This window comes from Pseudomonas sp. DE0157, from assembly GCF_007678615.1.
GTDB lineage: Bacteria > Pseudomonadota > Gammaproteobacteria > Pseudomonadales > Pseudomonadaceae > Aquipseudomonas > Aquipseudomonas parafulva_B.
The window spans coordinates 285,559-343,229 of record NZ_VEJN01000001.1 but is presented as its reverse complement, the minus strand read 5'-3'; the positions used below and the strand labels follow the sequence as shown (position 1 = coordinate 343,229).

At 63.3% G+C, this 57,671-nt stretch carries 45 protein-coding genes and 1 riboswitch (1 of these 46 running past the window's edge); of the genes, 28 read left to right on the top strand and 17 right to left on the bottom strand.

All coding sequences use genetic code 11. The features are described 5' to 3' along the window. The 6 genes from FS777_RS01525 to FS777_RS01500 form a co-directional block, all read right to left on the bottom strand. Positions 1-497 carry the beginning of an NAD(P)/FAD-dependent oxidoreductase gene (locus FS777_RS01525; protein WP_078477885.1) on the bottom strand. 685 nt of this gene lie to the left of the window's left edge, so the window shows 497 of its 1,182 coding nt (coding positions 1-497); its start codon is at positions 495-497; its stop codon lies beyond the left edge, outside the window. A gap of 147 nt (positions 498-644) precedes the next feature. Next, the gene (gene dbpA, locus FS777_RS01520; RefSeq protein WP_230375157.1) at positions 645-1,982 is read right to left on the bottom strand and encodes an ATP-dependent RNA helicase DbpA; all 1,338 of its coding nucleotides are present in this window, start codon (positions 1,980-1,982) and stop codon (positions 645-647) included. Positions 1,983-2,094: 112 nt separating this feature from the next. Further along, positions 2,095-3,522: a multidrug transporter subunit MdtD gene (mdtD, locus tag FS777_RS01515; protein ID WP_058638894.1), complete on the bottom strand. Its 1,428-nt coding sequence runs from the start codon at positions 3,520-3,522 to the stop codon at positions 2,095-2,097. A 100-nt stretch (positions 3,523-3,622) separates the two neighbouring features. Further along, positions 3,623-4,942 (bottom strand): TldD/PmbA family protein, encoded by a 1,320-nt coding sequence (locus FS777_RS01510; protein ID WP_145253702.1) that lies wholly within the window; start codon positions 4,940-4,942, stop codon positions 3,623-3,625. Beyond that, positions 4,942-6,384 carry a TldD/PmbA family protein gene (locus FS777_RS01505; protein WP_058638896.1) on the bottom strand — a complete coding sequence of 481 codons (1,443 nt, stop codon included), beginning with the start codon at positions 6,382-6,384 and terminating at the stop codon, positions 4,942-4,944. The genes FS777_RS01510 and FS777_RS01505 overlap by 1 nt, the downstream gene beginning before the upstream one ends. A gap of 118 nt (positions 6,385-6,502) precedes the next feature. Beyond that, complete coding sequence (locus tag FS777_RS01500; RefSeq protein ID WP_145253700.1) at positions 6,503-7,393, bottom strand: LysR family transcriptional regulator; 891 nt, start codon at positions 7,391-7,393, stop codon at positions 6,503-6,505. Positions 7,394-7,652: 259 nt separating this feature from the next. On the opposite strand from FS777_RS01500, the gene FS777_RS01495 reads away from it, so the two are divergent. After that, positions 7,653-8,576, top strand: coding sequence for a DMT family transporter (locus FS777_RS01495; protein ID WP_058638898.1), 924 nt, complete (start codon positions 7,653-7,655; stop codon positions 8,574-8,576). An 18-nt stretch (positions 8,577-8,594) separates the two neighbouring features. Here FS777_RS01495 and FS777_RS01490 read toward each other — a convergent pair whose 3' ends face one another. Further along, complete coding sequence (locus tag FS777_RS01490) at positions 8,595-10,397, bottom strand: acyl-CoA dehydrogenase (protein ID WP_145253696.1); 1,803 nt, start codon at positions 10,395-10,397, stop codon at positions 8,595-8,597. Positions 10,398-10,747: 350 nt separating this feature from the next. Between FS777_RS01490 and FS777_RS01485 the strand changes: the two genes are divergently transcribed. Together FS777_RS01485 and FS777_RS01480 are read left to right on the top strand one after the other, a co-directional pair. Beyond that, a complete protein-coding gene (locus FS777_RS01485; RefSeq protein WP_145253693.1) occupies positions 10,748-11,479 on the top strand; it encodes a hypothetical protein in 732 nt (243 codons plus the stop codon). A gap of 11 nt (positions 11,480-11,490) precedes the next feature. Next, positions 11,491-11,928: a hypothetical protein gene (locus FS777_RS01480; RefSeq protein ID WP_230375151.1), complete on the top strand. Its 438-nt coding sequence runs from the start codon at positions 11,491-11,493 to the stop codon at positions 11,926-11,928. Between the two features lie 140 nt (positions 11,929-12,068). On the opposite strand, the gene putA is transcribed toward FS777_RS01480, so the two are convergent. Next, positions 12,069-16,022, bottom strand: a complete 3,954-nt coding sequence (putA, locus tag FS777_RS01475; protein ID WP_058638902.1) for a trifunctional transcriptional regulator/proline dehydrogenase/L-glutamate gamma-semialdehyde dehydrogenase — start codon at positions 16,020-16,022, stop codon at positions 12,069-12,071. 359 nt (positions 16,023-16,381) lie between these two features. On the opposite strand from putA, the gene putP reads away from it, so the two are divergent. From putP to FS777_RS01430, 9 genes are all read left to right on the top strand, one after another. Then, on the top strand, positions 16,382-17,860 hold the full coding sequence (putP, locus tag FS777_RS01470; RefSeq protein ID WP_058638903.1) for a sodium/proline symporter PutP: 1,479 nt from the start codon (positions 16,382-16,384) through the stop codon (positions 17,858-17,860). A 171-nt stretch (positions 17,861-18,031) separates the two neighbouring features. Beyond that, positions 18,032-18,868 carry a 23S rRNA (adenine(2030)-N(6))-methyltransferase RlmJ gene (locus FS777_RS01465; protein ID WP_078477889.1) on the top strand — a complete coding sequence of 279 codons (837 nt, stop codon included), beginning with the start codon at positions 18,032-18,034 and terminating at the stop codon, positions 18,866-18,868. A 232-nt stretch (positions 18,869-19,100) separates the two neighbouring features. Continuing rightward, positions 19,101-20,858 (top strand): carbamoyltransferase, encoded by a 1,758-nt coding sequence (locus FS777_RS01460; protein ID WP_058604017.1) that lies wholly within the window; start codon positions 19,101-19,103, stop codon positions 20,856-20,858. Further along, entirely contained in the window at positions 20,842-21,969 is a 1,128-nt protein-coding gene (locus FS777_RS01455; protein ID WP_078477890.1) for a glycosyltransferase, read from the top strand. The genes FS777_RS01460 and FS777_RS01455 overlap by 17 nt, the downstream gene beginning before the upstream one ends. Next, positions 21,969-22,865: an antimicrobial resistance protein Mig-14 gene (locus tag FS777_RS01450; RefSeq protein WP_058638906.1), complete on the top strand. Its 897-nt coding sequence runs from the start codon at positions 21,969-21,971 to the stop codon at positions 22,863-22,865. Before FS777_RS01455 ends, FS777_RS01450 begins: the two co-directional genes overlap by 1 nt. Continuing rightward, on the top strand, positions 22,862-24,292 hold the full coding sequence (locus FS777_RS01445) for a PIG-L deacetylase family protein (RefSeq protein WP_078477891.1): 1,431 nt from the start codon (positions 22,862-22,864) through the stop codon (positions 24,290-24,292). Before FS777_RS01450 ends, FS777_RS01445 begins: the two co-directional genes overlap by 4 nt. Continuing rightward, positions 24,289-25,434, top strand: a complete 1,146-nt coding sequence (locus tag FS777_RS01440; RefSeq protein ID WP_058638907.1) for a glycosyltransferase — start codon at positions 24,289-24,291, stop codon at positions 25,432-25,434. The genes FS777_RS01445 and FS777_RS01440 overlap by 4 nt, the downstream gene beginning before the upstream one ends. After that, on the top strand, positions 25,431-26,315 hold the full coding sequence (locus FS777_RS01435) for a glycosyltransferase (RefSeq protein WP_058604013.1): 885 nt from the start codon (positions 25,431-25,433) through the stop codon (positions 26,313-26,315). The genes FS777_RS01440 and FS777_RS01435 overlap by 4 nt, the downstream gene beginning before the upstream one ends. Positions 26,316-26,320: 5 nt before the next feature. Beyond that, positions 26,321-26,959: a CatB-related O-acetyltransferase gene (locus FS777_RS01430; RefSeq protein ID WP_058638908.1), complete on the top strand. Its 639-nt coding sequence runs from the start codon at positions 26,321-26,323 to the stop codon at positions 26,957-26,959. Here FS777_RS01430 and FS777_RS01425 read toward each other — a convergent pair. Both FS777_RS01425 and FS777_RS01420 read right to left on the bottom strand, forming a co-directional pair. Continuing rightward, complete coding sequence (locus FS777_RS01425; RefSeq protein WP_078477892.1) at positions 26,936-28,144, bottom strand: acyltransferase; 1,209 nt, start codon at positions 28,142-28,144, stop codon at positions 26,936-26,938. The genes FS777_RS01430 and FS777_RS01425 overlap by 24 nt on opposite strands. 1 nt (position 28,145) lies before the next feature. Beyond that, a complete protein-coding gene (locus tag FS777_RS01420; protein ID WP_058604010.1) occupies positions 28,146-30,002 on the bottom strand; it encodes a bifunctional O-antigen ligase/aminoglycoside phosphotransferase family protein in 1,857 nt (618 codons plus the stop codon). 146 nt (positions 30,003-30,148) lie between these two features. Here FS777_RS01420 and msbA point away from each other — a divergent pair, with 146 nt between their 5' ends. Continuing rightward, positions 30,149-31,954, top strand: coding sequence for a lipid A export permease/ATP-binding protein MsbA (gene msbA, locus FS777_RS01415; RefSeq protein WP_058604009.1), 1,806 nt, complete (start codon positions 30,149-30,151; stop codon positions 31,952-31,954). 129 nt (positions 31,955-32,083) lie between these two features. Next, positions 32,084-33,505: a bifunctional D-glycero-beta-D-manno-heptose-7-phosphate kinase/D-glycero-beta-D-manno-heptose 1-phosphate adenylyltransferase HldE gene (gene hldE, locus FS777_RS01410; RefSeq protein WP_023532960.1), complete on the top strand. Its 1,422-nt coding sequence runs from the start codon at positions 32,084-32,086 to the stop codon at positions 33,503-33,505. Between the two features lie 138 nt (positions 33,506-33,643). On the opposite strand, the gene FS777_RS01405 is transcribed toward hldE, so the two are convergent. From FS777_RS01405 to FS777_RS01390, 4 genes are all read right to left on the bottom strand, one after another. After that, positions 33,644-34,615, bottom strand: coding sequence for a hypothetical protein (locus FS777_RS01405; RefSeq protein WP_058604008.1), 972 nt, complete (start codon positions 34,613-34,615; stop codon positions 33,644-33,646). A gap of 46 nt (positions 34,616-34,661) precedes the next feature. Then, positions 34,662-35,474: an aldo/keto reductase gene (locus tag FS777_RS01400; RefSeq protein ID WP_100850678.1), complete on the bottom strand. Its 813-nt coding sequence runs from the start codon at positions 35,472-35,474 to the stop codon at positions 34,662-34,664. Continuing rightward, complete coding sequence (locus FS777_RS01395) at positions 35,471-36,646, bottom strand: FAD-binding oxidoreductase (protein ID WP_145253690.1); 1,176 nt, start codon at positions 36,644-36,646, stop codon at positions 35,471-35,473. Before FS777_RS01395 ends, FS777_RS01400 begins: the two co-directional genes overlap by 4 nt. A gap of 104 nt (positions 36,647-36,750) precedes the next feature. After that, complete coding sequence (locus tag FS777_RS01390; protein ID WP_145253687.1) at positions 36,751-37,083, bottom strand: multidrug efflux SMR transporter; 333 nt, start codon at positions 37,081-37,083, stop codon at positions 36,751-36,753. Between the two features lie 83 nt (positions 37,084-37,166). Between FS777_RS01390 and FS777_RS01385 the strand changes: the two genes are divergently transcribed. Next, a complete protein-coding gene (locus FS777_RS01385) occupies positions 37,167-38,057 on the top strand; it encodes a LysR family transcriptional regulator (protein ID WP_058604004.1) in 891 nt (296 codons plus the stop codon). An 11-nt stretch (positions 38,058-38,068) separates the two neighbouring features. Further along, on the top strand, positions 38,069-39,340 hold the full coding sequence (waaA, locus tag FS777_RS01380) for a lipid IV(A) 3-deoxy-D-manno-octulosonic acid transferase (protein WP_058638915.1): 1,272 nt from the start codon (positions 38,069-38,071) through the stop codon (positions 39,338-39,340). Between the two features lie 84 nt (positions 39,341-39,424). Here the strand turns inward: waaA and FS777_RS01375 are convergent, their stop codons facing one another. Further along, on the bottom strand, positions 39,425-40,858 hold the full coding sequence (locus FS777_RS01375) for a TolC family outer membrane protein (protein ID WP_058638916.1): 1,434 nt from the start codon (positions 40,856-40,858) through the stop codon (positions 39,425-39,427). Between the two features lie 160 nt (positions 40,859-41,018). Further along, positions 41,019-41,125, top strand: a riboswitch (TPP riboswitch). Between the two features lie 154 nt (positions 41,126-41,279). Here FS777_RS01375 and thiC point away from each other — a divergent pair. Beyond that, positions 41,280-43,160, top strand: a complete 1,881-nt coding sequence (gene thiC / locus FS777_RS01370; RefSeq protein WP_058638917.1) for a phosphomethylpyrimidine synthase ThiC — start codon at positions 41,280-41,282, stop codon at positions 43,158-43,160. 109 nt (positions 43,161-43,269) lie between these two features. After that, positions 43,270-44,553 carry a putative hydroxymethylpyrimidine transporter CytX gene (gene cytX, locus FS777_RS01365; RefSeq protein WP_058638918.1) on the top strand — a complete coding sequence of 428 codons (1,284 nt, stop codon included), beginning with the start codon at positions 43,270-43,272 and terminating at the stop codon, positions 44,551-44,553. Here cytX and FS777_RS01360 read toward each other — a convergent pair. Next, complete coding sequence (locus FS777_RS01360; protein ID WP_145253684.1) at positions 44,522-45,268, bottom strand: RsiV family protein; 747 nt, start codon at positions 45,266-45,268, stop codon at positions 44,522-44,524. The two genes, cytX and FS777_RS01360, sit on opposite strands and share 32 nt — an antisense overlap. Before the next feature lie 185 nt (positions 45,269-45,453). On the opposite strand from FS777_RS01360, the gene FS777_RS01355 reads away from it, so the two are divergent. From FS777_RS01355 to FS777_RS01315, 9 genes are all read left to right on the top strand, one after another. After that, complete coding sequence (locus tag FS777_RS01355) at positions 45,454-46,071, top strand: NUDIX domain-containing protein (RefSeq protein ID WP_023532940.1); 618 nt, start codon at positions 45,454-45,456, stop codon at positions 46,069-46,071. Next, complete coding sequence (locus FS777_RS01350) at positions 46,062-46,514, top strand: DUF1249 domain-containing protein (protein ID WP_027913973.1); 453 nt, start codon at positions 46,062-46,064, stop codon at positions 46,512-46,514. The genes FS777_RS01355 and FS777_RS01350 overlap by 10 nt, the downstream gene beginning before the upstream one ends. A gap of 12 nt (positions 46,515-46,526) precedes the next feature. Continuing rightward, the gene (gene cpdA / locus FS777_RS01345) at positions 46,527-47,327 is read left to right on the top strand and encodes a 3',5'-cyclic-AMP phosphodiesterase (RefSeq protein WP_145253681.1); all 801 of its coding nucleotides are present in this window, start codon (positions 46,527-46,529) and stop codon (positions 47,325-47,327) included. 254 nt (positions 47,328-47,581) lie between these two features. Further along, positions 47,582-48,190: a YqiA/YcfP family alpha/beta fold hydrolase gene (locus FS777_RS01340; RefSeq protein WP_145253678.1), complete on the top strand. Its 609-nt coding sequence runs from the start codon at positions 47,582-47,584 to the stop codon at positions 48,188-48,190. A gap of 35 nt (positions 48,191-48,225) precedes the next feature. Next, complete coding sequence (gene parE, locus FS777_RS01335; protein ID WP_058603996.1) at positions 48,226-50,130, top strand: DNA topoisomerase IV subunit B; 1,905 nt, start codon at positions 48,226-48,228, stop codon at positions 50,128-50,130. Further along, positions 50,127-51,113, top strand: coding sequence for an esterase-like activity of phytase family protein (locus tag FS777_RS01330; RefSeq protein WP_058638922.1), 987 nt, complete (start codon positions 50,127-50,129; stop codon positions 51,111-51,113). The genes parE and FS777_RS01330 overlap by 4 nt, the downstream gene beginning before the upstream one ends. Next, positions 51,110-51,628 (top strand): TIGR02281 family clan AA aspartic protease, encoded by a 519-nt coding sequence (locus tag FS777_RS01325; RefSeq protein WP_058638923.1) that lies wholly within the window; start codon positions 51,110-51,112, stop codon positions 51,626-51,628. Before FS777_RS01330 ends, FS777_RS01325 begins: the two co-directional genes overlap by 4 nt. Before the next feature lie 10 nt (positions 51,629-51,638). Next, complete coding sequence (gene parC, locus FS777_RS01320) at positions 51,639-53,894, top strand: DNA topoisomerase IV subunit A (RefSeq protein ID WP_058638924.1); 2,256 nt, start codon at positions 51,639-51,641, stop codon at positions 53,892-53,894. A gap of 172 nt (positions 53,895-54,066) precedes the next feature. Next, positions 54,067-54,777, top strand: a complete 711-nt coding sequence (locus FS777_RS01315; RefSeq protein WP_023532908.1) for a membrane integrity-associated transporter subunit PqiC — start codon at positions 54,067-54,069, stop codon at positions 54,775-54,777. 85 nt (positions 54,778-54,862) lie between these two features. On the opposite strand, the gene FS777_RS01310 is transcribed toward FS777_RS01315, so the two are convergent. Further along, positions 54,863-56,305, bottom strand: a complete 1,443-nt coding sequence (locus tag FS777_RS01310; RefSeq protein ID WP_058638925.1) for a hypothetical protein — start codon at positions 56,303-56,305, stop codon at positions 54,863-54,865. Positions 56,306-56,439: 134 nt separating this feature from the next. On the opposite strand from FS777_RS01310, the gene serB reads away from it, so the two are divergent. Further along, positions 56,440-57,654 (top strand): phosphoserine phosphatase SerB, encoded by a 1,215-nt coding sequence (serB, locus tag FS777_RS01305; protein ID WP_058604066.1) that lies wholly within the window; start codon positions 56,440-56,442, stop codon positions 57,652-57,654. Positions 57,655-57,671: the final 17 nt, after the last annotated feature.

Genomic DNA, 57,671 nt, shown 5'->3' with positions numbered 1-57,671 from the left:
GTCGGGATGGACAGACCACCCGTCGCGATCACCAGCGACTGGCAGGCGAATGGGCCGGCGCTGGTCTGCAGCAGGTAGCCGTTGTCGGTCTTGTCGATCTGCTCGATGCTGGTGTGCATGCGAATCTGGGCGCCGGCCTCGTCGCACTCGGCCAGGAGCATGTCGAGGATGTCGCTGGCCTTGTTGTCGCAGAACAGCTGGCCGAGCTTTTTTTCGTGGTAGGGCACGCCGTGCTTGCACACCAGCTCGATGAAGTCCCACTGGGTGTAGCGAGCCAGGGCCGACTTGCAGAAGTGCGCGTTGTGCGAAAGAAAGTTGCTCGGCTCGGTGTACAGGTTGGTGAAATTGCAGCGCCCGCCGCCGGACATCAGGATCTTCTTGCCTGGCTTGTTGGCGTGGTCGAGCAGCAGGACCCGGCGGCCTCGGCGGGCGCTGAGCTGGGCACACATCAGGCCGGCAGCGCCTGCGCCCAGGATGATCACGTCGGTGGAGTGCACGGTGTTACCTCATCAATAGCCGAGGCCGCGTTGCGGCCCATCGCAGGCACGCCAGCGCCTACAGGGACGGCAACTGGCTGGAGGCCTGTGATGATCCTGTAGGGGCTGGCTTGTCTGCGATAGGCTGCAACGCGGCCCGAAAAAATGTCAGACGATGCGGACTTTCAGGGAGCGGCCCTTGATCTTGCCGCTATTCAAGCGTTGCATGGCCTGCTTGGCCAGCGCCCGCTCCACCGCCACAAACGCCTGGAAATCAAAGATCGCAATCTTGCCCACCTGCTTGCCGGGGATACCGGCATCACCGGTCAGCGCACCGAGAATATCGCCCGGGCGCAGTTTGTCCTTGCGCCCGGCTGCGATGCACAGCGTACTCATGACCGGCAGCAGCGGCTCACCGCCCTTGTTCTTGAGACTGTCCAACAGGTCCCAGCGCAGCGGGCTCTTCTGCAAGGCTTCGATGGCCTGGGCGCGATGGCCTTCGGCAGGTGCGACCAGGCTGACCGCGATACCCTTCTCGCCAGCGCGGCCGGTGCGGCCCACGCGGTGCACGTGGATTTCGGCATCACGCGCCAGCTCTACGTTGATAACCATGTCCAGGCCGTCGATATCCAGGCCACGGGCGGCCACATCGGTGGCCACCAGCACCGAGCTGCTGCGGTTGGCGAACATGGTCAGCACCTGGTCGCGATCACGCTGCTCCAGGTCACCGTGCAGCGCCTGAGCCACGATGCCCTTGGCCGTAAGGTGGGCCACCACGTCTTCGCACTGCTGCTTGGTGAAGCAGAATGCCACGCAGGACTGCGGGCGATAATGGCCCAGCACCCGGGTAACCGCTTCAAGGCGCTGTTCGGGAGCGATTTCGATGAAGCGCTGCTCGATCTGGTTGTCGGTATGCAGGCTTTCGACTCTGACCTGCTGCGGGTCGCGCATGAAATCGGCCGCCAGCTGCTTGATGCCAGAGGGATAGGTGGCGGAGAACAGCAAGGTCTGACGGCGCGCTGGGGTCTTGGCGATGATGCTGGCGATGGCATCGAAGAAGCCCATGTCGAGCATGCGGTCGGCTTCGTCGAGGATCAGCGTGTTCAGGCCGCCCAAAACCAGCGTGCCCTTGTCCAGGTGCTGCTGGATGCGGCCCGGGGTGCCGACGATGATGTGCGCGCCGTGCTCCAGAGAGGCGATCTGCGGGCCCAGCGACACGCCGCCACACAGCGTCAGGATCTTGATGTTGTCTTCGGCACGGGCCAGGCGACGCAGTTCCTTGGCCACCTGGTCGGCGAGCTCGCGGGTAGGGCACAGCACCAGCGCCTGGCAGCCGAAGTACCGAGGGTTGATCGGGTTGAGCAAGCCGATACCGAAGGCGGCGGTCTTGCCGCTGCCGGTCTTGGCCTGGGCGATCAGGTCCTGGCCCTTGAGAATGACCGGCAGGCTCTGGGCCTGGATCGGCGTCATCGAGGTGTAGCCGAGAGCGTCCAGGTTGGCCAGCATGGCGGCGGACAACGGCAAGGTGGCAAAGGCGGTGGAATCGGTGGTCACGAGGCGGGCCTGCGGTGCGAAGCGAAAAATGCTGCACAGTCTACCAGCCCCGACGCCATTCGCCCTAAGACTCCACGTGCTCTTCCGGACGACGGGCACGCCTTCCGTCCGTCGGCGCCAGTTGCAGGAAGATGGCCGCCGCCAGCATGGCCATGATGCCGATGGTGAAGAACGTCAGCTGGAACGCACCCAGGGTGGTTTCCACGCCTTCGGCGCTGCCTGCTGCCGTGAAGCCGCCCAGCAGCGCGCCAGCACAAGCCACCCCCAGGCTCAGCGACAGCTGGGCCACCACCGACAACAAGCTGTTGCCGCTACTGGCGCTGGCATCGTCCAGGTCGATCAGCGTCACCGTGTTCATGGCAGTGAACTGCAGGGAGTTCACGGCGCCCAGCAGGCCCAGTTGCACCAGCAGCAACCAGTACGGGGTCTGCTCGTCCACCAGGCCCAGGCCAGCGAGCAGCACGCCCAGCAGCACCGTGTTGCCAGTCAGGATGATGCGGTAACCGAGCCGTTCGATCAGCGGCCTGGCGACGGACTTGGCGACCATGGCCGCCGCCGCCAAGGGGATCATGCTCATGCCCGCCTGGGCCGGTGAATACCCAAGCGCTACCTGAAGCAGCAGCGGTACCAGGAACGGCAGTGCACCGCTGCCCAGGCGGGCGAACAGGTTGCCCAGGATACCGATGGCGAAGGTACGTACGCGGAACAGGCTCGGAGAGAACAACGGCTCCGGGTCGCGCCCGGCTCGCAGCCAGTAGGCCGCCAGGCAGGCCATGCCGGCGAACAGCAGCAACATGACGCGCAAGTGCGGCAGGTGCAGCTCGCCCAGGCCTTCCATGGCGATGGTGATCAGCACCATCGCGGCGCCGAACAGCAAAAAGCCCGGCCCGTCGAACGTAGTGCGCTCGGCGCCGCGCAGGTCGGGTATGAACTTCCAGACGGCGTAACAGCCCAGCAGGCCGACCGGCAAGTTAAGCAGGAAGATCCAGTGCCAGCTCAGGATCTCCACCAGCCAGCCACCTACCGTGGGGCCCAGCAATGGCCCGAGCAGACCAGGGATGGTGATGAAGCTCATGATGCGCACCAGTTCGGTGCGAGGGTAGGCGCGCAGCACCACCAGCCGGCCGACCGGCAGCATCAGCGCCCCGCCGAGCCCTTGCACGATCCGCGCGAAGATCAGAAAGCCCAGGCTGTTGGCCACTGCGCACAGCAACGAGCCGAAACTGAACAGCAGGATGGCGCTGAAGAAGATGCGCTTGGTGCCGAAACGGTCGGCGATCCAGCCCGAGGCGGGGATCAGCAAAGCCACGGTGAGCATGTACGAAATGATCACACCCTGCATGCGCAAGGGGTCTTCGGCCAGGGAGCGGGCCATGGCGGGCAGCGCGGTGTTGAGAATGGTGCCGTCCAGCGACTGCATGAAGAAGGCGATCGCCACCACCCATGGCAGCCAGCGGGCGGTGATGGGGTCGAGCGGGTTGCGTTCGGGCATGACGTCCTCGTCTGTCTGTACTGGCCTCTCGACGGCAAGCGCCGCGCCTACGGGGCGGGGCAGGCGTGGCTACCGCCGTGAGATGGCCGGCAAAATCCAATCACAATGTCAGCGTCAGCGCTTTGACCAGCGCGCCGGGCAAATGACTCGATCCGGTGCTGCGTTGCCCGTAAGTGCTGGTCGACAGAATCAGCTCCCGCTCGCACGTCAACGCCTCCAGTTGCTCGCCCAGCAGGTTGTACAGGCTGTCATCGAAGCGCATCGTGTTGACCGGCCCCTGGATCTGCCCGTCCTGCACCCAGAACGTGGCGAAGCGGGTCAGGCCGGTCATGCGCGCTGCGGGCAGGTCGGAGTAGTTCAAGTACCACAGGTTGCTGATGTACAGGCCGGTGCCGAGCCGCTCCAGAACCTGTTCACGGGGTAATTGGCCGGGTGCGAGGCTGAGCGCACAGGGCGACTCGTGGCTGTCGGCCCCGTTGGCCAACACCCCGAACTCGGCCGCGCTGCGCGCGCAAACCAGGCGTCGTGCTGGCTTGCCCTGCTCGATCAGCGCCACGTCCAGGCGCGGTGAGCCCTCGTCGGAGAACGCTGGACTCAGTGAGCCGCTGACCTGCTCGGTGAAGCTGATCAGTGGGCTCAGGGTGGCGTCACCGCTGTACAACCGCTGCAGGGCACTGCTGCCGGTCGCCAGGGCCTGCGCCGAGAAGCCACCCCAGCACAGCATGCCGGCGATTTCGTCCATGGCCGCTGGCGCCAGGTAGGCGCGGTAGCTGCCCGGTTGCAGTACCACCGGCGCACGCCCCAGGTAGCCCAACTGTGCCCGAGCCTGACGCAGGCGGGCGGTGAAGTCGTCGGCACGCCATACCTGCCCGGCATAGTTGGCCTTGACCGCCTGGCCGCTCTCGTGGAACAGGCTCCAGTCGATGTTGAAGCTATTGGCCTGGTGCCAGCCAAAGGCGCCGAACGAGCTGGCGAAACCCCGCCAGATCGGGCCTGCGGCATAAATGCCGACCAGGTCCAGGTCACCGGTTTCCTGTTCCAGCAGGGCCAGCACCTCATTCAGGTCGGGCAGAGCATGCGTCTGTTGGCTATCACTGCGCCAGGCACTTTCATCCAGCCTCAGGTACGGGTCTGCCGCCAGTAGCGGCAGCATCTGGCGCAGTTGCGACAGGGCATCGAGCAGGCGCTGGCGGTCCAGGTGCGCATCACCGCTAAGGGTCACTTGTTGCTCGGCCTGACGACCAGCGTGGATCAAGCGCAGGTGAGCACTGGCCTGGCTCACCTCGCCCGCCTGACGGACCTTGGCGTGGTTAAAGCGCACGAATTGCGACTGCTCGGCGCTCAACCCCAGGGTGTAGTGTTCGCCTGCTTGCAGGGCAGCGCCCAGGGTGTCGATGAGTGATTGGAAGGCCTGTTTCATCATGCATCTCCTCCAAACACGTCGATGGCGCTGAACACGCAAGCTGGCGAGGCGTGCCCAACCCGGATCACCTGGTTGGGCTCGCCCTTGCCACAATTGGGCGTCCCCAGGACCTGGAAGGTGCTGCGGTCGCCGACGGCGGCCAGGTTGCGCCAGAACCGTGCGGAAATGCCGCGGTAGTTGGGGTTCTTCACGATGCCCTTGAGTTCGCCATTCTCGATCAGTTGGCCCCATTCGCAGCCGAACTGGAACTTGTTGCGCGCATCGTCGATGGACCAGGACCGGTTGGTGCGCATCAGGATGCCATGCTCGATACCTGCGATCAGCTGATCCAGGGACTGGTCGCCCGGCTCTATGTTCAGGTTCGCCATGCGGTCGATCGGCGCCCGGTTCCAGCCGCAGGCGCGGCTGTTGGCCACGCCGCCAAGACCAGAGCGGAACTGGGAAAGGGCACCGCCCAGCGGGCGCAGCAGCACGCCGTCCTGAATGAGAAATTGCTTGCTGGCCGGCGTGCCATCGTCGTCGTGGCTGTAGCTGGCCAGCTCTTCGTTCAAGGTCGGGTCGAAGGTTACGTTCAGCAGGGAAGAGCCGTACTGCAACTGGCCAAAGTCACTGGCTTTGACGAAGCTGGTACCGGCGTAGTTGCGCTCATCGCCCAGGATGCGGTCCATCTCCAAGGGGTGGCCGATGGATTCGTGGATCTGCAGCATCATCTGGTCAGGCATCAACAGCAGGTCGCGTACGCCGCTGGGCGTGTTCGGCGCCTGCAGCAATTGCAGGGCCTGGTCGGCAACCTGCCGGGCCGAGCCCCTCAGGCCGCAGCGCTCGATGATTTCGAAGCCGCCCTGCTGACCGAAGTTCTCCCTGCCCAGGCTGCGGCTCTGGCTGTCCTGGCCATCGCTGGCCGTCACGGCCAGGCCAGGGAACAGAAAGCGCTGGGCCTGGCGCAGTTCGGCACCGGCCGAGTTCAGGTAAGTCTGCTCGACCAGGCTCATGCCAAGGCTTGCCTGCCAGTCCACCAGGCGCGAGTCCGACGGCACGCTGGCCGACTCTTCGGCGAGCAAGCCGAGGCAGTCGGCAAGGCCCGGCATCGGTTGGTCGAAATGAGGCGAAAGGTAATCGTGGCGCCCGGTCGGCACAGGCTGTTCGCGCAGGTCCAGCAGGCTGTAGCGGGCAATCTGTCGAGCGAGGGTTTCAGCCTGCTCCAATGCGCGCTGCAGGCCACTCTGGGACAGATCGGCCGTGGCGGCGTAGGCCTCCACACCGTTGATGCGCACGGTCAGCATGGCGCCCTCGTCCTGGCTCAAGGCAGGCGGCTCGGCGACGTTGCGGCGCACGGACAATGCCTGGTGCGACTGCCTGACATGGCGCAAGGAAAACAGATCGGCCGTGCTGCGCAGGGCGGCGAAGCGCTGGCGCAGCAGGGTGCTGGAATCGAACATGGACAAGCCTCCGGATACACGGTGGCTCCCTGGAACCACGCGCTGGGCAATGCCGAGACGGGCCGCGCTGCGGGCTCGGGCAATGCCGGGTCATTATGGCAGCCTACTGATGTGCTGGTCAGGCATTAACGGGCGTTTGCGTTGCGGCGAACTCTGAGTCGGCTTCTTTTTGAATCGCAGCCTTGAGCACTGCGTGCAAATGCACGGCCACAGGGTGCGCGGTGTCTGTCAACAGGTAGATGCCGTGCGCGGGAAGCGTCGGCAGGTCCTGGTCATGCAAAAAAACGAGCGAGTCGTCGGCTTCGAGTTCCTCGACGATGCCAACTGCCAGGCCACTTTTGACACAGGCCAGTACCGCATGCCAGTTGGCACTTTCCAGCAGGATACGGTACGCAATGCCTTCGGCTTTCAATGCCTGTACCGCTGCCTCCCGGTAGGGACAGCCCTTTAGCTGCAATGCCAGAGGTAGCGGGCGGCTGTGATCGCGGATGAAGCCCTTCGCGGCGGCCCAACGGGGTTTTGTGGGGCGCAGCCAGTCACCCTGTTGGATGTGCTCGCTGCTGACCGCCACGGCCAGGTCTAGTTGCTGCCTGGCAAACAGGTCCAGCAACTGCGCGCTGGAGCACGCCACAGCTTCCAGCTCCATCTTCGGATTACTGGCAACGAATACCGGCAGGCATTCACTCATGAGCGTGGCGGCATAGCCATCCGGTACCCCCAGACGGACTTTGCCTGTCAGTTGCCGGGGGGACAGCGTCGCCAGCAGCTTGTCGTGGGCGATCAGAAAGCGTGTCGTCTCGCCCAGTAGATGCCGGCCTGCGGGGGTGAGCTCCACTGCCTGGTTGCTGCGCGCAAACAGCTGTTGGCCAACCTGCTCTTCGAGCTTCTGTATCTGCGTGGTCACCGCTGAAGGACTGCGATGGACATAGTCTGCCGCTGCGTTGAAACGACCGAGTCGAGCCACGGCCTGAAAAGTTCGCAACACATTGATATCTAGACCTTTGCCCATGAAAGCACCTGGTTTGGCTGGATCGAATCAGCACTTCGATTTAATCAACTGTACAGGCTTTATACCCCTTCCTAAGGTGAGGTCAACGAATGTCCAACTGCCGAAATGCCTAGGCAGCGGGCACCGGATAACAGCGTGCCTGCGCTCTGCGCCTAGCCAAGAGGCTGAGTTTGTTTAATGAGCGCTTGGCTGATCGGGTAGAGGTGGGTGGCCGTAAATCCACTCTTTACCATCGCCCGCGTCATTTGGAGGTGTAGAGATGCAACATAACTGGCCCTCCCACATTTTCCTGCAAACAACCTTTGTCCTGTCCTGGAGTTCCGGTTTCATTGGCGCCCGGCTCGGCACGCAGGATGCAGGCGCAGTGAACTTGCTGTTCTGGCGCTTCCTGTTGGTCAGTCTTTGTTTATTGCCGTTTGTTTTGCATCGATTACGTAACCTGTCCTGGGCGCAAGTTCGCTACAACGCGGTCATCGGCTTCCTGGCTCAGTTCGCTTACCTGATCAGTGTCTACATTGCCATACGCGGTGGCTTGCCTGCGGGGATAGCCGCCATCATCTGCGCGCTGCAGCCCCTGATCACGGCGGCGATGGGTAGTGCGGATCAGCAGGAGCGAAGCGGCAGGCAGGAGTGGCTTGGGCTGGTACTCGGGTTTGCCGGGGTCAGTGTGGTGATTCTTGGTGAGTACAGCCTGTCTTCCACTCGGCTCGAGCTATGGCTGTATGCGCTGCCGCTGATTGCCGCGATCACGTTATCGATCGCCACCCTTTACCAACGGCGACAGTCGGTCATGGGCACGGATCACAGTAAAGAGGGCTTGTTGATGCCGCTCTTCCTGCAATCGAGCGCGACGCTGGTACTGCTCAGTGTCACAGGAGTGCCGTTGCGCCTGATCGAGCTGCCCAGCAGTGCTCAGGTATGGGTGGCGGTGGCGTGGTTGACCTTGTTTTCGACCTTCATCGCCTACCTGAGCCTGTGGATACTCTTGACCAAACTGTCGGCAACACGGGTGTCCGCGTTGGTTTACCTGGAACCCCCTGTAACGCTCATTTGGGCGGCGTTGATGTTCGGCGATGCCATTCATTGGACGACCTACCTGGGTATCGCGATAGTCGCCACTGGCATTGCCATCACCCGCACCGCTCGACGTGTGCCGTCAGCAGGGGAGTGCCCGCAACGATGAGCGGGCCAAGGCCACTTTCTAGAACCACTCTTGTTGCATGTTCAAGCTGGTGTCATCGCGCGCTTCAAGCAAGGCCAGGTCTGCATGGCAGCCCGGTATTTCGCAGGTCAGGAAATACCGGGCTGCCTGCAGCTTGCCGAGGTAGAAGTCGCGGTCAGCCGCGGCGCGCTGAAGCAGACCGAGTTCGGCATGAATCGCCTGTTCCAGCCAGCGCCAGCCAATCACGCAATGGCCGAAGACCTTGAGGTAAAGGGCCGAGTTGGCCAGGGCGCCGGCGACCTTGCCCTGGGCCAGGTCGCCGAGCAGGGCAAGGGTGACACCTTGCAAGCGATTGACCAGCTGTTCCAGTGGCTGGCGCAGCGGGTCGAGGTTGGGGTGATGGCTGGCGCGCTCACCAGTGACAGCGATCAGGCGCATCAAGTGCTTGAGCCCGGCACCCCCGTTCTGGGCCAGCTTGCGGCCCAGCAAATCGAGCGACTGGATGCCCTCGGTCCCTTCGTGGATGGGGTTCAGGCGATTGTCACGGTAATACTGCTCGACCGGGTACTCCCGGGTGTAGCCGTGGCCGCCGAGAATCTGGATGGCCAGTTCGTTCGCTTTCAGGCAATACGCCGAGGGCCAGGATTTGACGATGGGCGTCAACAGGTCGAGCAGCGCCTGGGCCTGCTGGCGAGTGTCTTCATCGGGCGCCGTGTGGGTGTCGTCGAACAGGCGCGCCGCATACAAGCCCAGGTCGAAAGCGCCTTCCACATAGGCCTTTTGCGCAAGCAGCATCCTTTTGACATCGGTGTGCTCGATGATCGGGATGGCCGGGGTTTGCGGGTCCTTGTTTTCGGCTGATCGGCCCTGTGGGCGCTGCCGCGCATAGTCCAGCGAGTACAGGTAACCGGCGTAACCGAGCATGACCGCGCCCATGCCGACGCCGATGCGTGCTTCGTTCATCATCTGGAACATGCAGGCCAGGCCTTGATGTGGCTGGCCGACCAGATAGCCCACGCACTGGCCGTTGTCGCCGAAGTTCAGCGCCGTGGACGTGGTGCCGCGCCAGCCCATCTTGTGAAACAGCCCCGCCAGCACTACGTCATTGCGCGAGCCCCGGCTGCCGTCGGGCCCGACCAGGTACTTGGGCACGATGAACAGCGAGATGCCTTTGACCCCCGGTGGGGCATCCGGCAGTTTGGCCAGGACCATGTGCACGATGTTTTCCGACAGCTCATGGTCACCGCCGGAGATGAAAATCTTGTTGCCCCGGAGCCGGTAGCTGCCGTCACCGGCCGGTTCTGCGCGGGTGCGGATGTCAGCCAGCGATGAGCCGGCGTGGGGTTCGGTCAGGGCCATGGTGCCGAAGTAGCGGCCCTCGATCATCGGCTGCAGGTACAGGCGCTTTTGTTCTTCGCTGCCGAAGCTCTCGATCAGGTTGGCCGCGCCCATGGTCAGAAACGGGTAGGCGGTGGTGCCGGCGTTCGCCGCCTGAAAATGGGCAAAGCAGGCTTGTGACACCAGGCTGGGCAACTGCATGCCCCCGACCTCGAAGTCGCGATTGGCGTTGAGAAACCCGGCTTCAAGAAATGCATCCACTGCAGGCTTGACCTCAGGGATCAGCTCGGCGCGGCCGTCTACGTAGCGCGGTTCGTTTTCGTCAGCTTTGCGGTTGTGGGGGGCGAAATATTTCTCGGCGATGGTGCGCGCGGTGGTCAGCGCAGCGTCGAAGGTTTCACGGCTGTGCTCGGCAAAGCGCGGGCGTTGGGTCAGGGCTTCGGCGTCGAGGACTTCGTAGAGCTCGAAGGTCAGGTTGCGAGGGCTGAGCAGGGTCTCGGGCATGGGGCGGTCCTAGAGCGGGCTTGGTGCGAGTCTAGGATTGGCCGAACAGGGCTGGCTACCATGATTGATTCAGATGATGTTCAGTCACAGATTCTCGTATTTGGAACGTCTGATGTTGGTTGACGGGGCGAAGGGGCTGGGTTGAGTGAGCGTCAAGAGAAGCAGGTGTTCATAGTAATATTGCAGCACCTTTGAGATCAAAAGGCATGCATCTGTCAGCCTTGGCACCTTTCAAGCTCTGATGTTCCACTGACGGCATGAAGAATTTGAGGCATCAGAGACTTGTTCGTAGAAGACAGCATGAAGCTAGCTTCCTGCGTGCGTTGCAGAAACTTCCTACGACCGCGGTGATGGAAAATGAGATAGATATTGAATCTTCACTGTGGTGGAGGAATTTCATGGACAGGATTTGTGAGTGGCGAGACGTCTGGAAAGAAGAGTTAGAGAAGGTTGAAGATCCTTTTTTTGCTTGTTCGGTAGTTCAGAAAGCTTTGCTGGAAAATACCACCCTGAGTGGGCTGCGTGATTTCCAGAAGGCTTGTGATCTGCCGCCTGGGCGTCCTCTGCTGCAGGCTGATATCGAGCGAGCTTTGAAGCTGGTAGAGGACGGCAGGTGGTTTGTTATTCGGGAGAAACCAATTTCTCCGATTGATATAGCGCGTTACCCTCGCTTGAGATGGGCGGAATCAAAGCTGGACCTACTGCTATCTGAGAGCAAATACCCAGAGGTTAAAGGCCCTGGAAAGTGGAAAATATTCAGTATTGATACAAATTTACTGTGGTCGGGTGTGGCATTGGCCGCAAACTTTTTAACATCTCGAGGGGATGAGGGGCGTCTTTTTCCGAGCGAGGGGAAAGACTATGCCAATACCCGTAGGCTTGTAAGTCAGAGGTGGGTACCGTTGGGTGAAAATGAGCGGAGTTTCGTCAGGTTATCGGCTATACATCGATATGGCGATGTACGACGGATAACGCAGAACTATGTACAGGCTGACGATGCATGGGCGATCACGGGGCAGTCTTGGCACTGGCGTCCTGTGGTGCCTGACGAGGAGTATGAGTACAGAAGGGGCGCCTATTGATGGTCTCAAATATGAATAAGCCACGATCAATATACTTGTTTTGGGCAAGTATGGATGCTTTTTATATTGTTTTGTACATCTTGCGTAGTGCCGCCCGAGGCGCAATACCTTTTTGGTCAGATTTGAACAGTGGTCTTGAAGTGGTGCGGAGTTGGGGTGGTCCAGGGTTCGTGATTTGGGTCGGGCTGTTTTTACAGCTTTCAGTTATTGTTACGTGTGTGAGTTTTTTTAAGTATCAAAAATTCGCGGTGTTTTTGGCGGTAGTGCAGATGCCACTCAGATTGTTCTTCATTGTCCCGTCAATTTCGGTGGTTTTGCTCTTACCTATGGTAGTTGCTGGCATCAATAACTGGATGTGGGTTGGGTTGTTGATTGCCTCAGAGGCGATTAAGGGATGGAGTATCTGGCGGCTTTGGCGTACCTCTGGATCGCCCATCTTGGAAAGATAGTATGGCCGATGCTGCGGGCGGCGTTCGGTCTCCGGCGCTGCAAAGGGTGGAGACTGTCTGCCCATCCCCAGCCTCAAGTCATGCACTCCATAAAAAAGGGAGAGCCGAAGCTCTCCCTTTTTCTTCAACAACCCTCAGCCTCAGCCAATGGTCATCAAGCTGGCGTTACCCCCAGCCGCCGCAGTGTTCACACTCACCGCCCGCTCGATTACCAGACGCTCCAGTGCAATCTGATGATCACCGCTGGACAAGCCGTGTACCCCGACAATCGCCCCGGCACGCTTGGCCACCTGCTGGCAGACACTGCGCAGCTGGTCCGAATCGCCGTGATGGATCACGGCATCGAACGCCACTTCGTCCTTGCTCCAGTCCGGTACCAGCTTCACCTTGGCCTGCAGTTCGCGTGGCAGGCGGGCGCGCAGGGCCTTGCCGGGTTCGCCGTCGGCCCACACCGCTGAGCTTCCCACCGCCAGCACGGCGGCGAACTGCGCCAGCAGGTCGGTTTCGTTGTCCGCCAGGCACAGCACGTGTTCGCGTGGCAGGATGGTGTAAGTGTTGCGCTCGCCGGTCGGGCCAGGCAGCAGACGGGCGATACCGCTCTGCGACTGGCTGGCGAACTGGCTGCACAGCACGGCGAGGTCGGACAGCTGATTGCTCTCGGCCCAGGCCTTCAGGGCGTGGAGCGGCTTGACAAGCTGCTCGTGCAGCGCGCGGTCTGGCTTGGCTTCGCCGTCCTGGTGCTGGAAGTGGCTGCCGATGGCGTCCGCCGGGCGGGTCGACAGCAGGCGGTACAGGTACAGCGGGCCGCCGGCTTTCGGGCCAGTGCCCGACAGGCCTTCGCCACCGAACGGCTGTACGCCCACCACGGCACCGACAATGTTGCGGTTGACGTACATGTTGCCGGCATGGGCCGACTCGACCACCTTGGCGATGGTTTCGTCGATGCGTGTGTGCACACCCAGGGTCAGGCCATAGCCCGAATTGTTGATCTGCTCGATCAAATGGTCCAGGTTGCGGCGGTTGTAGCGCACCACGTGCAGTACTGGGCCGAAGATCTCGCGCTTGAGCTCGTCGAAGCTGTCCAGTTCGATCAAAGTTGGCATCACGAAGGTGCCACGCTTGATCTCGGCACTGTCGGCAATCGCCACCTGATAGACCGAGCGGCCTTTCTCGCGCATGCCCTGGATGTGCTTCTCGATGCCAGCCTTGGCTTCAGCGTCGATCACCGGGCCGATATCCACGGCCAGGCGATCCGGGCAACCGAGCCGGCTTTCGGCCATGGCGCCCTTGAGCATCTCGATCACGCGGTCGGCGGAGTCTTCCTGCAGGCACAGTACGCGCAGCGCGGAGCAACGCTGGCCGGCACTGTCGAAGGCTGAGGACACGACATCGATCACCACCTGCTCGGTCAGTGCCGAGGAGTCGACGATCATCGCGTTCTGGCCGCCGGTTTCGGCGATCAGTGGCACTGGGCGACCCTGGTTGTCTAGGCGGCCTGCCACGTTGCGTTGCAGCAGGCGAGCCACTTCGGTGGAACCGGTGAACATCACGCCCTTGACGCGCTCGTCACCCACCAGGCCAGCACCGACGGTTTCGCCGCGGCCCGGCAGCAGTTGCAGGACACCTTCCGGAATGCCGGCTTCCAGCAGCAGGCGCACGGCCTGGGCGGCGATCAGCGGGGTTTGCTCGGCAGGCTTGGCCAATACTGGGTTGCCGGCGGCCAAGGCTGCGGCTACCTGGCCGGTGAAGATCGCCAGCGGGAAGTTCCATGGGCTGATGCACACCACAGGGCCCAATGGGCGGTGGGCATCGTTGCTCAGGTCGTTGCGCGCCTGGACGGCGTAGTAGCGCAGGAAGTCGACGGCTTCGCGCACTTCGGCAATGGCGTTGGCAAAGGTTTTGCCGGCTTCGCGGATCAACAGACCCATCAGGGGCTGAATCTCGGCTTCCATCAGGTCGGCCGTGCGTTCCAGGATGGCGGCGCGCTCGGCTGGCGGGGTGGCCTGCCAGATGGGCGCTGCGTTGAGTGCGCACTGGATGGCATTGTCGACGTCTGCAACGGTCGCTTCCTGAACGTGGCCGACCACATCGCGGTGATCGGCAGGGTTCAGCACCGGCGTTGCCGCGCTGTCACTGGCGGTGCAGGCCAGCAGCGGACCGGCTTTCCAGTCGTTGTTGGCGGTGGCCAGCATGGCGCAGGACAGCGAAGCCAGGCGGTGTTCGTTGGCCATGTCGATGCCGGCGGAGTTGGCCCGCTCGGTGCCGTATAGGTCACGTGGCAGCGGAATGCGGGGGTGTGGCAAGCCGATGCGGCCTTCCTGGGTACCCATGCGCTCGATGCTGGTAACAGGGTCGGCGACCAGTTCCTGGATGGAAATGGACTGGTCGGCGATGCGGTTGACGAACGAGGTGTTCGCGCCGTTTTCCAGCAGGCGGCGAACCAGGTAGGCCAGCAGGGTTTCGTGGGTGCCGACCGGCGCATACACGCGGCAAGGGCGGTTCAGCTTGCCGTCGGCGATCTTGCCGACCACCTGTTCGTACAGCGGCTCACCCATGCCGTGCAGACACTGGAACTCGTACTGGCCGGGGTAGTAGTTCTGCCCGGCGATCTGGTAGATGGCCGACAGGGTGTGGGCGTTGTGCGTGGCGAACTGCGGGTAGATAGCCTCGGGCACAGCCAGCAGCTTGCGCGCGCAGGCCACGTACGACACGTCGGTGTAGACCTTGCGGGTGTAAACCGGGTAGCCCTCCAGGCCTTCGACCTGGGCGCGCTTGATCTCGCTGTCCCAGTAGGCACCTTTCACCAGGCGGATCATCAGGCGGTGGCGGCTGCGCTTGGCCAGGTCGATCACGTAGTCGATTACATACGGGCAGCGCTTCTGGTACGCCTGGATCACGAAGCCGATACCGTTCCAGCCGGCCAGCGCGGGCTCGAAGCACAGGCGCTCGAGCAGGTCCAGGGACAGCTCCAAGCGGTCGGCTTCCTCGGCATCGATGTTCAGGCCGATGTCGTATTGCTTGGCCAGCAGGGTCAGGGACAGCAGGCGCGGGTACAGCTCTTCCATCACCCGCTCGTACTGGGCACGGCTGTAGCGTGGGTGCAGGGCCGAGAGCTTGATGGAGATGCCCGGGCCTTCATAGATACCACGGCCGTTGGAAGCCTTGCCGATCGAGTGGATGGCTTGCTCATAGGATGCCAGGTACTTCTGGGCATCGTGCTCGGTGAGTGCTGCTTCACCGAGCATGTCATAGGAATAGCGGAAGCCCTTGGACTCGAAGCGCGTGGCATTGGCCAGTGCTTCGGCGATGGTTTCGCCGGTGACGAATTGCTCGCCCATCAAGCGCATGGCCATGTCCACGCCCTTGCGGATCATCGGCTCGCCGCTCTTGCCGATGATCCGGGTCAGCGAGGAGGTCAGCCCGGACTCATTGTGGGTGCTTACCAGCCTGCCCGTCAGCAACAGGCCCCAGGTGGCGGCGTTGACGAACAGCGACGGGCTGTTGCCCAGGTGCGGCTGCCAGTTACCGGTGCTGATCTTGTCGCGGATCAGGGCGTCGCGGGTGCCTTTGTCGGGGATGCGCAGCAGCGCTTCGGCCAGGCACATCAGCGCCACACCTTCCTGCGAAGACAACGAGAATTCCTGCAGCAGGCCTTGAACGATGCCGGCCCGGCCACCGGTGCTCTTCTGGTTGCGCAGCTTCTCGGCGATGCCGGCAGCCATCTTGTTGGCCGCGTCGGCAAGCGGAGCGCTCAGGCGCGCCTGCTCCAGCAGCATCGGCACCATTTCCTGCTCGGGCCGACGGTAGGCGGCGGTAATGGCCGAGCGCAGGACCGACTGCGGCAGGATGCTTTCGGCGAATTCCATGAAACTCTGGTGACCTTGCTCGGGCTGTACATCGCCGGCTTCATCGCTCAGGCCCAGGGCCTGGCCACTGATTTCGGTCAGGGTCGCGCCACCCTCGAGCTTCTCCAGGTAGCTGAAGATCGCTTGCTTGATCAACCAATGCGGCGTGCGGTCCACGGACAGCGCAGCGGCCTTGAGTCGTTCACGGGTAGGGTCGTCGAGTTTGACCCCAAGGGTGGTCGTCGCCATTTCTTATCCTCATTATTGCCACGAGTGCGGCTTAAGCTGGCGACAAGATTATCTGTAGGAAAACGCGGGTGCAACCAGGTGCAACCCTAAAATGTCGCGAATAAGGTGCAACTCGTCAGGCTGTCGTTTTTAGTGAGGGTCAAAGCGTCAAGTCGACGAGATTTTGTTCTATAAAAGGGCAACGCCTGCCTCAATAGGGAGCAAAAACGGGGCTTTGTCTGAAAAAGCATACTTGGGTGCAACTTCAAAGTGAAAAATGGTTGCACCGGATTTATGTTGTTGAATAGCATCTGCCGCCTGGGTGCAACCACCAATGATGTGGGTGCGCATGAGATAACAACAAACGCCAGGGCCAACACATGGGTAATCCGTTAACGATCACATTCGTGATCTACATCGCAGCAATGGTGCTGATCGGCTTCGCTGCCTACCGCGCCACCAAGAACCTTTCCGACTACATCCTTGGCGGTCGCAGCCTTGGCAGCGTGGTCACCGCGTTGTCGGCCGGTGCGTCTGACATGAGTGGTTGGCTGCTGATGGGCCTGCCCGGCGCCATCTATTTCGCGGGGCTGTCGGAAGTCTGGATCGCCATCGGCCTTACCGTCGGCGCCTACCTGAACTGGCTGTTCGTTGCCGGTCGCCTGCGCGTGCAGACCGAGCACAACGGCGATGCGCTCACCCTGCCGGACTATTTCTCCAGCCGTTTCGAAGACAAGAGCGGCCTGCTGCGAATCATCTCTGCCATCGTCATTCTGGTGTTCTTCACTATCTATTGCGCCTCCGGCATCGTGGCCGGTGCTCGCCTGTTCGAAAGCACCTTCGGCATGTCGTACGAGACAGCGCTGTGGGCAGGTGCTGCCGCTACCATCATCTACACCTTCGTCGGTGGCTTCCTGGCCGTGAGCTGGACCGACACGGTCCAGGCATCGCTGATGATCTTCGCGCTGATCCTGACGCCGGTGATCGTGCTGATCTCCACCGGTGGCTTCGACCAGACCTTCGCCGCCATCGAAGCCGTCAACCCGGCGCACTTCGACCTGCTCAAGGGTGCGAGCTTCATCGGGATCATCTCGCTGATGGGCTGGGGCCTGGGCTACTTCGGTCAGCCCCATATTCTGGCGCGCTTCATGGCCGCCGACTCGGTGAAGTCCATCGCCAACGCACGCCGCATCTCCATGACCTGGATGATCCTGTGCCTGGCCGGTACCTGCGCCGTCGGTTTCTTCGGCATCGCCTATTTCTCGGCCCACCCTGAGGTGGCCGGGCCAGTGAATGAAAACCACGAGCGCGTGTTCATCGAGTTGGCGAAGATCCTGTTCAACCCGTGGGTCGCCGGCGTCCTGCTGTCGGCCATCCTGGCGGCGGTGATGAGTACCTTGAGTTGCCAGCTGCTGGTGTGCTCGAGTGCGCTGACCGAAGACTTTTACAAAGCCTTCCTGCGCAAGAACGCCTCCCAGCGAGAACTGGTGTGGGTCGGTCGTCTGATGGTACTGGCCGTGGCCTTGATCGCCATCGCCATGGCTGCCAATCCTGAAAACCGCGTGCTGGGCCTGGTGGCCTACGCCTGGGCCGGCTTCGGCGCTGCATTCGGCCCTGTCGTGCTGATCTCGGTGCTGTGGAAGGGCATGACGCGCAACGGCGCGCTGGCCGGTATCGTGGTGGGTGCGCTGACCGTGATCCTGTGGAAAAGCTTCGACACCATGGGCCTGTACGAAATCATCCCTGGCTTCCTGTTCGCCAGCATCGCCATCGTCCTGGTGAGCAAGCTGGGCCGCCCATCGCAGGCGATGGTCAGCCGCTTTGAAACGGCAGATGCGGCTTATCGCGCTGACAAGTGACAGCCACCAAGGCTCGCTGCTAGCTGAAAGCCGGACCCGCTCCAGCAGTGTCCGCACGGCCTTTGAGGGTTCGTGCAGCACTGCGGTGGCGGGTTCGTTGTTTTCTGGGGACCGTCAGGCCTGACGTCGTTTGCCAGGCAGGGTAAACTTGCGTCCTGCGCAGGAGTTGCCATGAATTATCGTCACGCCTTCCACGCCGGCAACCATGCCGACGTTCTCAAACATATTGTGCTGACCCGCCTCATCGCCCTGATGTCGCGCAAGGAGCAACCGTTCGCCTACCTCGACACCCATGCCGGGCTGGGGTTGTACGACCTCAAGGGTGATCAGGCGAGCCGAACCGGTGAGTACCTCGAGGGGGTCGCGCGGCTGTGGAACCGTGATGACCTGCCGGCCATGACCGCCGATTACCTGCGCGTCATCAAGCGCCTGAATGCCGATGGCGAGCTGCGCTACTACCCAGGCTCCCCTGAATTGGCGCGTCGCCTGATGCGCCAGCAGGACCGCGCCTTGCTCAACGAGAAGCACCCCGAGGACGGGCCGCTGCTTAAGGAAAACATGAAGAAGGATCCGCGCGTGGTCGTGCACCTGGGCGAGGGTTGGCACGTGCCGCGCGCCTTGTTGCCCGTGCAGGAAAAACGCGCGGTCATGCTCATCGACCCGCCGTTCGAGCAGGCTGATGAGCTGAAGCGTTGCACGGCTGCGATGAAGGAAGCCATTGGTCGGATGCGCCAGACGGTGGTGGCCATCTGGTACCCCATCAAAGACCAGCGCTCGCTGACCCGTTTCTACCAGGACCTCACCAGCACTGGCGCGCCCAAGCTGTTGCGTGTCGAACTGTATGTGCACCACCAGGACAGCCCGCAGGGCCTCAATGGATCCGGGCTGGCCATCGCTAACCCGCCTTGGGGGCTAGAAGATGAGCTCAAGGAACTGCTGCCTTGGCTCGCCCGGGAATTGGCGCAGACCGAGGGCAGCTACCGCATGGATTGGCTGATCGCCGAATGAGGCCTGGCGGTCGCTGACGGGCCCATTGCGGTCGCCCCGGCTAGGCCGCGCCAGTGACCGCGTGATGGGTGAGCTGCGGGATTGCCGTGTTTGTGGAGTTTGTGCCCTGGCCAAAGGCGTAGCCTTTGCAGAGGCATGCGCACGCTGCGCTTTGCGTTATAATCCCGCCTTTTAGCCGCCACCCGCCCACCAGGCCGCTGGCGCATCTTTATCGAATGAAGAGGCCTATCCCTTGGCATTGACGATTCTTGGCCTGTCCGGCGCCCTCAGCCATGACCCTTCCGCGGCCCTGTACATCGACGGCAAGCTGATTGCCGCCGCCGAAGAAGAGCGTTTCGTGCGCGACAAGCATGCAAAAAACCGCATGCCCTACGAATCGGCGAAGTTCTGCCTGGAACAAGCCGGTATCAAGCCCTCCGACGTCGATGTCATTGCCATCCCGTTCGCGCCCATCAGCCTGTTCGGCAAGGCGCGCTGGCACTACGCCAAACGCTACTGGTACGCACCGGACCGCGCCCTCGACGCGATTCTGATGGGCAACCGCCGCTACAAGCGCTACCGCAAGAAGATCGTCTGGTGCCTGGAACAGCTGGGTTTCGACCCGAAAAAGGTCAAGATCGAGCCCGTGGAACACCACCTGGCTCATGCCTCCAGCGCCTATCACTGCTCCGGCTTCAAGGAAAAGACCGCGATCCTGGGCATCGACGGCAAAGGCGAGTACGCCACCACTTTCTTCGGCTACGGCGAGAACGGCAAGATCCACAAGATCAAGGAGTTCTTCGATCCGGATTCGCTGGGGGGCCTGTACGGTGCCATCACCGAATTCCTCGGGTTCGAAATGCTCGACGGCGAATTCAAGGTCATGGGCATGGCGCCCTATGGCGATGCCAGCAAATATGACTTCTCACGCCTGGCCAGTTTCGAAAACGGCGAGTTGGTGATCAACACCGACTACGCCAACGTCATTGGCTTGCGCCGCTACAAAGAGAAAGGCAAGGGCTTCTACTTCTCGCCCAAGTTGATCGAATGGCTGGGGCCCAAGCGCGAAGGCGACATCGCTGACGAGCCGTACATCCATTACGCAGCCAGCATGCAGGCACTGTTCGAGAAGATCGCCCTGCAGATGATCGACCACTACCTGGGCGACACCCTGCGCGAAACCGGCAAGCTGGCCTTCGCCGGCGGTTGTGCGCTGAACGTGAAGCTCAACCAGAAGATCATCGCCCGTCCCGACGTGAAGGAACTGTTCGTGCAGCCAGCCTCCGGCGATGCCGGTACGGCAGTGGGGGCGGCCGCCTACGTGTCCCACGCCCGCGGCGTGCCGGTCGAGAAGATGGAGCACGTCTACCTCGGCCCGTCCTACTCCAACGAAGATGTGATCGCAGCCTGCGCCCGTCACCCCAACGCGCCGAAATGGCGCAAGCTCGACGACATGCCGCAGCGCATCGCCAAGATCATGGTCGATGGCAACCCGGTGGCCTGGTTCCAGGGCCGCATGGAGTTCGGCCCTCGTGCCCTGGGTGGCCGCTCGATCATCGGTTGCCCGAGCGTGCCGGGCGTGGCCAACCGCATCAACGAGCAGATCAAGTTCCGCGAACGCTGGAGACCCTTCTGCCCGTCGATGCTCGATACGGTCGCCCCGCAGATGATCAAGGTCGACCACCCGGCGCCCTTCATGACCTTCACCTTCGAAGTGGCCGAGGAGTGGAAGAGCCGCGTGCCGGAGGTGGTCCATGAAGACGGCACTTCCCGTGCCCAGGTGCTCAAGCGCGAGTACAACCCGCGCTACTACGACATGATGAAGGCGCTGGAGACGTTGACCGGTAACGGCGTCTCGCTGAACACCTCGCTCAACCGCCGGGGTGAGCCGATGATCTGCTCGCCGACCGATGCCCTGAACATGTTCTTCGGCTCCGATCTGCAGTACCTGATCATGGAAGATATCCTTGTCGTCAAGGACGGCGCTGCCGCCTATGAACAGCCGCTCTGAACCGCGCATCCTGCAGTTCTGTCATGGCTATGACGGGCCTTTCCTCGATTGTGCCCGTCAATACGCCAGCCTGTTCGAGGGCAGCGGCTACAAGGTCACGACCGTGTTTCTGACTGGTGCAGCCGACCCGCAGGTGGCGGCCGGCTGTGGGTCGGATGAAGTGCTGTTTCTGGAGTTCAGTTCCAAGGCGGTCCGTGGCCTGAAGCTCGGCGCGATCCGGGCGTTGCGCAAGATCGCGGCCCAGCGCGACTTCGCGTTCTGCATCGCTCACCGTTTCAAGCCGATCTACGTCGCCTTGCTCGGGACCCGGTTACCGGTGATAGGCGTGCACCACGCCTTTGGCGACTATGAGCGCAAAGGCCGGCGCCTGTTCGCCAACCTGTTCAGCAAGCGCTTGAGCCTGTTGGGTGTATCCGACGCGGTGCGCGACGACATGCGCCGCTGCCTGGCGCAGTGGCCCGCCGACCGCATCCAGACGCTGTACAACCGCATCGACATCGCCACCCTTCAAGCCGCCCTGGTGCCGCGTGCCGAGGCACGCGAAGCCTTGGGGCTGGATGCGCAGGCCTGGGTGGTGGGCAATGTCGGTCGGTTGCACCCAGACAAGGACCAGGCCACCTTGCTGCGCGGCTTTGCCCAGGCGTTGCCGGCATTGCCGGTTGGTGCGCGCCTGGCCATCCTGGGCAAGGGCCGCCTGGAATCCAAGCTAAAGGCCCTGGCCCGCGAGCTGGGCATTGCCGATCAGGTCGACTTCCTGGGGCAGGTGCCCGATGCGCGTCGCTATTTCCAGGCCTTCGACGTGTTCGCCTTGAGTTCCGATCATGAGCCCTTCGGCATGGTCCTGCTCGAAGCTATGGTCGCTGGCGTCCCGGTGTTGGCCACGGCCTGTGGCGGTGCGCGGGAAGTGGTCGAAGGTGTCGGCATGCTGTTCCCCCTGAGCGATGCCAGCCAACTGGCGCAAGGCCTCGAACGCATGGCCGCGCTGGACGACTCGCAACGCCGGGTGTGCGCCGAGCATATGCTCGAACGCCTGCGCGAGCGTTTCTCGGACCAGGCGGTGCGCGACACCTTCTGGCAACTGCCCCAGGTTCGCGCGTTGGTGGGGGCCTGATGTTCAATCCTGTAAAAGCCCTGCGCGAGCGTGGCTGGCAAGTCATCGATGCGCAGACCTATGCCCAGGCCTGGGCGCGTTTCGGCGGCAGTGTCGCCACCCATCCCCTGGTGGTCTCGCAGTTGGCGGACCTGGCGCAGATCCCCGTGCGTTACCTGGCCTGGCACCAGGCCGGCGAGCTCAAGGCGGCCATCCCCACCTGGGGGCGTCACCTGGCGCTGTCCAAGGACGTGCTCAAGCGCAGCGGCAAGAAGGCATTGTTCGACCTGGGCAATGCCGAAATCATCCTGCCTGCGGCAGCCGACGCCGCCGCGCCGCTGCGCCATGGCGCACGCTACCTGTCCGAACTGAACCAGGGCCGCTTTGTCGGCCTCAAGGCGCAGAAAGAACAGCTGGCGATGGCCCGTGCGCCAGAAGACCTGTCGAAGAAATTCCGTTACAACCAGCGCCGTGAACTGCGGTTGCTGGAAGAAGCCGGTGGCGTGGTGCGGCCGATCAGCGACTTCGATGCCGCTACTGTCGCCGCCATGTATTGCGACCTTTTCCAGCGTCGCTGGGGGTTCGCAGCCACTGGCGCCGAGCGCATGGGCGACGTGATCGAGCGCCTGCGGGACCTGCTGATCGGCTCAGTCTTGCTGCTCGATGACAAGCCTATCGCCATCCAGCTGGTGTACCGCGTCGAGGCGCCTGAATGGATCAGCGTCGAATACGTCAATGGCGGCGTCGACCCTGAGACCAAGGCGTTCAGCCCCGGCAGCGTGCTGAGCTTCCTTAATACCCAGGCCGCCTGGGAGGACGCCCGCGCGCGCAACAAGCCATTGCGGTTCTCGTTCGGCCGGGCCGACCGCGAGTACAAGGACCGCTGGTGCCACCCTGTGCCGGTGTACCAGGCGTGAGCCGCAAGCAGCAGTTGCTAAAGCGCCATCGGCGCAACAAGCGCTTCGGGCTGCTGATGGCCCTGGTGGCGTTGATTGCGCTGGGTGCGTTCATCTGGTGGCTGCCGTTGTTGTTCCTGCCGCTGCTGTGGGTAGCCCACGAGGCGTGGCTGGCCGACCACCTGTTTTACACCCCGGCCGGCGACTACACCTATGCCTTCGATGGGGCCGATGAAGTGATGGGCGTAAGCCTGCAGGGCGGCCGTTTGCAATTACCCGCAGCGCCCGTCGCTGAAGGTGCAACATGGGTGCTGCAGGTTGAACTGCGTTGCGCCCTGCTGGGCAGGTTTTTCGACCCCGGGGTGTACATCGAAGGCGCAGGCGGCAAAGACCTGCAGGTGTTCGAGCGCGGTGTTCGCGGCAAGCGCTACCTCAACCTGACTGGGTTCGACACGGTGCTGCGTCAAAGCCAGATCACCTTGCGCGGGCGCTTCTGCCGGCTGGTGGGCCAGCCGCGCCTGTGGATGTTCCAGCAGCCAGACCTGCGTCGCAAGCGGGTGATGGTCATCGCGCCCCATGCCGATGATGCCGAACTCGCCGCCTACGGCCTGTACAGCCAGGCAGACGAAGCCTGGATCGTGACCCTGACCGCTGGCGAAATCGAGGCCGAGCACTACCAGGCCATGGGCCTGTCATCTGCCGAGGCTGCGCGCCTCAAAGGGCGCTTGCGGGCCTGGGACAGTATCGCGGTGCCTCGCTGGGCGGGCGTTGCGCAAGAGCGCTGCGTGCAGTTGGGCTACTTCTGCCTGCAATTGCCCGCCATGCGGCAGGCACCGACCACCCCCTTCGGCTCGCGCGAGGCGGACATGACCGACACGCGCCCCTTCCGTACCCTCAACGCGCTGCCTTTGCCGGGCGACGACGGCGTTCCGACCTGGCAGAACCTGCTGGCCGACGTGCGCGCGTTGGTACTACAGGCGCGCCCGGAAGTGATCGTGATGCCGCACCCGGTGCTCGATCCGCATCCTGACCACGTGGCTGCCCAGCAAGCGCTGCACGAAGCGTTGCAGGGCCTGCAGTGGCAACCCGAAATCCTGCTGGGCTATGCCAATCACCTGCACGACAACGACCGCTGGCCCATGGGCGACAGCGGTGCAGGCGTGGCCTTGCCGCCGGTTACCAGTGAGTTTTCGGTCGGGCACCCTTGCACCCTGGTGCTGGACCGCTCACTGCAACATGACAAGGCCATGGCATTGGGCATGATGCACGACCTGCAGCCCCGCCCGCCCTTCAAGCGCCGAGTACGCCGAGTGATCCAGCGCTGGTTGGCAGGCCGGCGCAGTTCGCCTTACGGCGAGAACGAATTTTTCCGCAAGGCCGTGCGTCGCCACGAGCTGTTCTGGGTTCTGACGGACCGCCACCAAGGTGTACATCGGGAAAACGTATGAAGCGTTTCAAAGTCCTGCAACTGCAACCGGACTACAACATCAAGCAGCACGATTTTGCCGACCTGGCCGAACAGATCTTCAAGGCGCTGCCAGCGGATCGGTTCGAAACGACCATGGCCTTTCTCAAGGGCCGGCCTGCGCCTGGCCAACCGGTCAGTCGCGCCGACCATTCGGTGTACTTCGACTTCAGCGACGGTGCGCTCAAGGGCATGCGCCTCAAGGCACTGTGGCAGCTCTACCGGTTTTGCCGGCGCGAACGCTTCGACGTGGTGATCTGCAACCGCTTCAAGCCTGTGAACATGCTGTTGCAACTCAACCGTTGGTTGAAGATCCCGTTGTGCATCGGCATTTCCCATGGCTTTGGCGAGTATGACCGCACCTATCGCCGTCGTCAGACCCAGCGCCTGATCGACGGTCATTGGCAGTTCGTGGGTGTGTCGCCGGCAGTCAAGCAATACCTGCTGGACTGCAAGTGCGGTTTCACCGATGCCAACACCCATGCCATCACCAATGCCATCGACACGGATCAGGCCCAGGCGTTGCAGTTGGACAAGGCCGAGGCCCGCACACAACTTGGCCTGGCCCAGAACGTTCGCATGGTCGGGGCGCTGGGCCGCCTGGTGCCGGTCAAGGGCCATACCTACCTGATCCAGGCGTTTGCCGCCTTGAAGGACAAGTACCCCACCGCGCAACTGGCGATCATCGGGGCGGGTCGTGAGCAGGCGCGCCTGCAGGCCGAGATCGATCGCCTGGGGCTGACGGGCAGGGCGCACTTGCTGGGCTTTCGTGACAACGCCCTGCGCTATGTCCGTGCGTTCGACATCTGGGCCATGCCATCGCTGGCCGAAGGTCTGGGCCTTGCCCTGCTCGAAGGTATGAGCGGGCGTTTGCCGGTCATCGCCAGCGACGTGCCGGCCATGTTGCCGCTGATCACCGGCGCGGGCGGCGAGGTGGTCAAGCCTGCGGACGTTGCCAGCCTGACCACAGCACTGGACCGCTACCTGGCGCTGGATGACGCGGCGTTGCACGCCAAGGGCGAGCAGGCCTATCACTACCTCAATCAACACCACGACATCGACGTGTTCCGTCAGCAATACCTGGCGCTGATCGAGTCGGGCTTGGCTGCGAAGGAGCCGAAATGAGTGCGGACCCAACCCTGGTCACGGTGATCATCGCATCGTACAACCATGGCCCATACATCGAGCAGAGCATTCTCAGCGTGCTGAACCAGACCTACCCGCACATCGAGCTGCTGGTGGTGGACGACGGCTCTACCGATGACAGCGTCGAGCGTATCGAGCGCCTGCAGGCGCAGCACGGTTTCGATTTTCGCGTGCAGCGCAACAAAGGCCTGACCCACACGCTCAACGAGGCCATTGCGCGGGCCAAGGGCTCGCTGATTGCGCCGTTTGGTTCCGACGACATCATGATGCCGGACCGCATCGCGATCCAGGTCCAGTACATGGCCGACAAGCCCGAAGTGGGTATCTGCGCTGGCAACATCGAGCTCATCGATTCCCAGGGTGAGCTGTTCCCCGAAGCGCGGCAGCGCCGCGAAGTCCCATTCAGGCGCCTGGACTTCGAGGACATGTTCCTTGAGCGCAAACCCTACCCACCTGCGCCCACGCTGCTGATTCGCCGCGAGGCACTGGAGAAGGTGGGCGGCTTCGACCCGGATATCCGCCTGGAAGACCTGTTGATCGAACTGAAGGTGACCCATGCCGGGTACTTCATCGATGGCCTGAGCGTGGTCATGGCGCGCTACCGCAAACATGCCAGCAACTCGTACAAGAACCACCGTTTCATGATCGACAACATCCTGCGCACCTATGCCAAGTTCAAGGATCATCCGGCCTATGAGCAGGTCAAGTTCAAGGCGTTGAACTCGATGTTCCTCAAGGTGGCCAACCGTGATCGCAAGCTGGCCCGCGAACTGCTGGCGCAGATTCCACTGCGCGCCTATACGCGCAAGACCTGGCGCGGGCTGGGGCGATTGTTCTTCTCGCCATTGGAAAAGGGCTGAAGGGCATGGGCTGGCTCTCGCGCTACCGGGAAAAACGGGCCAAGCGGGCGATTCGCAAGCTGCCGGCCATCGAGCGCGGGCAGGCGCGATTTGCCGCGCGTTACCCCCAGTACGCTTTCGGCGTGGGCAGCTATGGCGTGCCCGAGGTGCACGACTGGCAGGAGGGGACGACGCTGCGCATCGGCGCCTATTGCTCGATTGCCGAAGGCGTGCAGATTTTCCTGGGCGGGCATCATCGGGCCGACTGGGTAACCACTTACCCATTCCCGGCCATGCTGCCCGAGGCATCGGCCATCGAGGGCTATGCCTTCAGCCGCGGTGACGTGACCATCGGCAACGACGTATGGCTGTGCTCCAACTGCACGATCCTGTCGGGGGTTAGCATTGGCAGCGGGGCCATCGTGGCCGCTGGGGCCGTGGTGACCCGGGATGTGCCCGCTTACGCGGTGGTCGGCGGCAACCCGGCCAGCATCGTGCGCTGGCGATTTCCGGAAGCGGTGCGAGAGCAACTGCTGGCCAGCGCCTGGTGGGACTGGCCACCTGCCGAGATTGCCCATGTGGTGGGCAAGCTGTGCAGCGATGACATCCAGGCGTTTCTCGCCTATGCCGAGCGGCGCGCCTCAGGCCTGGTGGGTCGAGCCTGACTTCAGGTTCCCAGGCTTGGCCTGCGGGCGCTGGGCCAGGCGCTTGCCCAGGGCGATACCCGGCTTTTCCAGTAGGAGGAACGTGGCGCTACTCACGACCACCAACACGGTGCAGGCGACGGCGATCACGGCCATGAACGCCCCGCGGTCGTCGTAGGTGAACCCGTAAGAGGGGTAGAGGCGATAGGCGAGCCACCACAGCACCAGCCCATGGAGCAGGTACAGGCTATAGCTGATTTCACCCAGCCAGCGGGCACTGCGCAGGGCCAGGGCGCCCAGTAGGTCGTTGCCTGAGACGATGATGCAGAACACGAGGCTCAGCAGCAGCAGCGGGAACACCGCGAAGGTCTTGTGCAGCACCGTCATTACCAGCACCAGCAAGCCGATGGCCATCCAGGTGCCGTACCTGCCCTTGGCCCATTGCACCAGTGCCGGGCTGCGTACCCAGTAAACCGCCGCAATGCCGCCTGCAAAGCTCATCAGGTATTTCTTTTTCAGCGCATGTTCCCAGCCCACAAGCTTTGCCAGCAGGTACAGGGCGACCACGCAGGCAATGGCACTCAAGAGCGTACCGCGGTAGACGAACATCAGGCCCAGCAACGGCAGGGCCAGGTAGAAGTAGATTTCGTAGTTAAGGGTCCAGGTCACGTTCGAGATCAGGTTGCCGGTGCCGGCCAACTGGTTGATGTCGGGGCGGTGGAACAGCAGCCAGCCTGAAAGCTGTTGTGCCAGGGCGGTTGGCGTGTCGAGCAGCTTCCAGCCTTGCAGGTAGAACACCGTCACAAGCACCGCAGCCAGCAGGCCGAAATACAGCGGGTACAGGCGCATGACCCGGGAAATGGCAAAGGCTCGCCAATCGAAGGCGCGGCCCTGGCGCACCAGCCTGCTCCAGAACAGAAACCCGGTGATCATGAAGAACAGCGCGACGCTCGCTTGCCCGATCTGGGCGAAGAAGCGTTCGGGGGGCATGTTGATCTGGCCGGTGTGCTGGTAGTGCCAGGCAATGGCGGCATGGTGGATGAAGACCCCGAGTGCCAGGTAGCCCCTCAAGCCATCGAGAGTGGCCCAGCGCCCCGCCACCGGCTCAAGATGGCGCGCCACCCAAGGGCTGCGCAGCAGCAGCCCTGCCAGCAACAAGGCAAGGCCGAACACCAGGAAACTCAGCAGCGGCGCCAGATAGCCCATGTCAGCGTTCCGCTCCCGGGGCCAGTTCGAGCTTTTGGCGCAGGGCGTGGCTCATGGTCTGGCTGGCTGCTGCGCTGTAGCCTTCCAGCAGGGCCTGGACGTTTTCCTCGAACAGCCACTGCTTGTCTTCGGTGTAGCGCTGCATGTGGCGCAAATTGCGCTGGCGCAGCTCCGCCGACAGCGGCGAAGGCAGCAAGCGCATGTCGGCAAGGTCGATCAGGCCGAATTCACCGTTGTCCATCAGCAGTACGTTGCCCAGATGCAAGGACCGGAAGTAGACGCCTTGCTGGTGCAGACGCCCCATGAACCGCCCCATACGCTGCACCAGGGCCCGGCGTTCTGCCAGCGATGGGCAGGCCTGCAGCGCCTGGCGCACGGTCTGGCCTGCCAGGGGGATGTAGCGCACGCCTTGGGTGCCATCGGCGTAGTTCAGCAGTTCCACGACGGGGGGCGTGGGAATGCCTTCGAGTGCCAGTTGCTGGCTGTTCCTGGCAAAGCGGCGCGCGTAGGGGTAGAAGGCGCCGGCGGTGTACCAGGCGCGCGGGCGGAACAACTTCAGGAAGCTGCCATCTTGCAGCAGCAGGACCTTGGGGCCCAGCCCGTCCTCTTCGATGACGCGAGCACCCTCATGCAGCTGCCTGGCCTGCGCCTCGCTCAAGCGGGCGCGGTTGGCCGCCACCAGCCTGCCACCCCGGCGGGCGATGTTCAGCCCGGCGACCAGCGCCAGCGGAATCCACAGCAGGAACCAATGCTCCTTGGGCCGCGACAGGATACCGCCGCCCTCGGTCAGACCCGCACCGATGCCAAACACCAGCAGCGCCGAGGCCATCTGCAAGGCAGGGTGGGTGCGGTACTTCCAGCCGCTGTAAAGCGCGTAGACGATCATGCCCAGCCACGGCAGCAAGCCCAGGATGCCCACGTAATACAGCACGCCCATGACGAAACTGTGGGGCTCGCTCAGCAGGTAGCCCACGCCGACATCGATGGACAGGGGCGCGTCGTAGCCATGGCCGATCAGCGGGTGCTGGAGGAACAGGTCCCACGTAATGCGCCAGATATCGAAACGGTATGAGTCGCCGCGCGCCATGATCAACTGCGGGTCCACCACCAGCACCGCGACGATGAACAGCGGGGCGGCCAGGAACAGGGGGATCGAGCGACGGTCCAGGCAGAGCAGGGCGATCCAGTTCACCGCCAGGGTCATGGCCACCAGGGGCGTGCGGGAACCGGTGGCCACCACCGCGGCGAACATGACCGCAAAGGCCGCCATGCACAGCGACACGGTCAACGCCCGCTTGCCGTTGACCGCCATCCACAGCCAGTAGGTCCCGAAGAAACCGTACAGGTGCGAGCTGAGCAGCGGGTTGTCCAGAGCGCCGGCCCCGATCAGCCGGCTGCCCGGGGTGTAGGTGAGCATGAACGTGGTCAGGTCCCGCAGCGTGGCCAGCAGCGCCAGCAGCGCAGCGCCCAGGAACAGCCCCTTGAGCGCCTCGGGTCGGTAACGCAGCATCAGCCCGGTGCCCAGGAACAGCATCAGGGTGTGCAGGGGCCGCTTGATCAGGTTGTCCGCCTGCGCCGGCGAGGGTGACCAGCTCAGGCTGAGGATGGCGTAGCCGGCGAAGGCCACGAACAGCCACAGCAGCGGTTCACGAAACAGGGTTTTCAGTTCACGAGGCCGGACGCACAGCGCCAGCAGGGTCGGAATGCTGAAAAGACCGTAGTACAGCTTGTGGTGCAGGCTGCGTTCGGGCAGGAAGAACAGGGCACCGAGCAGCGCCAGCATGCCGGCCGGCAGCAGCCACAGGCACACGAAATCGAAAAAGCGGTTGCCGGCGTTGTGTAGGCTGCTTGGGAACATGGAGAAAGAGGGCCCAGGTCGAAAGAACGGGCAATGTTAACCCAGCTTTGCGCGCATTGCTGCTGGTAAGCGGCGGGGCCGAGTGGTCCGACGCCGCTGCCAACGTGTGGTAAAGTCAGCACCCCATTTTCAGCATGTTCCGTGATATGACAGACGCCAACGGCTCCCAGAGCCCATCGAGCATGAAGATCTATTTCCGTCTACTTGGTTATGTCCGACCCTACATCGGCGTGTTCCTGCTGAGTATCCTGGGCTTTCTGATCTTTGCATCGACCCAGCCAATGCTGGGCTACATCCTCAAGTATTTCGTCGACGGCCTGTCCAACCCGGATGCCTCGCTGTTTCCCAACGTCCCGCACCTGCGTGACCTGAACCTGCTGCACACGGTGCCGGCGCTGATCATCATCATCGCTGCCTGGCAGGGCCTGGGGTCGTTTCTGGGCAACTACTTCCTGGCCAAGGTCTCGCTGGGCCTGGTCCATGACCTGCGGGTGCAACTGTTCAATAACCTGCTGAGCCTGCCCAACCGCTACTTCGACCAGAACAACTCCGGGCACCTGATCTCGCGCATCACCTTCAACGTGACCATGGTCACCGGGGCGGCTACCGATGCCATCAAGGTGGTCATTCGCGAAGGCATGACGGTGGTGTTCCTGTTCGGTTCGCTGCTGCTGATGAACTGGCGCCTGACGCTGGTGATGCTGGCCATCCTGCCGCTGATCGCCTTCATGGTGGGCCGTGCCAGCAAGAAATTCCGCAAGCAGAGCAAGAAGATCCAGGTTGCCATGGGCGACGTCACCCACGTGGCGTCCGAGACCATTCAGGGCTACCGCGTGGTGCGCAGCTTCGGCGGTGAAGCCTACGAGCGCCAGCGCTTCCTCAAGGCCAGCCAGAGCAACACCGACAAGCAGCTGCGCATGACCCGCACCAGCGCCATCTATACGCCCCTGCTGCAACTGGTGATCTATGTTGCCATGGCCGTTCTGATGTTCCTGGTGCTGTACCTTCGTGGGGACGCCTCGGCAGGTGACATGGTGGCCTATATCACCCTGGCCGGCCTGCTGCCCAAGCCGATTCGCCAGCTTTCGGAAGTCAGTTCGACCATCCAGAAGGGCGTGGCCGGTGCCGAGAGTATCTTCGAGCAGCTCGACGAGCAGCGGGAAGTGGACAAGGGCACCGTCGAGCGCGATGCGGTCAGCGGGCGCCTGGAAGTTCGCAACCTCAGCTTCACCTACCCCGGTACCGATCGCCAGGTGCTGAGCGACATCAACTTCACCGTCGAGCCTGGGCAGATGGTCGCGCTGGTGGGCCGCTCCGGGAGCGGCAAGTCCACCCTGGCCGGCCTGATTCCACGCTTCTACCACCACAGCAGCGGCGAGATACTGCTCGATGGCGTGGAAATCGAAGACTTCAAGTTGCTCAACCTGCGTCGACACATCGCCCAGGTCAACCAGCATGTGACCTTGTTCAGCGACACCATCGCCAACAACATTGCCTACGGTGACCTGGCCGGCGCGCCGCGTGCCGACATCGAAGCGGCGGCCGAGGCGGCGTTTGCCAAGGATTTCGTCGATCAGTTGCCCAAGGGCTTCGATACCCAGATCGGCGAAAACGGCGTGTTGCTCTCCGGTGGCCAGCGCCAACGCCTGGCCATCGCCCGTGCGCTGTTGAAGAACTCGCCGTTGCTGATCCTGGACGAAGCGACTTCGGCTCTGGATACCGAATCCGAGCGGCACATCCAGGCTGCGCTGGACCGCGTGATGCAGGGGCGCACCACGTTGGTGATCGCGCATCGCCTGTCGACCATCGAGAAGGCCGACCAGATCCTGGTCATGGATCAGGGCCGCCTGGTGGAGCGGGGCACCCATGCCGAACTGCTGGCTGCCAACGGCTACTATGCCCGCCTGCACGCCATGGGCCTGGATGAGCCGGCCAAGGCCGACATCACCTGACCCTGCCCGCAAAGGGGGCCCAGCGCCCCTTCTGTTTCGGGGTATTCCTCAGCGCGAACTGGCCCTAAAGCCGCCAGCCACGCTGTGCTAATATCCCGTCCCTGTTCACTATTGTCATATGGGTTGCCCATGAAGTTGTCCATGCCGCGTTTCGATCAAGCCCCGGTACTGGTGGTCGGCGATGTCATGCTCGACCGCTACTGGCATGGCGGTACGTCGCGTATTTCGCCGGAAGCGCCAGTGCCGGTGGTCAAGGTCGATCAGATCGAGGATCGCCCAGGCGGTGCGGCCAACGTGGCCTTGAACATCGCCGCACTCGGCGCGCCGGCTTCCCTGGTGGGCGTCACCGGGCAGGACGAAGCTGCCGACAGCCTTTCCAACAGCCTGCAGGCGGCAGGCGTGCGTTCTGTGTTCCAGCGCATTGCGCACCAGCCGACCATCGTCAAGCTGCGGGTCATGAGCCGGCACCAGCAACTGCTGCGCATCGATTTCGAAGAATCCTTCGCCACCGACCCGGTATCGCTCAGCGCAGAAGTCGACGGTTTGCTCGAAGGCGTCAAGGTTCTGGTGCTGTCGGACTACGGCAAAGGCGCGCTGAAAAACCATCAGGCGTTGATCCAGGCTGCACGGGCCAAGGGCATCCCGGTGCTGGCCGACCCCAAGGGCAAGGATTTCTCCGTCTACCGCGGGGCCAGCCTGATCACCCCCAACCTCAGCGAGTTCGAGAACATCGTCGGCCGTTGTGCCGACGAGGCGGAGCTGGTTGCCAAGGGTTTGCAGCTGCTGCAGGAACTGGACATGGGCGCCTTGCTGGTGACCCGTGGCGAGCACGGCATGACCTTGCTGCGCGAGGGCCATCCGCCCCTGCACCTGCCAGCCCGTGCGCGTGAAGTGTTCGATGTGACCGGCGCAGGCGATACCGTGATCTCCACCCTTGCCGCCGCCATTGCCGCCGGTGAGGAACTGCCCCAGGCAGTGGCCCTGGCCAACCTGGCAGCGGGCATTGTCGTCGGCAAGCTCGGTACTGCGGCGATCAGCGCGCCGGAGCTGCGCCGCGCCATCCAGCGCGAAGAGGGCTCCGAGCGCGGGGTGCTGGGCCTTGAGCAATTGCTGGTGGCAATCGACGATGCCAGGGCGCACAACGAGCGCATCGTGTTCACCAACGGCTGCTTCGACATCTTGCATGCGGGCCATGTGACCTACCTGGAGCAGGCACGCGCGCAAGGCGATCGCCTGATCGTCGCGGTCAACGACGATGCCTCGGTCAGCCGGCTGAAGGGCCCGGGCCGGCCGATCAACAGCGTCGACCGCCGCATGGCCGTGCTGGCAGGCCTGGGCGCGGTGGACTGGGTGATCAGTTTCTCCGAGGGCACCCCGGAAAACCTGCTGAGCCAGGTCAAGCCGGATGTGCTGGTCAAAGGCGGCGACTACGGCATCGACCAAGTGGTTGGCGCCGACATCGTCAACGCCTATGGCGGCACCGTGAAAGTGCTGGGGCTGGTGGAAAACAGCTCTACCACCGCCATCGTCGAGAAAATCCGCAAGCACTGACAGGGCAGGGCCGCACGTCGGCCCTTGTTCAGCCGGTCCTGCGAGAGAAGCGTTACATGCCCGCTTCGGCCGTAATGCTGTTCACTTAGGGCCGCAGAGCGGCCCCATCTATCTCAAATGAACAGCGTTACGCTTCGGTCAGGGCTTGTGCAGCGAGGTACGCGCCCGCTTGAGCAGCGCTCGGGCCTTGGCACCGAACCGTTGCAGGTGGGAGGCGCGGGCTGGCTTGGGTTCCACCAGGCCTTGCTGACGCACCCAGTCCTTCCAGCGTATGCGTTCCTCGTTGACCACCCAGCCCTCCTGCCGCGCGAAGCTTTCGGCCAGGTACAACCCGCGTGTGCTGGCTGGCACCAGTTCGTCTTTCTTCAAGGTATACAGCTCGGCCAGGGGCTGGCCGTCCTGTAGCGGCATCAGGTACAGGTCCGGGCGCTTGCGGTTCAGCCGCGCCACCAACTGGTCACCCTCCAGGCGTTCGTCCACATGGAACAGGCTGAGTTTCTTGATCTCCCTTGGCACTTGCAGGCGCATGTCGTAGATCAGTTGCAGCGAAGCGGTCGGCAGGTGCACGTAGGCCCGGGGTCGTTCCAGCAGGACCAGGTTACCGCAGTAGACCGGGCGGGCGGCACCGGACTGCGGGGCCAGTTGAAAATGCGGCGTTTCTCGGTAGTGCAAGGCTGCTGCATAGGGCACCGGTAGCCAGGTGTCGTTGAAACGGCCGCCCAGCCAACCCTCGGTGGTTTCCAGCAGGCATTCCTCGGCCACTTCCTGCACGGCGGTGTGCAATGGCAGGTTCAGTTCCTGGGCGGGCACGTAGCCTGAGATCAGTTTCAACACCACGTCGCCACGGTCTTGCCGCCTTTGACGGACCAGCACCCAGTAGTCACGGTTCTGCCAGCTCAGCGTCAGGCGCACCGACACACCCAGGTTGGCAAGCTCGACCGCGAACCGCTGCGGGTCTGCCACCGCCACCGGTTTGCGACGTTGCTGGGTCTGGGCGAAATTGAGGGGCATGCCGGTGCCCTGGTAGAGAAGGCTTTCGGCCGTGGCCTCGACATGCAGCGGCAGCGTCTTGAAGTTGCTCGGGTTCTTACGTATCAGCGTTCGCGCCACGTTGCTCCTCCTTGCGACGGCTCACCCGGCGCGTGGCCAGGCAGACTCAATGCTGGCCCAGGATTCGGGCGACGGTGGCCACGTTATGGGCCAGGTGCAACGGGTTGATGGTGCCCACGATAGCACTGCTGACGCCTGGGTGGGCGAACAGCAGCTCGAAGCTGGCACGGACCGGGTCGACGCCGGGTGCCAGGCAGGCATGGCCGCTGGCCAGGGCCTTTTTAACCAAGATGGCCTTGCCGTGCTGCGCAGCGTAGTCGAGTACCGGTCGCTCCGCCTGTTCGTTCAGGTTGAAGGTCACCATGGCGCAGTCGCCTTGCTCCAACGCCTTCAAGCCTCCGGCCGCAGTCTTGCCTGAAAAGCCGAAACCCAGGAGCTTGCCTTCACGCTTGAGCGCGGCCAAGGTCTCATACACTTCCTGCTGCTCGAGGATGGCCAGGTCATTACCGTCGGAGTGCACCAGCACTAGGTCGATACGGTCGGTTTCCAGCCGGCGCAGGCTGCGTTCTACCGAGCGGCGGGTGTGGGCTGCGCTGAAATCGAAGCGCGATTGACCGCCGTCGTATTCCTCGCCCACCTTGCTCACCAGCACCCAGGCATCGCGCTGACCCCGCAGCAGCGGGCCAAGGCGCTCTTCACTACGGCCATAGGCGGGGGCGGTGTCGAGCAGGTTGATGCCCAGGTCGCGGGCCTGGCCGAGCAGCAGCCTGGCTTCATCGTCGCCGGGGATGGTGAAGCCTGAAGGGTATTTGACGCCCTGGTCCCGGCCAAGCTTGACCGTGCCCAGCCCCAGGGGCGAAACCTGCAAGCCCGTGCTGCCCAGGGGGCGATGCAGACCGTGGAGGGTTGGCAGGCTCATGGCAGCAGGGTCTCCCACGCAGGCTGGCCCAGCGGCGGGCGCGGCAAGTCGGTCAGGTCGGCCTGGGCCTGGGGCTGCACGGCGTCGCGTTGCAACTGGCGGATAACCCGATCGCTGAAATCAGGTGCCAGGGCCAGCTTGGTAGGCCAGCCCACCAGCAGCCGTTGCTGCTCGGCAAGAAACGCATTGTCCGGGCGCACCAGGCCGGACTGGGCAGGCTCGGCACGGTCCACCCGCAAGGTGGCCCAGTGCAGCTGGCTTTGATCCACCCAGGGCAGCAGGCTGGCCACTTCTTTCTGTGCCGCGGCGATCTGCTCGGCCGGCTCACGGGCCACCCCTTCGGCTTCGGCCAGCTCGCCGCCCAGGTACCACACCCACTGTCCGTCGGCGGCCGGGTGGGTGGTCACCGTCATGCGCGGCTTGGGGCCTGCGCCCAGGCAATGGGCATAGAGTGGCTTGAGGTTGGCCCCCTTGACCATCACCATGTGCAGGGGGCGGGTTTGCATGGCGGGCTGCTCGAGGCCCAGTGCCTGCAACAGGTCCGCGATGCCGGCGCCGGCGCTGAGCACGATGCGCTGGGCGCGGATGTCACGCCCATCCACACGCAGGCCCACCAGCTCGCCATCGTCGCGCAGCGGCTCGATGCGCTCGCCTGCCAAGAGGCTGTCACCGGCCAGTTCGGCCAGGTTGGCCAATAGGCTGGGCACGTCGATCACCAGCTCGGCCAAGCGATAGACCTTGCCCTTGAAGGCGCGGTCTTGCAGCGCCGCAGGCAATTGGTCGCCTTTGACCTGATCCACCCGGCCACGCACCGCCTTGCTGGCGAAGAAGCTGGTGAGGTTGCCGGCCAGGGTGCCTGGAGACCACAGGTAATGCGCATCGGACAGCAAGCGCGTGTGGCGCAGGTCCAGTTCGCCGTTGCCCGCCAAGGCTTCGCGCCAGCGGCGCGGCATGTCGGCAATCGCTTCCGAGGCGCCGGTCAAGGCCCCATGCAGCGCGTACTTGGTCCCGCCATGGATGATGCCCTGGGACTTGAGCGTCTGTGCGCCGCCTACCGTGGCGCGCTCCACCAGCACTGTCGAATAACCCAAGCGGCGCAAGCGGGCATTGAGCCAGAGGCCTGCGACCCCGGCGCCGACGATCAGCACGTCAGTGGAAATGGCAGATGGCATGGCGATACCTCGAAAACTGGGACAGCTGGCAAGTATACAGGCTCAGGATCGGATGCACGGGGTGGCGTGCGTCACGCATCCAGAGGCTGCTGCCAAGGCCCGGCTCAATGCCCCGTGGTCTTGGAGAACAACTGGATCACCACCACGCCGCCGACGATCATCGCCATGCCGAGTATCGCCGGGATGTCCAGCTTCTGCCCATAGATCACCAGTGCTGCCACGCTGATCAGGACGATACCGAGCCCAGACCAGATCGCGTAGGCGATGCCCACCGGAATGCTGCGCACCACCAGCGTCAGCATCCAGAACGCGATGCCGTAACCCACCACCATCAGCAGCAAAGGCAATGGCGTGCTAAGGCCTTTGACGGCCTTCATGGAAGCGGTGGCGACGACTTCGGCGCAGATGGCAATCGCAAGGTAGATGTAGGCGTTCATGACGGTTCTCCATTCGATGGGCGCATTCTAGGCCGTACTCGGATGCGGTAAAGTCATTACCTATCTGACAAGGAGATAGGTGGATGGCCGAGCAATGGAGTCTGGATCAGCTGCGCACGTTCCTGCGAGTGGCTGAGCTGCGTTCGTTTTCGGCGGTTGCACGCGAACAGCACAAGGCTCAGTCAGCGATCAGCAGCGCCATCGCCCTGCTCGAAGCGGACCTTGGGGTCACCTTGTTCGAACGCAGCAGTGGGCGCCAACCGAAGCTCACCGCAAACGGCGAAGCGCTGCTTGCCGATGCCCGTGAGCTGCTGCGCCAATGCGAGCGCCTGGACGGGCGGGCCCTGGCACTGATGCGTGGCCAGGAAGCACTGCTGCGGGTGGCGCAGGATGAGGCGATGCCGTATCAGCCTGTCATCGACAGCCTGGATGAGCTGGCAACCTGTTACCCCTTTCTGGAAGTGCAACTGGCCAGCGGCGCGCAGGGCGATGTCGCGCGCAAGCTGGTGGAGCGGCGCGCCGACTTGGGGTTGTTCTTTCACCACGAGCGCATACCGGCGTCGCTTGAACGGCGGGCCTTGGGTAGCGTGGAAATGGTCACGGTCTGCGCCGTCGGCCACCCTTTGGCGCAGGCCGGACGGGTGGACCGACAGCAACTGGCACGCCATCGACAGCTGCTGATTACGCCCCAGCAGAGCGGTTACCCGGGGGGTGAGGCGATCAGCCCGCAGGTATGGCGGGCCGACAGCTTCTATGCCATGGCCGAACTGCTGATGCGTGGGCTGGGCTGGGCCTGGCTGCCGCGCCATGTGGTGCAGTACCCCACCTATCAGGCGCACATGGTAGAGCTGGCCAGCGACTGGCGGCCACCGGCGCTGGTGGTGGAGCTTGCCTGGCGTCGGGACGAACCGCTGGGGCCTGCTGCGCAGTGGCTGGCGGAGCGCTTTGCGGTGCATTTGCGTGCGATCGGGTAAACTGCGTCGCCATGAACAGAACCCTCTACACTTTGCTGTTTCACCTGGGCCTGCCCTTGCTGGCGCTGCGCCTGTACTTGCGCGCGCGCAAGGCCCCTGCCTACGGCCGCCGCCTCGGTGAGCGGTTCGCCTTCAGGCTACCGGCCATGCGCAAAGGCGGCATCTGGGTGCATGCCGTCTCGGTGGGCGAAAGCATTGCAGCCGCGCCCATGGTGCGCGCCCTGCTCAAGGCCTACCCTGAGCTGCCGATTACACTGACGTGCATGACGCCCACCGGGTCGGAGCGTATTCGCGCCCTGTTCGGCGATGAACCCCGGGTCCAGCATTGCTACTTGCCATATGACCTGCCGTGGGCGGCAGGGCGCTTTCTCGACCATGTGCAGCCAAGGCTGGGCGTGATCATGGAAACCGAACTCTGGCCCAATCACATCCATCAGTGCGCCAGGCGTGGCATTCCCGTGGCGCTGGCCAACGCGCGCTTGTCAGAACGCTCGGCCCGTGGCTACGGGCGGTTTGCCAGGCTGACCCGGCCCATGCTGGCCGAAATGAGCCTGATTGCTGCGCAGACTGAAGTCGAAGCCCAGCGCTTTCTTGCACTCGGAGCGCGTACTGGCTGCGTGCAGGTGACCGGCTCGATCAAGTTCGACCTGAAGATCGATGAGCACCTGGTGTCGCGGGCCCAGGCCTTGCGCCAGCAATGGGCCGCCGCTTCGCGCCCGGTGTGGATCGCCGCCAGCACCCATGATGGCGAAGATGCCCTGGTCCTGCAGGCGCACCGGCAGTTGCTGCAGGTGCATGGGGATGCGCTGTTGATCCTGGTGCCCCGGCATCCGGAGCGCTTTGAGGCGGTCCATGCCTTGTGCAGCCAGCAGTTTGCCACGGTGCGTCGCTCCACCGGGCTGCCGGTGCTTGCACAAACCCAAGTGCTGCTGGGCGACACCATGGGTGAGTTGCTGTTCTTGTATGCCCTTGCCGACATGGCGTTCGTCGGCGGCAGCCTGGTGCCGACTGGCGGGCACAACCCGTTGGAACCGGCAGCCCTGGCGCTACCGGTGCTGATGGGGCCGCACGTGTTCAATTTTCTCGAGATCAGTGCCATGTTGCGCGAGGCGGGCGGGTTGCAGCAGGTCGATGACGCCCAGGGGCTGGCCGGTGCCGTGCAGCGGCTGGTCGAATTACCGCAAGATGCCCGGCGCATGGGTGAGGCGGGCAGGGCGGTGATGAGGGCCAATCAGGGGGCGTTGCAGCGCTTGCTCGAGGGGTTGGAAAAGTTGATGCCCTGAGCTCACCACGGGGGCGATGGCTGCGGTTGCCGTGATCAGGGGGGCCGCTTTTGCGGCCCATCTTGCAGTTCGGACAGCCCGCCCTCAGGGCCTGCGCTCGAAATTCTTCGCCGCCGCTGCCGCCAGGTCCGGAGGCAGGAAATCCTTGTCCGGGTTGTAGTCGGGTTTCAGGTAGCGCTTGAGGTCCTGCAGGTCTTGCGGGCTCAGCGTACCGGCTGCCTGTTTCAGGCTCAGGTTGTCGAGGATGTAGGCGTACCGGCTGTTGTTGTAGTCGCGCACCGAGGTGTACAGCTGGCGCTGGGCGTCGAGCACATCGACGATGTTGCGGGTGCCCACCTGATAGCCGATTTCGGTAGCCTCAAGTGCGCTCTGGTTGGAAATGATCGACTGCTTGCGCGCCTGCACCTGTTCGACGTCGGTGTTCACCGCGCGGTGCAGGTTGCGGGTATTCTCCACCACCTGGCGGCGCAGGCTTTCGCGCTGCTGCTCGCTCTGGCTCAGGCGTTGGTAGGCTTCGCGTACCTGTGAACTGGTCAGCCCGCCGCTGTAGATGGGGATGTTCAACTGCAAGCCAACGGTGGTCTGCTCCACGTCGCCGCCATAGCGAACACCCAGCGGTGAAGGGTTGCTAAAGCCCAGGTTGTCGTTGTCACCCTTCTGGTATTTGGCCACGGCATCCACGGTCGGGGCGTGACCGGCCTTGCGCTGACGCAGCGTTTCTTGCGCCGCGGACACTGCGTAGTTGGTCGCCAGCAGGTTGAGGTTCTGCCGGCCTGCAGTTTCGACCCAGGCCTTGGCGTCGTTGGGCACGGGCACCTGCACCGGCAGGCTGTGCACCACGCCCTGGATAGCGGTGTATTCCCGGTTGGTCAGGGTGACCAACGCCTCGAAGGCGTCCTGCACCTGACGGTCGGCGATGATGCGGTTGGCGCGGGCCGTGTCGTAACTGGCCTGGGACTGCAGCACGTCGGTCTTGTCCGAAAGCCCCACGTCGAAACGCTCGTTGGACTGGTCGAGCTGACGCTTGAGGGCCGCTTCCTCGGCCTTGCTGGCCGCCAGGTTGTCCTGGGCGCGCAGCACCGCGAAGTAGCTTTGCGCCGTCTGCAGGATCAGGTTCTGCTCGGTGGCAGACAGCTCCAGCGCGGCCTGTTCGTTGAACGCTTCGGCAGCCTGCAACTGGAACCAGCGGTCGGCGCGGAAGATGGGCTGGGCCAGGGTCGCGCTCCAGGCATTGCCGCTGCGGTTGGATGTGATCGAAGGTTCGTCGAGCTTGGTGCGGGTGCTTTGCATTTCGGCACCGGCCGACAGGTTGGGCAGCAAGCCGGCACGGGCCTGGGGCACGATTTCGCGACGCGCGCCGTAGTCGGCGCGAGCGGCGGCCAGATCAGCGTTGTTCTGTACCGCTTCCTGGTAAACGCTCACCAGATCGGTCTTCACCGTAGCCGGCACGTCCGCTGCCCAGGCCATCGTCTGGGACGCACAAGACACGGCCAGGGCCAGTGAGAGTTTGCGCAGCATAGGGGCAATCCTTGTACGAAATGTAATTACTGAACTGTTGAGTTTCGTGTGATAACGCAGTGTAGTGCCACGCGCACCGGGCAACAATCACCCCGGATGCCGTTGATCATTCCCGGGATTGCTCGCTTGGCTTTGCCGGCAACTCCAGTCTAGACTGCGCATGTTCTTGTCGGGGTGCCTTGAAGCAAAGGCTGAGATCGCATAGGTGCGGATCCCGTTGAACCTGATCAGGTTAGCGCCTGCGTAGGGAACAAGATTGCTCGCCTTCCCGGGGAGCCTCTTGTGCCAGGTCCGGGAAAGCATCGGCTGCTTGCAGCCCATGACACCCCGTCTTTGGCACCGCACCCGTCTAGGAGTGCGTCCGCGTCCTTCAGGTTCACCCCGACATTCCACTGCTAGGAAGCCGTCTGGAGAGCCTGTGATGACCCAACAAGAAAAAGCGATGAACCTCAGCGAATCGGCGCAAGTCGATCAGCAGTCCGTGCAGCCGTTTCCGCGCTCGCGCAAGGTTTATGTCCAGGGCTCGCGCCCGGATATTCGCGTGCCGATGCGCGCGATCAGCCTGGCCGACACGCCCACCGATTTTGGGGGTGAGAGCAATGCGCCGGTGCTGGTCTACGACACTTCCGGCCCTTACACCGACCCAGAGGTATTGATCGACGTGCGCAAGGGCCTGGCCGACGTGCGTTCGGCCTGGATCGACGCACGGGGTGACACCGAGCGCCTGAGCGGGCTGAGCTCCCACTTCGGCCAGCAGCGGCTGAACGACGCCGAACTGGCCAAGCTGCGCTTCGCCCATGTCCGCAACCCGCGTCGTGCCAAGCCAGGCGCCAATGTGTCGCAGATGCATTACGCCCGCCAGGGCATCATCACCGCCGAGATGGAATACGTGGCCATCCGCGAGAACATGAAGCTGCAGGAGGCCCGGGCGGCAGGCCTGCTCGATACGCAGCATGCCGGTCACAGCTTCGGCGCCAGCATTCCCAAGGAAATCACCCCCGAGTTCGTACGTGAGGAAGTGGCCCGTGGCCGCGCCATCATCCCGGCCAACATCAACCATACCGAGCTGGAGCCGATGATCATCGGCCGCAACTTCCTGGTGAAAATCAACGGCAACATCGGCAACAGTGCGTTGGGTTCGTCCATCGAAGAAGAAGTGGCCAAGCTCACCTGGGGCATTCGCTGGGGCTCGGACACCGTCATGGACTTGTCCACCGGCAAGCACATCCATGAAACCCGCGAATGGATCATTCGCAACTCACCCGTGCCCATCGGCACCGTTCCCATCTACCAGGCATTGGAAAAGGTTGGCGGTGTGGCCGAGGACCTGACCTGGGAGCTGTTTCGCGACACGCTGATCGAACAGGCCGAGCAGGGCGTGGACTACTTCACCATCCATGCCGGGGTGCTGCTGCGCTATGTCCCGCTGACCGCCAAGCGCGTCACCGGCATCGTCAGCCGGGGTGGCTCGATCATGGCCAAGTGGTGCTTGGCGCATCACCAGGAGAACTTCCTGTACACCCACTTCGAAGAAATCTGCGAAATCATGAAGGCCTACGACGTCAGCTTCTCGCTGGGCGATGGCCTGCGTCCTGGCTCGATCGCCGACGCCAACGATGCGGCGCAGTTCGGCGAGCTGGAAACCCTGGGCGAACTGACCAAGATTGCGTGGAAGCACGATGTGCAATGCATGATCGAAGGCCCTGGCCATGTGCCGATGCAGTTGATCAAGGAGAACATGGACAAGCAGCTAGAGTGCTGTGACGAAGCGCCGTTCTACACCCTCGGCCCGCTGACCACCGACATCGCCCCTGGCTACGACCACATCACCTCCGGCATCGGGGCGGCCATGATCGGCTGGTTTGGCTGCGCCATGCTCTGCTATGTGACGCCCAAGGAACACCTGGGGCTGCCTGACAAGGACGACGTCAAGACCGGCATCATCACCTACAAGATTGCAGCCCATGCAGCCGACCTGGCCAAAGGTCACCCAGGGGCCCAGATTCGCGATAACGCGTTGTCGAAGGCGCGCTTCGAGTTTCGCTGGGAAGATCAGTTCAACCTGGGGTTGGATCCTGACACGGCGCGTGCCTTCCACGACGAAACCCTGCCCAAGGAGTCGGCCAAGGTGGCACATTTCTGCTCCATGTGCGGGCCGAAGTTCTGCTCCATGAAGATCACCCAGGAAGTGCGTGAATACGCTGCCCGGATCGAAACCGTGGATGTCTCGGTGGAGCAGGGCATGCGCGAGCAGGCCGAGCGCTTCCGCCAGGCCGGCAGCCAGCTGTACCACAAGGTCTGAGGCGCAGCCTTTGGGCCAAGGTGGGCGCAAGCAGGTCGCGAAGCAGGTACCTGGTTAGCCGCCTGCCTTGCGCCCACCCCTACAATCACATTGCCGAGTGCGAGCAAGCATGACCACGTCCAGTCAATTCTCCCCCGATCATCCCATCCCCAACGGCCAACGCGTGTTCGGCGGCCGCGACCTGTTTTCACTATGGTTTTCCCTAGGCATCGGCCTGATGGTGCTGCAAGTCGGTGCCATGCTGGCGCCAGGCCTTGGCCTGTCCGGGGCTATCCTGGCCATCGCCCTGGGCACCGGGGTCGGTGTGTTGTTGTTGGGTGCTGCCGGTGTGATCGGCAGTGACACCGGTTTGTCCGCCATGGGTACGCTCAAGCTCAGCCTGGGGGCGCAAGGTGCGCGCTTGCCAGCGCTGCTCAACGTATTGCAGCTGATAGGCTGGGGCGCCTTCGAGATCATCGTCATGCGCGATGCCGCCAGCCTGCTGGGTGCACGAGCCTTCGGTGAGGCCAGCGTGTGGAACAGCCCGGTACTGTGGACGCTGTGTTTCGGCGCGCTGGCCACAGTGCTTGCGGTCAGCGGGCCGTTGGCCTTCGTGCGCAAGATCCTGCGGGCCTGGGGTATCTGGCTGCTGCTGGGCGCCTGTGCCTGGCTGACCTGGAACCTGTTCGCCAAGGCTGACCTGGCGACGCTGTGGCAACGCGGCGGGGATGGGTCGATGTCGCTGGCCGTGGGCTTTGACATCGTCATCGCCATGCCCCTGTCGTGGTTGCCGCTGATTGCCGACTATTCGCGGTTTGCCCGTGACGGCAGGCAGGTGTTCGGTAGTACGGTGGTGGGGTACTTCATCGGCAACACCTGGCTGATGAGCCTAGGGGTGGCCTACACCCTGGCCTTCGCGGCGCAGGGCGAAGTCAATGCCCTGCTACTGGCGCTCGCCGGGGCTGGCATGGGTATTCCGTTGTTGCTGATTCTGCTCGACGAATCGGAAAAAGCCTTCGCCGATATTCATTCGGCAGCGGTCTCCGCCGGGGTGCTGGCACGCGTGAAGGTAGAACACCTGGCCCTGGCCATCGGTGTGTTGTGCACGCTGATCGCCCTGTTGGCACCGCTTGCGCAGTACGAGAACTTCCTGCTGCTGATCGGCTCGGTGTTCGCCCCGCTGTTCGGCGTGGTGCTGATGGACCATTACTGGGTTCGCCGTCGCAGCGTTCCAGCCCATGTAGGGGCGCTGCACTGGCCGGCATTGCTGGCATGGGCGGCAGGGGTTACGGCGTATCACATCATTGCCGCCCAGGCGCCGGACCTGGGCGCGACCCTGCCGGCGTTGGTGCTGGCAGGGGTGTTGTATGGCGTGTTGAACCTCAGCCGCGGCCGGGGAACAGTTCGGGCTTGATCACACCATTGAGGCGTGGGTAAGGGATTTTCAGCTCCACATGGCCCATGGAATACGGCGCGATGGCGTACACCTCGTACTTCACCACCACCGCGCCGTAGGTCAGGGCGATATGGGGCGAGCGTTTGAATGGCCAGGTCTTGATGAACTCGGCATCCTTGTCCATGCCGACACTGATCAGCCAGGCGCGGTGCGATTCCTCCACCGTCTTCCAGAACGTTTCTTCCTGGCCCGGGACCAGCATGTCCTGCAGTGTCAGGACCTTGTCCAGCTTGCGTGAATAGTTGATGAAGGCACGACCTGGCATGCCATGGGCGCCACCGGTATCCAGGTAGCTGGACAGCTCGATGATCACCAGCCCGTCATGCTGTTCGCGTACCTTGGCCTGCAAGTAGCTGCTGTTGCGCTTCTCGGCGCTGGCCAGGTACTGCTGCTCGTAGGCCTGCAACGTGTTCGGTGCTGCCCCATGCTGGTTGTCCTCGGTCAGTTGCAGCAGGCGCTTTTCGACAATACCGTCGAGCTTGGGCAACGCCGGGAAATGCACGGTGTCAATATTCACCAACGGGCAATCACGCTCGCTGCAGCCTGGCTTGACGTGCTCCCAGGCTTCGCGCTTGACCTCGAGCGGTGCTCGGTAGTTGGGGGCGAACAGGCTCTGGCATGCGCCCAGCGCCAAGGCCAGCACAGCGATGGATGTCAGTTTGACGAGTGTCATGATGATCCTTGCAAGAACAGGGAAAAGTCGGCCTTTGACCGTCGGCATGGCCTTCAGTTCGCCACTAAGCTAACAGAGACCGGGCCCGCTGTGCCATGTACGCCAACGGTTGTCGCCGGGGGGTGAAACGTGCCAGCGTGCAGAGTAGGATGGCGCGATGCAGCAGCGATGCAACGAGGATTTTCATGTCGGATACGTTGAATTCAGTGCCCCAGGCGGTCGAGATCGTCAAGCGGGACAAGTGCTTCCAGGGCTTTTACAGGCTCGACAAGCTGCACCTTCGCCATGAGCTGTTCGCCGGTGGAATGGGCCGGGAAATCAGCCGTGAGCTGTTCGTGCGCCATGACGCGGTGTGCGTTTTGCCGTACGACCCGCAGCGCGATGAAGTGGTCCTGATCGAGCAGTTTCGTGTGGGCGCCCTGGACAAGGTCGCCAACCCCTGGTTGATCGAGATGGTCGCCGGGCTGATCGACAAGGACGAGCAGCCAGAAGAAGTGGCCCACCGTGAGGCCGAGGAAGAGGCCGGCCTGACGTTCAGCGCGCTGTGGCCGATGACGCGCTACTTCCCTTCGCCAGGCGGCAGTGACGAATACGTCCACCTGTTCCTTGGCCGCTGCAGCGCCGAGGGTGCTGGTGGCCTGCACGGGCTGGAGTCTGAAGGCGAGGATATCCGGGTTCGCGTGTGGTCGTTCGAGGATGCCTTGCAGGCGGTACGCGACGGGCGCATCTGCAATGCCGCGACCATCATCGGCTTGCAATGGCTCGCCCTGAACCGTGACGAAGTTCGAGGTATGTGGAAGTGAACCTGCTGCGCGAGCGCTACCGGGTCGACCTGGCCGGATTGCAGGCCGCCTGCGAGGCCAACTATGCCCGGCTGATGCGCCTGCTCCCGGACATGCGCACCACCCAGAGCTCGCGTAGCATCGGCATGACCCAGGGCGACCAGATGCTGGGCGTGCTGGTGCTCGACGTGGTCCTGGCCTGCCCCTACACCACCACGCTGCGCATACGCCAGGAGCACAGCCTGCCCTGGCTGCCGGTCCCGGTCATGGAGGTGCAGGTTTACCACGACGCCCGCATGGCCGAAGTGGTGAGCGCCGAGCACGCCAGGCGTCTGCGCAGCATCTATCCTTACCCCAACGCCGCCATGCACCAGCCGGACGAAAAAGCCCAGCTGAACCTGTTCCTGGGTGAATGGCTTTCCCACTGCCTGGCCTGCGGCCATGAACTGGTAAGCGCTCGCTGAAAGGAGACGGCCTTGCCGCACTCGAACCCTGCCGGCACCGTTAACGTGGTGCACCTGACCGACGCCCATCTGTTCGCCAGCCCCGAGGGCAGCATGCTAGGCCTCAATACCCGCGACAGCCTGCGCCATGTGGTGCGGCAGGCATTGCGCGAGCAGAGCGACACGCACCTGTTGTTGTGCACGGGGGACTTGTCCCAGGACGCTAGCGTTGCTTCCTACACGGCCTTTGAGCAATTGACCGCAGGCTTTGCTGCGCCGGCGCGCTGGCTACCGGGCAACCATGACGAAGCGCAGGTGATGGCGCAGGTGGCGCCTGAGTTAGTGCAGCCGGTTACCGACATCGGGGCCTGGCGCATCGTCATGCTCGACACGGCAGTGCCAGGAGCGGCCCATGGTTGGCTGCAGGATACCCAGCTCAGCCTGCTGGAAACTGCATTGCGCACGTCAGGGGAGCGCCACTGCCTGGTGTGCCTGCACCATCAACCGGTCGACATCGGCTGTGCATGGATCGCCCCCATCGGCCTGCGCAACGCCGATGCGCTGTTCGCCGTGATCGATCGTCACCCCCAGGTGCGTGCGCTGTTGTGGGGGCACGTGCATCAGGAATGGGATCAATGGCGCGGCGACCTGCGGCTGCTGGCCACGCCTTCGACCTGCATCCAGTTCGCCCCAGGCAGTGAAGATTTCGAGGTGAGCCAGCAGCATCCTGGCTATCGCTGGATCCGCTTGCAGACTGATGGGACGGTGGACACGGGGGTGGAGCGGGCGCTGGATTTCGAGGTCAGGCTCGATTTCGATAGCCCGGGGTATTGAACTGCGCGGGCTGTCCTGCACCCGCTCTCCAAAGAACCCAGTTCCGTGTGGGAACGGCCTCGCCGGGGCGCCGGACCGGCCGCTCCCATCCTAACCGTGTCACCATAGCTGCCAATAGTGTCAGTGACTCTCCACCTGCCCATAGCGGAATGTGTTTCAGAAAAACCAGCGCGGCGCCAAAACCTTGCGAACGCGATACACTGCGCGTCCCTGCGCCTGCCTACAGGCGCAACGCTACAGCTTCCGGGGGCAGCATGTCGGGTTCCATCCTCTATATACACGGCTTCAACAGCTCGCCGTTGTCAGCCAAGGCCAGGCAGCTTCAGGCCGTCATGCAGCACCTCGGGCTGATCGACCGGCTGCGCCTGCCAGCGCTGCATCATCATCCCCGCCAGGCCATCGAGCAGCTTGAAGGTTGCATCGCCGAACTGGGCGCGCCGTTGCTGGTGGGCAGTTCACTGGGCGGCTACTATGCCACCTACCTGGCCGAGCGCCATGGCCTCAAGGCCTTGCTGGTCAACCCCGCCGTAGGGCCGCACCGCCTGTTCGACGGCTATTTGGGTACCCAGCACAACCATCACACAGGCCAGGCGTGGGAGTTGACCCTTGACCACGTCCAGGCGCTGGCCGAGCTGGAGGTCCCGCCCCCTGCGGACCCAAGCCGCTACCAGGTATGGTTGCAGACCGGCGACGAAACCCTGGACTATCGCCACGCCGAGCGGTACTACCGCCACTGCGCGCTGCGTATCCAGGCCGGTGGCGACCACAGCTTCCAAGGCTTCGCCGAGCGCCTGCCGGCCCTACTGGCCTTCGCCGGTGTTGCCCCGACGCAGTACGCTGCACTCGATTTTTCTGTATTTTGATTTTTTTGCATTCACCAGACTGACGACGAGACCCCATGGCCAATCCCAGCGCTAGCGCCTATAACGCAGACGCCATCGAAGTCCTCTCGGGCCTTGACCCGGTTCGCAAGCGGCCGGGCATGTACACCGACACCAGCCGCCCCAACCACCTGGCCCAGGAAGTCATCGACAACAGTGTCGACGAAGCCCTCGCCGGCCACGCCCGTTCGGTGCAGGTCATCCTGCACGCCGACCATTCGCTGGAAGTCAGCGACGATGGTCGCGGCATGCCAGTGGACATCCACCCTGAAGAAGGCGTGTCGGGCGTCGAACTGATCCTCACCAAGCTGCATGCCGGCGGTAAGTTCTCCAACAAGAACTACCAATTCTCCGGCGGCCTCCATGGCGTCGGTATTTCGGTGGTCAACGCCTTGTCCACGCAGGTGCGCGTGCGGGTGAAGCGTGACGGCAACGAATACCAGATGACCTTTGCCGATGGCTTCAAGTCAAGCGAGCTGGAAGTGGTCGGCACGGTCGGCAAGCGCAACACTGGCACCAGCGTCTATTTCAGCCCCGACCCCAAGTACTTCGACTCCCCGCGGTTCTCCATCAGCCGGCTCAAGCACGTACTCAAGGCCAAGGCTGTGCTCTGCCCAGGCCTGCTGGTCAGTTTCGAGGACAAGGCCAGCGGCGAGAAGGTGGAATGGCATTACGAAGACGGCCTGCGCTCCTACCTCGTGGATTCGGTCAGTGACTTCCAGCGCCTGCCCGACGAGCCGTTCTGCGGCAGCCTGGCCGGCAACAAGGAAGCGGTCGACTGGGCCCTGCTGTGGCTGCCCGAAGGGGGCGACAGCATTCAGGAAAGCTACGTCAACCTGATCCCCACGGCCCAGGGCGGCACCCATGTCAATGGCCTTCGCCAAGGCCTGCTGGACGCGATGCGTGAGTTCTGCGAATTCCGCAACCTGCTGCCCCGTGGCGTGAAGCTGGCCCCGGAAGACGTCTGGGAGCGCATCACCTTCGTGCTGTCGATGAAGATGCAGGACCCACAGTTCTCCGGGCAGACCAAGGAGCGCCTTTCCTCGCGCGAAGCCGCCGCCTTCGTCTCAGGCGTGGTCAAGGATGCCTTCAGCCTGTGGCTCAACGCCCACCCGGAGCTGGGCATGCAGCTGGCCGAGTTGGCCATCAGCAACGCCGGTCGCCGCCTGAAGGCCAGCAAGAAGGTCGAGCGCAAGCGCATCACCCAGGGCCCCGCACTGCCGGGCAAGCTGGCCGATTGCGCGGGCCAGGACCCGATGCGCGCCGAGCTGTTCCTGGTCGAGGGCGACTCGGCCGGTGGTTCGGCCAAGCAGGCGCGTGACAAAGAGTTCCAGGCGATCCTGCCGCTGCGCGGCAAGATCCTCAACACCTGGGAAGTGGACGGCGGTGAAGTGCTCGCCAGCCAGGAAGTGCACAACATCGCCGTCGCCATTGGCGTGGACCCAGGCGCTACCGACCTGGCGCAGCTTCGTTACGGCAAGGTGTGCATCCTGGCCGACGCCGACTCCGACGGCCTGCACATCGCCACCCTGCTGTGCGCGCTGTTCGTGCAGCATTTCCGGGCATTGGTCGAAGCCGGTCATGTGTACGTGGCCATGCCGCCGCTGTACCGTATCGACCTGGGCAAGGAAATCTACTACGCCCTGGATGAAGCCGAACGAGACGGCATTCTCGACCGCCTGGTGGCAGAGAAAAAGCGCGGCAAGCCGCAGGTCACCCGCTTCAAGGGCCTGGGCGAGATGAACCCGCCCCAATTGCGCGAAACCACCATGGACCCCAACACTCGGCGCCTGGTCCAGCTCACCCTGGACGACGTGCAGACCACATGCGAGCTGATGGACAAGCTGCTGGCCAAGAAGCGTGCCGGGGACCGCAAGGCCTGGCTGGAAACCAAGGGCAACCTGGCAGAGGTCATGGTTTGATTCGTTGGCTCCTGGCGGCTTGCCTGCCGCTGGTGGCCTTGCCGACCCTGGCAGACACCTGGCCTGAACTTGAACTGATCGGCGAGCATCCCGTCGATGGCATGCGTGCCGGTAACCTGTCGGGCCTTGCGCAATGCCGGGGTAGCTTATGGGGTGTCTCGGACCGGGACGACGATCGCCTCTACCGTTTCGAACTCAAGGACGGTGCGTGGCAGGCACAGGCAGTGGCGTTCGACCCACCACCGGTGCCGGAGAGCGGCTTGCCGTGGGGGCTGAAGATGCGGACCTGGCTGGCGTCGTGGCTGCGCGGTGGCGACCTTGATTTCGAGGGCATCACCTGTGACCAGGCCGGCAACCTGTACTTGGTCAGCGAGGCGCATGCCGCCGTGCTGCAACTGCCTGTTTCGGGCGCGCCACACTGGCTGAAGATCGATTCGGCCATGGTGCGCCAGGCACGGGCCAGCGGCATGCTGCTGAACTTCAATGCGCTGTTCGAAGGCGTGGCCGTCAACCCTGCCGGCGATCGCCTGTGGCTGGCTGGCGAGCGTGAGCGCCGTGGGCTGGTGGCCATCGAGCGCCAACAGTCGGTGTGGGCCTGCGGGCGACGCTGCGTCCTGTTCAGCGAAGCCGGTGTAGAGATGCAGCCGCCGCAGCTACCCGATGCGCGACCGGTTTCGCGAGACTTTGCCGACCTGGCCTGGTTCGACGGCAAACTGTTCACGCTCGAGCGCAATGCCTATCGCATCTGTCGCCGCGATGCCGACAGCGGTCAGATCGAGCGCTGCTGGTCGTTTGCGGCCGACGCGTTGACCGAGCCACGGCGCTATGACCAGCTGTTCGGTGTGGCCGAGGCGCTAGTGGTCGACGCCGAGGGGGCGTGGATCGGCCTGGACAACAATGAAGGCGCGCGTGCCGATGGCGAGCGCCGGCCGATCGTCTGGCGCTTTGCGGCCCCTGCCGGCGGCTGGAGTGCCAAGCCGTGAGCCAGGCACCGGGCAAACGGGCGGGCAGGGTGCTGATGATCCTGGCCTGGGCGGCGGCGCTGTTCCTGGCCACGCGCTTCTTCGGGCAATGGGAAGACCGCCAGCGCAACCCCAATGCCCAGGTCCAGTCCTCCCATGGACAAGGGTTCGTCGAGGTGCGCCTGCTGGGCAATGGCCAGGGCCACTTCGTCGCCGATGGCGCCATCAATGGCCAGGTGGTGCATTTCATGCTCGACACCGGTGCCACGGATGTCGCCATACCCGAATCCCTGGCCGACGGCCTTGCGCTCAAGCGTGGCAGCCCGGTAACCGTCAGCACCGCCAACGGTCGCACGCAAGGCTATCGCACCCGGCTGGACAGCCTGCAATTAGGCGATATCCACCTGCGCGACATTCGCGCGATCGTGGTGCCGGGCCTGGATGGCACCACCGTGCTGTTGGGCATGAGCGCCTTGAAACAACTTGAATTTACCCAGCGCGGCGGCACCATGCTGCTGCGCCAGAACTTGAAATGACGAGGCTCGCATGAGCGAACTACAAGACAGTCTGGACGGCGTCGAACGCCGCTCGTTGGCTGACTTCACCGAACAGGCCTACCTCAACTACTCCATGTACGTGATCATGGACCGGGCCTTGCCGCATATCGGCGACGGCCTCAAGCCTGTGCAGCGGCGCATTGTCTACGCCATGAGCGAGCTGGGCCTGGACGCCGATGCCAAGCACAAGAAGTCGGCGCGCACCGTGGGCGATGTGCTCGGCAAGTTTCACCCTCACGGGGACTCGGCCTGCTACGAGGCCATGGTGCTGATGGCGCAGCCCTTCAGCTACCGCTACACACTGGTGGACGGCCAGGGCAACTGGGGCGCGCCGGACGATCCCAAGTCGTTTGCCGCCATGCGTTATACCGAAGCACGGCTGTCGCGGTATGCCGAGGTGCTGCTCGACGAAGTCGGCCAAGGTACCGTGGATTGGGTGCCCAACTTCGACGGCACCTTGCAGGAACCGGCGGTGTTGCCCGCGCGCCTGCCCAACATTCTGCTCAACGGCACCACCGGCATCGCCGTGGGCATGGCCACCGACGTGCCGCCGCACAACCTGCGCGAGGTGGCCAGTGCCTGCGTGCGCTTGCTCGACGAGCCAAAGGCCTCCATCGAGCAGTTGTGCGAGCACATCCAGGGGCCCGATTACCCGACCGAGGCAGAGATCGTCACGCCTCGGGCCGACATTCTCAAGATGTATGAAAGCGGGCGCGGTTCGATTCGCATGCGTGCAGTGTACCGGGTCGAGGATGGCGATATCGTCGTCACGGCGTTACCGCACCAGGTGTCCGGCGCCAAGGTACTGGAGCAGATCGCCGCACAGATGCAGGCCAAGAAGCTGCCGATGGTCGCTGACCTGCGCGATGAGTCCGATCACGAAAACCCCTGCCGCATCGTCATCATCCCGCGCTCCAATCGCGTGGATGCCGACGAGCTGATGCAGCACCTGTTCGCCACCACCGACCTTGAAAGCAGCTACCGGGTCAACGTCAACATCATCGGCCTGGACGGCCGCCCGCAACTGAAGAACCTGCGGGCGCTGCTGCTGGAATGGTTGGAGTTCCGTACCGGCACTGTCAGGCGGCGCTTGCAGCATCGCCTGGACAAGGTCGAAAAACGCCTGCACTTGCTGGACGGCTTGCTCACTGCCTTCCTCAATCTGGACGAAGTGATTCATATCATCCGTACCGAGGAACATCCCAAGCAGGCGCTGATCGCCCGCTTCGACCTCACCGAGATCCAGGCCGATTACATCCTGGAAACCCGCCTGCGCCAGCTCGCCCGGCTGGAAGAGATGAAAATCCGTGGCGAGCAGGACGAGCTGCTCAAGGAGCAGGCCAAGCTGCAGGCACTGCTGGGCAGCGAGGCGAAGTTGCGCAAGTTGGTGCGCAGCGAATTGATCAAGGATGCTCAGACCTATGGCGATGACCGACGCTCGCCCATCGTGGCGCGGGCAGAAGCCAAGGCGCTCTCGGAAAACGAGCTGATGCCGACCGAGCCCGTCACGGTGGTGCTGTCGGAGAAAGGCTGGGTAAGGTGTGCCAAGGGGCATGACATCGATGCCACTGGCCTGTCTTATAAAGCCGGGGATGGGTTCAAGGCCGCGGCCGCAGGGCGCTCGAACCAATTTGCCGTGCTCATCGACTCCACCGGACGAAGTTATTCGGTGGCCGCCCACAGCCTGCCGTCAGCCCGTGGCCAGGGCGAGCCCCTGACCGGGCGCCTGGCGCCGCCACCGGGCGCCACTTTCGAGTGCGTGCTGCTGCCCGAAGACGATGCGCTCTACGTGGTGGCTTCCGATGCCGGCTACGGGTTCGTGGTCAAGGGTGAAGACCTGCAGGCCAAGAACAAGGCTGGCAAAGGGCTGCTCAGCCTGCCCAACGGCGCCAAGGTGATGACGCCGCGACCGGTGGCCAACCGGGAGCAGGACTGGTTGGCAGCGGTAACCACCGAAGGCCGTCTACTGGTGTTCAAGGTCAGTGATCTGCCGCAGTTGGGCAAGGGCAAGGGCAACAAGATCATCGGCGTGCCCGGTGACCGGGTCGCCAGCCGGGAAGAGTACGTCACCGACCTTGCCGTGGTGGCCGAAGGGGCCACGCTGGTGCTGCAAGCCGGCAAGCGGACCCTATCACTCAAGGGCGATGACCTGGAGCACTACAAGGGCGAACGTGGTAGGCGCGGCAGCAAGTTGCCCCGTGGCTTCCAGCGGGTCGATGGGCTGCAGGTCGAATTGCCCGGCTGAGCATCCGACAGGCCCGCAATGGCGATTTCACCGCCGTTGCGGGCAGAAATGCTGGAGTCGGGCACTTATTTCGCGGATGATATGCCCCCTGCGGTGCCGGCGTAGCCGTGTGCCCGTTTGAATCCATACGTATCACTGCGGCGTGCCTGAAGGCAGCCGCCTGGATGGGATGATGAAATTTCTGCGCCTTCCCTTTGCGCTGTTGATGACGGGTCTATTGGGCCTTGGCGGGTGCACCATGCACCAGCCGGTTGCCTTGTACCAGCTCGACAGCGGTGATCCTGGCCAGCCGTCGCAACATGCGGGCATGGCCGTCGTACTCGGCCCGGTTTCGGTGGCCGACTATCTGCAACGTGAGACGTTCCTGCAACGCCAGGCCGACGGCAGCCTCAGTGCTGCGACCGACGGGCGCTGGGCAGGCAGCCTGTCCTCGGATATTGACCAGTTGCTGGTGCGGCAGCTGGCCTGGCGTCTGGACAGCCAGCGCGTGGTGCTGGCGCCGGCGACGGCAGGTTTCAGCCCGGACGTGCAAGTGCTGCTATCGATCACGCGACTGGACTCTGGCAAGAACCAACCCGCGGTTCTGGATGCACAATGGCGTGTGCTCGACCGCCGTGGTCAGGTGCGTGACAACCGCATCGTACATTTAGAGCAGAAGCATGAAGGCAGCGAGGCCTCGCAGGTCCAGGCGCAAGGGCAACTGTTGCAGAAGCTGGCCGAGCAACTAAGCACTGCGGTCAAGCCGTTGGCAAACCAGCCGGCCATCGCCGAAGCCGCACCCAAGAAGCCTGCAGCGCCTGTGCAGGTCAAGAAGCAGCCCGAGAAATCCAAAATCCCGATGGCCTCGCCGATTCGTACCGACATGGAAGTGTATCGGTTCTGATCGAAGACCAGCCACGAAAAAGCCCGCATCAAGGCGGGCTTTTTCGTGGGCGCTGTACGGCGCCGCGCAGCGACCCTGTAATGGCTCAGGCGCGGCGTTCGTGCATGCGGGCCAGCTGGCGCTCCAGCATCGAGGGGTATGGCTCCATCAGGCGCTCCACACAGCAGGCGCCTTCCGGGCTTGCAATGGGGCGGATGCGAGCACGCTGGCGAATCAAACCGTCGTCATTGACCTTGCGCTCGACCAGCAACAGATTGCGGCTGTGTTGAGACAGTGCCAGCGCATCCTGCACCTTCTCAGCCATCAGCAGGTCGACCAGTTCCAGGCCATCGAGGTCATTGCTCATGGCAAGGCCCAGTTGCAGTTGCAAGGTGATGCCGCTGTCAGCGACGTCGATCTGCAAGGCATGGCCCAAGGCACGTAGCAACTCACCGCAACAGATGGCATTGGTAAGGTAGTCCTCGCCGCACTGGCGGCTGTGGAACAGGACCAACGTACTGCCATCGTTGAGGGTGTGGGTTTCGCCCTCGTACAGCGAGGCCGCATGCTCCAGGCACTCCTGATAGCGCTCGGTAAGCTCGGTCAGGCGGGTGCGCGGCAAACGCCGCAGCTGCTCCTGGGAACCCAGTTGCACGGCAAGCACTGCGCTGAACTGGGGCTCATCGGACTCCATTTCGATCGCATGCGCCGGTGTGTCGTCCAGCAGGCCGGCGAATGCCTCGTCGTCATCGTCCGCGCTGGTCACGGTAGTGCGCTGGGCAGGCTTGGAAACGGGGGCGGGCGCTTCATCGAAGTGCTCGTCGTCCTCCAGTTCCGGTTCCGGCTCTGGCGGAGGCGGTGGCGCCAGTCGGGCGTGCAGTTGCCGGGCGATGTCGCCGATCTCGTCCTGGCGGTCGGTGGCGGGCGTGTAATACTGCGGGTCGCGCAACCAGACCCGCAGTTGCAGCAGCGGCAAGGTGATGAATCGGCCCTGGCGCAGGCTCAAGGTCAGGGCGAGCACCAGCAGAATGGCCGCCAGGATAGCCATGCTCTGCATGCTGATCAGCATGGGCTGCTGGAACTGGCTCATGTCCAGGCTCATGCGCAGTTGTCCGGCGGCCACGTCCTGGAAGGTGATCTTGGTCTGATAGACGCCCTCGGCCTCACCCAGCAGGCTGTTGCGCGGACGCTGGCCTGCCTCGGCGAGGATGCGGTTGTCGACACTGTAGATGGCGGCATGCGCCACCAGCGGGTTCTTCACCAGGTTGCCCAGCAGCACGTTGAGGCTGAGGATATCGTTGGCCACCAGCAACTCGGTCGCCGACGTGGCCGTCTGGGTCGTCAGGCTCTGGCCCACGGCATCGGCCTGGTCGTGCATGGCCTGCTTGAACTGCAACCCCATTACGCAGGCATAGATCACCAGCGCCAGGGCCACCAGGAAAATGTTGGTGCAGGCGATGCGCAATGCCAATGGCACGCGACGTTGACTCAGGGCGCGATAGATCATCAGGAAGAAATTGTCTGTTTTGACTGAGGTGGGCCGGTTCACTGAGCTCGGCTCTTAATGGCATGAAGTGGGGGGCAGTATAGCGACACGGGTTTTGTCGGCAAAGTATCGTTAGCGCCCGATGGTCACGGAAAATCGGTAGAATGCGCATTTTTCATCGAAGTCGGAGCCTGGTTGTGCGCGAAATCGTCCTGATCAACATCACCGGTGAGGACCGCCCCGGTCTTACCGCTGCCATCACTGGCGTCCTGCTGCAGGGCGGTGTGAGCATTCTCGACATCGGCCTGGCGGTGATGCACGGCACGTTGTCGTTCGGCATCCTGGTGGATATCCCGGATAACGAAGTGGCGACCAAGCTGCTGCAGAGTGTCCAGGCCAAGGCGCACGAGCTGAACTTGCAGGCGCGCTACACACCGATTTCCGAAGCGGACTACCAGCACTGGGCCGATGGCCATGGTGAAGCACGGCACGTGGTGACCCTGCTTAGCCGCAAGATCTCGCCCGACCAGTTACAGCGTGTCAGCGCCATCATCAGCCAGCACGGGCTGACCATCGAGCGCATCGAGCGCCTGTCGGCTCGAGTGGCGCTGGACGCGGACACCAGCAAGGGCAAGGCCGCGGTGGAGATTTCGGTTCGCGGCGAGCCTGACGATGGCCAGGCGTTGCGCGCCGAGTTCTTTGCCTTGTCCGAGGCCCTGAGCATCGACATCGCCTTCCAGCGGGACGACCTGTTCCGCCGCAACCGCCGCCTGGCCGTGTTCGACATGGATTCGACACTGATCGAAGCCGAAGTGATCGACGAGCTGGCCAAGGCCGCTGGCGTGGGTGAGCAGGTCGCGGCGATCACCGAGCGGGCCATGCGGGGGGAGTTGGACTTCCGGGCCAGTTTCAAGGAACGCATGGCGCTGCTCAAGGGCCTGGATGTCAGCGTACTGGATGAAATCGGCGCATCGCTGCGCTTGACCGAGGGCGCGGAAAACCTCTTTGCCGAGCTCAAGCGCCTGGGTTACAAGACCGCCATTTTGTCGGGTGGCTTCACCTACTTCGCCCGCCAGGTACAGGCGCGCCTGGGCATCGACTATGTCTTTGCCAATGAGCTGGAAGTGGTCGACGGCAAGGTGACTGGCGTGGCGGTGGAGCCTATCGTCGATGCCCAGCGCAAGGCCGAGCTGCTCCAGCAACTGGCCAGCGAAGAGGGCCTGCAACTGGAGCAGACCATCGCCGTTGGCGATGGCGCGAACGACCTGCCGATGCTGGCGTTGGCGGGGCTGGGCGTGGCCTTCCGCGCCAAGCCGCTGGTGCGTCAGTCGGCCAAGCAGGCGATTTCCACGCTGGGCCTTGATGGTGTGCTGTACCTGCTGGGCCTGCGCGATCGCGATACCCGCGGCTGATCCAGCCTGCGCAGACC

What these genes read in the sequence shown, in the direction of transcription:
- dbpA (WP_230375157.1), bottom strand. Translation starts at nt 1,982, where the DNA reads ATGCTGGCCAACCTGGACGCTCTCGGCTACACCTCGATGACGCCGATC.
- mdtD (WP_058638894.1), bottom strand. Translation starts at nt 3,522, where the DNA reads ATGCCCGAACGCAACCCGCTCGACCCCATCACCGCCCGCTGGCTGCCA.
- FS777_RS01510 (WP_145253702.1), bottom strand. Translation starts at nt 4,942, where the DNA reads ATGAAACAGGCCTTCCAATCACTCATCGACACCCTGGGCGCTGCCCTG.
- FS777_RS01505 (WP_058638896.1), bottom strand. Translation starts at nt 6,384, where the DNA reads ATGTTCGATTCCAGCACCCTGCTGCGCCAGCGCTTCGCCGCCCTGCGC.
- FS777_RS01500 (WP_145253700.1), bottom strand. Translation starts at nt 7,393, where the DNA reads ATGGGCAAAGGTCTAGATATCAATGTGTTGCGAACTTTTCAGGCCGTG.
- FS777_RS01495 (WP_058638898.1), top strand. Translation starts at nt 7,653, where the DNA reads ATGCAACATAACTGGCCCTCCCACATTTTCCTGCAAACAACCTTTGTC.
- FS777_RS01490 (WP_145253696.1), bottom strand. Translation starts at nt 10,397, where the DNA reads ATGCCCGAGACCCTGCTCAGCCCTCGCAACCTGACCTTCGAGCTCTAC.
- FS777_RS01485 (WP_145253693.1), top strand. Translation starts at nt 10,748, where the DNA reads ATGGAAAATGAGATAGATATTGAATCTTCACTGTGGTGGAGGAATTTC.
- FS777_RS01480 (WP_230375151.1), top strand. Translation starts at nt 11,491, where the DNA reads ATGAATAAGCCACGATCAATATACTTGTTTTGGGCAAGTATGGATGCT.
- putA (WP_058638902.1), bottom strand. Translation starts at nt 16,022, where the DNA reads ATGGCGACGACCACCCTTGGGGTCAAACTCGACGACCCTACCCGTGAA.
- putP (WP_058638903.1), top strand. Translation starts at nt 16,382, where the DNA reads ATGGGTAATCCGTTAACGATCACATTCGTGATCTACATCGCAGCAATG.
- FS777_RS01465 (WP_078477889.1), top strand. Translation starts at nt 18,032, where the DNA reads ATGAATTATCGTCACGCCTTCCACGCCGGCAACCATGCCGACGTTCTC.
- FS777_RS01455 (WP_078477890.1), top strand. Translation starts at nt 20,842, where the DNA reads ATGAACAGCCGCTCTGAACCGCGCATCCTGCAGTTCTGTCATGGCTAT.
- FS777_RS01450 (WP_058638906.1), top strand. Translation starts at nt 21,969, where the DNA reads ATGTTCAATCCTGTAAAAGCCCTGCGCGAGCGTGGCTGGCAAGTCATC.
- FS777_RS01440 (WP_058638907.1), top strand. Translation starts at nt 24,289, where the DNA reads ATGAAGCGTTTCAAAGTCCTGCAACTGCAACCGGACTACAACATCAAG.
- FS777_RS01435 (WP_058604013.1), top strand. Translation starts at nt 25,431, where the DNA reads ATGAGTGCGGACCCAACCCTGGTCACGGTGATCATCGCATCGTACAAC.
- FS777_RS01430 (WP_058638908.1), top strand. Translation starts at nt 26,321, where the DNA reads ATGGGCTGGCTCTCGCGCTACCGGGAAAAACGGGCCAAGCGGGCGATT.
- FS777_RS01425 (WP_078477892.1), bottom strand. Translation starts at nt 28,144, where the DNA reads ATGGGCTATCTGGCGCCGCTGCTGAGTTTCCTGGTGTTCGGCCTTGCC.
- FS777_RS01420 (WP_058604010.1), bottom strand. Translation starts at nt 30,002, where the DNA reads ATGTTCCCAAGCAGCCTACACAACGCCGGCAACCGCTTTTTCGATTTC.
- msbA (WP_058604009.1), top strand. Translation starts at nt 30,149, where the DNA reads ATGACAGACGCCAACGGCTCCCAGAGCCCATCGAGCATGAAGATCTAT.
- hldE (WP_023532960.1), top strand. Translation starts at nt 32,084, where the DNA reads ATGAAGTTGTCCATGCCGCGTTTCGATCAAGCCCCGGTACTGGTGGTC.
- FS777_RS01400 (WP_100850678.1), bottom strand. Translation starts at nt 35,474, where the DNA reads ATGAGCCTGCCAACCCTCCACGGTCTGCATCGCCCCCTGGGCAGCACG.
- FS777_RS01395 (WP_145253690.1), bottom strand. Translation starts at nt 36,646, where the DNA reads ATGCCATCTGCCATTTCCACTGACGTGCTGATCGTCGGCGCCGGGGTC.
- FS777_RS01390 (WP_145253687.1), bottom strand. Translation starts at nt 37,083, where the DNA reads ATGAACGCCTACATCTACCTTGCGATTGCCATCTGCGCCGAAGTCGTC.
- FS777_RS01385 (WP_058604004.1), top strand. Translation starts at nt 37,167, where the DNA reads ATGGCCGAGCAATGGAGTCTGGATCAGCTGCGCACGTTCCTGCGAGTG.
- waaA (WP_058638915.1), top strand. Translation starts at nt 38,069, where the DNA reads ATGAACAGAACCCTCTACACTTTGCTGTTTCACCTGGGCCTGCCCTTG.
- FS777_RS01375 (WP_058638916.1), bottom strand. Translation starts at nt 40,858, where the DNA reads ATGCTGCGCAAACTCTCACTGGCCCTGGCCGTGTCTTGTGCGTCCCAG.
- thiC (WP_058638917.1), top strand. Translation starts at nt 41,280, where the DNA reads ATGACCCAACAAGAAAAAGCGATGAACCTCAGCGAATCGGCGCAAGTC.
- cytX (WP_058638918.1), top strand. Translation starts at nt 43,270, where the DNA reads ATGACCACGTCCAGTCAATTCTCCCCCGATCATCCCATCCCCAACGGC.
- FS777_RS01360 (WP_145253684.1), bottom strand. Translation starts at nt 45,268, where the DNA reads ATGACACTCGTCAAACTGACATCCATCGCTGTGCTGGCCTTGGCGCTG.
- FS777_RS01355 (WP_023532940.1), top strand. Translation starts at nt 45,454, where the DNA reads ATGTCGGATACGTTGAATTCAGTGCCCCAGGCGGTCGAGATCGTCAAG.
- FS777_RS01340 (WP_145253678.1), top strand. Translation starts at nt 47,582, where the DNA reads ATGTCGGGTTCCATCCTCTATATACACGGCTTCAACAGCTCGCCGTTG.
- parE (WP_058603996.1), top strand. Translation starts at nt 48,226, where the DNA reads ATGGCCAATCCCAGCGCTAGCGCCTATAACGCAGACGCCATCGAAGTC.
- parC (WP_058638924.1), top strand. Translation starts at nt 51,639, where the DNA reads ATGAGCGAACTACAAGACAGTCTGGACGGCGTCGAACGCCGCTCGTTG.
- FS777_RS01315 (WP_023532908.1), top strand. Translation starts at nt 54,067, where the DNA reads ATGAAATTTCTGCGCCTTCCCTTTGCGCTGTTGATGACGGGTCTATTG.